General features: G+C 71.6%; 34 protein-coding genes and 1 riboswitch. Of the genes, 16 read left to right on the forward strand and 18 right to left on the reverse strand.

Annotated elements, in window-relative coordinates; all coding sequences use genetic code 11:
• Positions 1 to 1,075 (reverse strand): phosphomethylpyrimidine synthase ThiC (locus tag ACE3Q2_RS09310; RefSeq protein ID WP_374473840.1); only part of this gene is annotated, 1,075 nt, incomplete at its 3' end.
• A gap of 68 nt (positions 1,076 to 1,143) precedes the next feature.
• Positions 1,144 to 1,241, reverse strand: a riboswitch (TPP riboswitch).
• A gap of 159 nt (positions 1,242 to 1,400) precedes the next feature.
• On the opposite strand from ACE3Q2_RS09310, the gene ACE3Q2_RS09315 reads away from it, so the two are divergent.
• Positions 1,401 to 3,284, forward strand: coding sequence for a hypothetical protein (locus ACE3Q2_RS09315; RefSeq protein ID WP_374473841.1), 1,884 nt, complete (start codon positions 1,401 to 1,403; stop codon positions 3,282 to 3,284).
• Positions 3,285 to 3,392: 108 nt separating this feature from the next.
• Here ACE3Q2_RS09315 and ACE3Q2_RS09320 read toward each other — a convergent pair whose 3' ends face one another.
• Positions 3,393 to 6,458, reverse strand: coding sequence for an efflux RND transporter permease subunit (locus ACE3Q2_RS09320; RefSeq protein ID WP_231698212.1), 3,066 nt, complete (start codon positions 6,456 to 6,458; stop codon positions 3,393 to 3,395).
• A 9-nt stretch (positions 6,459 to 6,467) separates the two neighbouring features.
• A complete protein-coding gene (locus tag ACE3Q2_RS09325) occupies positions 6,468 to 7,571 on the reverse strand; it encodes an efflux RND transporter periplasmic adaptor subunit (RefSeq protein WP_231698211.1) in 1,104 nt (367 codons plus the stop codon).
• 92 nt (positions 7,572 to 7,663) lie between these two features.
• Here ACE3Q2_RS09325 and ACE3Q2_RS09330 point away from each other — a divergent pair, with 92 nt between their 5' ends.
• The 3 genes from ACE3Q2_RS09330 (at position 7,664) to ACE3Q2_RS09340 (ending at position 10,494) form a co-directional block, all read left to right on the forward strand.
• A complete protein-coding gene (locus ACE3Q2_RS09330; protein ID WP_231698210.1) occupies positions 7,664 to 8,305 on the forward strand; it encodes a TetR/AcrR family transcriptional regulator in 642 nt (213 codons plus the stop codon).
• Positions 8,306 to 8,473: 168 nt separating this feature from the next.
• Positions 8,474 to 9,127, forward strand: coding sequence for a protein-L-isoaspartate O-methyltransferase (locus ACE3Q2_RS09335; protein ID WP_231698209.1), 654 nt, complete (start codon positions 8,474 to 8,476; stop codon positions 9,125 to 9,127).
• 17 nt (positions 9,128 to 9,144) lie between these two features.
• Positions 9,145 to 10,494: a TolC family outer membrane protein gene (locus tag ACE3Q2_RS09340; RefSeq protein WP_231698208.1), complete on the forward strand. Its 1,350-nt coding sequence runs from the start codon at positions 9,145 to 9,147 to the stop codon at positions 10,492 to 10,494.
• Between the two features lie 23 nt (positions 10,495 to 10,517).
• Here ACE3Q2_RS09340 and waaA read toward each other — a convergent pair whose 3' ends face one another.
• Positions 10,518 to 11,822, reverse strand: coding sequence for a lipid IV(A) 3-deoxy-D-manno-octulosonic acid transferase (gene waaA, locus ACE3Q2_RS09345; RefSeq protein ID WP_231698207.1), 1,305 nt, complete (start codon positions 11,820 to 11,822; stop codon positions 10,518 to 10,520).
• 63 nt (positions 11,823 to 11,885) lie between these two features.
• Between waaA and lpxL the strand changes: the two genes are divergently transcribed.
• Positions 11,886 to 12,800, forward strand: coding sequence for an LpxL/LpxP family Kdo(2)-lipid IV(A) lauroyl/palmitoleoyl acyltransferase (gene lpxL / locus ACE3Q2_RS09350; RefSeq protein WP_231698206.1), 915 nt, complete (start codon positions 11,886 to 11,888; stop codon positions 12,798 to 12,800).
• A 66-nt stretch (positions 12,801 to 12,866) separates the two neighbouring features.
• Here the strand turns inward: lpxL and ACE3Q2_RS09355 are convergent, their stop codons facing one another.
• From ACE3Q2_RS09355 to ACE3Q2_RS09380, 6 genes are read right to left on the reverse strand one after another with little or no spacing between them, the layout of a single operon-like run.
• Entirely contained in the window at positions 12,867 to 13,745 is an 879-nt protein-coding gene (locus ACE3Q2_RS09355) for a lysophospholipid acyltransferase family protein (RefSeq protein ID WP_231698205.1), read from the reverse strand.
• A 5-nt stretch (positions 13,746 to 13,750) separates the two neighbouring features.
• Positions 13,751 to 15,001: an O-antigen ligase family protein gene (locus ACE3Q2_RS09360; RefSeq protein ID WP_231698204.1), complete on the reverse strand. Its 1,251-nt coding sequence runs from the start codon at positions 14,999 to 15,001 to the stop codon at positions 13,751 to 13,753.
• Complete coding sequence (locus tag ACE3Q2_RS09365; RefSeq protein ID WP_231698203.1) at positions 14,979 to 16,088, reverse strand: glycosyltransferase; 1,110 nt, start codon at positions 16,086 to 16,088, stop codon at positions 14,979 to 14,981. Before ACE3Q2_RS09365 ends, ACE3Q2_RS09360 begins: the two co-directional genes overlap by 23 nt.
• Positions 16,089 to 16,107: 19 nt before the next feature.
• Positions 16,108 to 16,311, reverse strand: a complete 204-nt coding sequence (locus ACE3Q2_RS09370; protein ID WP_043805202.1) for a zinc-finger domain-containing protein — start codon at positions 16,309 to 16,311, stop codon at positions 16,108 to 16,110.
• 56 nt (positions 16,312 to 16,367) lie between these two features.
• Entirely contained in the window at positions 16,368 to 16,940 is a 573-nt protein-coding gene (locus tag ACE3Q2_RS09375; RefSeq protein ID WP_231698202.1) for a YceI family protein, read from the reverse strand.
• Between the two features lie 23 nt (positions 16,941 to 16,963).
• Entirely contained in the window at positions 16,964 to 17,566 is a 603-nt protein-coding gene (locus ACE3Q2_RS09380; RefSeq protein WP_374473842.1) for a malonic semialdehyde reductase, read from the reverse strand.
• A gap of 214 nt (positions 17,567 to 17,780) precedes the next feature.
• On the opposite strand from ACE3Q2_RS09380, the gene ACE3Q2_RS09385 reads away from it, so the two are divergent.
• Both ACE3Q2_RS09385 and ACE3Q2_RS09390 read left to right on the forward strand, forming a co-directional pair.
• Positions 17,781 to 18,584: a hypothetical protein gene (locus ACE3Q2_RS09385; RefSeq protein WP_231698201.1), complete on the forward strand. Its 804-nt coding sequence runs from the start codon at positions 17,781 to 17,783 to the stop codon at positions 18,582 to 18,584.
• Positions 18,585 to 18,653: 69 nt separating this feature from the next.
• Entirely contained in the window at positions 18,654 to 19,622 is a 969-nt protein-coding gene (locus tag ACE3Q2_RS09390) for a mitochondrial fission ELM1 family protein (RefSeq protein WP_231698200.1), read from the forward strand.
• Positions 19,623 to 19,738: 116 nt separating this feature from the next.
• Here the strand turns inward: ACE3Q2_RS09390 and glnE are convergent, their stop codons facing one another.
• Both glnE and ACE3Q2_RS09400 read right to left on the reverse strand, forming a co-directional pair.
• Positions 19,739 to 22,552: a bifunctional [glutamate--ammonia ligase]-adenylyl-L-tyrosine phosphorylase/[glutamate--ammonia-ligase] adenylyltransferase gene (glnE, locus tag ACE3Q2_RS09395; RefSeq protein ID WP_231698199.1), complete on the reverse strand. Its 2,814-nt coding sequence runs from the start codon at positions 22,550 to 22,552 to the stop codon at positions 19,739 to 19,741.
• A gap of 158 nt (positions 22,553 to 22,710) precedes the next feature.
• Positions 22,711 to 23,925 (reverse strand): magnesium transporter, encoded by a 1,215-nt coding sequence (locus ACE3Q2_RS09400; protein ID WP_231698198.1) that lies wholly within the window; start codon positions 23,923 to 23,925, stop codon positions 22,711 to 22,713.
• Positions 23,926 to 24,051: 126 nt separating this feature from the next.
• Here ACE3Q2_RS09400 and ACE3Q2_RS09405 point away from each other — a divergent pair, with 126 nt between their 5' ends.
• The 3 genes from ACE3Q2_RS09405 (at position 24,052) to ACE3Q2_RS09415 (ending at position 28,955) form a co-directional block, all read left to right on the forward strand.
• Positions 24,052 to 25,086 (forward strand): efflux RND transporter periplasmic adaptor subunit, encoded by a 1,035-nt coding sequence (locus ACE3Q2_RS09405; protein ID WP_231698197.1) that lies wholly within the window; start codon positions 24,052 to 24,054, stop codon positions 25,084 to 25,086.
• Positions 25,087 to 25,089: 3 nt separating this feature from the next.
• Positions 25,090 to 28,149: an efflux RND transporter permease subunit gene (locus ACE3Q2_RS09410; RefSeq protein WP_231698196.1), complete on the forward strand. Its 3,060-nt coding sequence runs from the start codon at positions 25,090 to 25,092 to the stop codon at positions 28,147 to 28,149.
• 104 nt (positions 28,150 to 28,253) lie between these two features.
• The gene (locus ACE3Q2_RS09415; protein ID WP_231698195.1) at positions 28,254 to 28,955 is read left to right on the forward strand and encodes a transposase; all 702 of its coding nucleotides are present in this window, start codon (positions 28,254 to 28,256) and stop codon (positions 28,953 to 28,955) included.
• A 19-nt stretch (positions 28,956 to 28,974) separates the two neighbouring features.
• On the opposite strand, the gene ACE3Q2_RS09420 is transcribed toward ACE3Q2_RS09415, so the two are convergent.
• The 6 genes from ACE3Q2_RS09420 to ACE3Q2_RS09445 all read right to left on the reverse strand — a co-directional run bounded on the left by ACE3Q2_RS09420 (position 28,975) and on the right by ACE3Q2_RS09445 (position 36,887).
• Positions 28,975 to 31,035: a phospholipid carrier-dependent glycosyltransferase gene (locus tag ACE3Q2_RS09420; RefSeq protein WP_231698194.1), complete on the reverse strand. Its 2,061-nt coding sequence runs from the start codon at positions 31,033 to 31,035 to the stop codon at positions 28,975 to 28,977.
• A gap of 60 nt (positions 31,036 to 31,095) precedes the next feature.
• A complete protein-coding gene (locus tag ACE3Q2_RS09425) occupies positions 31,096 to 33,264 on the reverse strand; it encodes a PAS domain S-box protein (RefSeq protein WP_231698193.1) in 2,169 nt (722 codons plus the stop codon).
• Positions 33,265 to 33,352: 88 nt separating this feature from the next.
• Positions 33,353 to 34,060: a hypothetical protein gene (locus ACE3Q2_RS09430; RefSeq protein ID WP_374473843.1), complete on the reverse strand. Its 708-nt coding sequence runs from the start codon at positions 34,058 to 34,060 to the stop codon at positions 33,353 to 33,355.
• Positions 34,061 to 34,271: 211 nt separating this feature from the next.
• Entirely contained in the window at positions 34,272 to 35,912 is a 1,641-nt protein-coding gene (groL, locus tag ACE3Q2_RS09435) for a chaperonin GroEL (protein ID WP_231698191.1), read from the reverse strand.
• Between the two features lie 58 nt (positions 35,913 to 35,970).
• Positions 35,971 to 36,258, reverse strand: coding sequence for a co-chaperone GroES (gene groES / locus ACE3Q2_RS09440; RefSeq protein ID WP_106991338.1), 288 nt, complete (start codon positions 36,256 to 36,258; stop codon positions 35,971 to 35,973).
• A gap of 143 nt (positions 36,259 to 36,401) precedes the next feature.
• A complete protein-coding gene (locus ACE3Q2_RS09445; RefSeq protein ID WP_231698190.1) occupies positions 36,402 to 36,887 on the reverse strand; it encodes a hypothetical protein in 486 nt (161 codons plus the stop codon).
• Between the two features lie 376 nt (positions 36,888 to 37,263).
• Here ACE3Q2_RS09445 and ACE3Q2_RS09450 point away from each other — a divergent pair, with 376 nt between their 5' ends.
• The 6 genes from ACE3Q2_RS09450 to ACE3Q2_RS09475 all read left to right on the forward strand — a co-directional run.
• On the forward strand, positions 37,264 to 37,644 hold the full coding sequence (locus tag ACE3Q2_RS09450) for a helix-turn-helix domain-containing protein (protein ID WP_043803489.1): 381 nt from the start codon (positions 37,264 to 37,266) through the stop codon (positions 37,642 to 37,644).
• Positions 37,645 to 37,750: 106 nt separating this feature from the next.
• Complete coding sequence (locus ACE3Q2_RS09455; RefSeq protein ID WP_231698189.1) at positions 37,751 to 39,931, forward strand: protein-disulfide reductase DsbD; 2,181 nt, start codon at positions 37,751 to 37,753, stop codon at positions 39,929 to 39,931.
• Between the two features lies 1 nt (position 39,932).
• Positions 39,933 to 40,496 carry a TlpA family protein disulfide reductase gene (locus tag ACE3Q2_RS09460; RefSeq protein WP_374473844.1) on the forward strand — a complete coding sequence of 188 codons (564 nt, stop codon included), beginning with the start codon at positions 39,933 to 39,935 and terminating at the stop codon, positions 40,494 to 40,496.
• 78 nt (positions 40,497 to 40,574) lie between these two features.
• Positions 40,575 to 41,009 carry a type II 3-dehydroquinate dehydratase gene (aroQ, locus tag ACE3Q2_RS09465; protein ID WP_231698187.1) on the forward strand — a complete coding sequence of 145 codons (435 nt, stop codon included), beginning with the start codon at positions 40,575 to 40,577 and terminating at the stop codon, positions 41,007 to 41,009.
• A gap of 34 nt (positions 41,010 to 41,043) precedes the next feature.
• Complete coding sequence (gene accB, locus ACE3Q2_RS09470; RefSeq protein ID WP_374473845.1) at positions 41,044 to 41,526, forward strand: acetyl-CoA carboxylase biotin carboxyl carrier protein; 483 nt, start codon at positions 41,044 to 41,046, stop codon at positions 41,524 to 41,526.
• A 10-nt stretch (positions 41,527 to 41,536) separates the two neighbouring features.
• The coding region (locus ACE3Q2_RS09475) for a biotin carboxylase N-terminal domain-containing protein (RefSeq protein WP_374473846.1) at positions 41,537 to 42,047 on the forward strand (511 nt) is incomplete at its 3' end.

Here is a 42,047-nt window from a genome sequence, read left to right on the forward strand (position 1 = left end):
GGTGCGCCAGGCACCACTTGGCCATGATCGAGCCGCCGCGGCTGACGATGCCGGTGACGCGGCGCGCGGTGAGCGGCACGTAACGCAGCAGCACGCCGGCATGGATGGTGAAGTAGTCCACGCCCTGCTCGGCCTGCTCGACGAGGGTGTCGCGGAAGATCTCCCAGGTCAGCTCCTCGGCCTTGCCGTCCACCTTCTCCAGCGCCTGGTAGATGGGCACCGTGCCGATGGGCACCGGCGAATTGCGCATGATCCACTCACGGGTCTCGTGGATGTGCTTGCCGGTGCTCAGGTCCATCACCGTGTCGGCGCCCCAGCGGATGGCGTAGACCAGCTTCTCCACTTCCTCGGCGATGCCCGACGACACCGCCGAATTGCCGATGTTCGCGTTCACCTTGGTCAGGAAGTTGCGGCCGATGATCATCGGCTCGATTTCCGGGTGGTTGATGTTGGCCGGGATGATGGCGCGGCCGCGGGCCACCTCGTCGCGCACGAACTCCGGCGTGATCAGCTTGGGCAGGTTGGCGCCGAAGGACTCGCCCGGGTGCTGGCGCAGCAGGTGCGCCTCGCGGATGGCGTCGATGCGCTGGTTCTCGCGGATGGCGATGTACTCCATCTCCGGCGTGACGATGCCGCGGCGGGCGTAGTGCATCTGGGTCACGTTGGCGCCGGCCACGGCGCGGCGCGGCGGCCGCAGGGCCGGGAAACGCACGGCGTCGAGGCGGGCATCGGCGGCGCGCTCGCGGCCGAAGTCGGAGCTCAGGCCGGGCAGCGGCGCGCTGTCGCCGCGTTCGGCGATCCATTCCGCGCGCAGGGCCGGCAGGCCGGTGGCCAGGTCGATGCGGGCGTCCGGGTCGGTGTAGGGGCCGGAGGTGTCGTACACGGTGAAGGGCGCGTTCGGCTCCTGCACCCCGAACACCCGCGGCGTGGGCGAGAGCGCGATCTCGCGCATCGGCACCTGCAGGTCGGGCCGCGAGCCGGCCACGTGGACCTTGCGCGAGCCGGGGATGGGGCGGGTGACTTCTTCGGAGAGCTGCTGGGCCTGGCGCAGCAGTTCGGTGGGCAGGGCATTCATGCGTTTCGTCCTTCGGGGCCCCGGTCGGGGCGGGAACGAAGCGGCGGCGCCGGACCCCGGGGGCGGGCCCCGGGCGTCGCGAAGCTTCCCTACGCCGGTATCAGCCGGATCAGGTTCGAAGGGTATGTCTCAGCCCGCATGCCGCCGGGCACCCCCGCTTCCGGGGGGCATTGTTCCACGGCGCCCGGGCGGGGGCCAGCCGGGCGCCGGGGTCCGTGGCAAGCCCCTGATTCGCGGTGTATATTTTGTGAAGGCCCGGAAGGGGCCGGCCGTAGGGACGGCCGTGCCGGACCGCCCGGGTCCTCCATCCACAGGGGACATCCCAATGCTTTCCACTTACGCAAGTCGCGCGGCGCTGCTGCTCGCGGCCGCTTTTCTGTTCTCAGGCAATGCCGCCGCGCAGAGCTACACGCCCGTCGGCCCCCAGAACAACGTCCCCGTGGCCACGGTTCTCAGCGGCGGCTGGGTCGAATGCTACCGGGACAACCTGTCTTCGTCCGGCACCCCGCTGGCCACCATCCTGGCCGCCTGCGACCAGGAAAACCTGATGATGGCCTGCGGCCCCGCGGCTGGCGCCACGCTTGACGTGCTGGCCTGGGCGCCGCGCGCCGACGTCATCTTCGACACCGGCACCGGCAACGTGACCCACGCCGCCAACGGCTCGGAGTGGTATTACAACGGCAGCTACTCGTGGGGTTTCGCGCCCGCCGGCCAGGCGGTCAGCCGCAGTTCCTGCGACACGAACGACACCGCCAGCACGCAGCGTATCTGCTACCACACCAATAGCGGCAATATCGGATGGGGCTGGCGCTGCGGCAACGTCAATGGCTGGAGCAACCCGCTCAACGGCTTCGATCGCGTGTTCTACCAGTCCATCCCGGTCGTCAGCCTGACGGTCCCGGGCAGCAACGCGCCGCGCCTGATCGCCGAAGAGCTGATCATCCCGCCGAACCGCACCCTCACCAACGCCGGCAACCTCGATATCGAAACCACCATCGAGTACGCCTTCTCGCCGGGTGAAGTGCGCTATGCCCGCCTGCACTGCCCGGGCGTGCAGTTCGCCGCCAACACCACCGTCACCTTCGGCGGCGACCCGTCGAACCTGATCGGCGCGGTCAACACCACCGCCGACGGCGCCATCTACTTCTCCATCACCGCCGGCGCCACCCCGGTCGTGGCCACCGACACCCTGACCTTCGACGGTGACCGCGTGCTCACCGGCAAGGCCCCGGTCAACTGCACCTACGGCCTCTACGACGTCCCGTCGCAGGCCCAGGCGGGCGGCGCCACCGGCCGTGTCACCACCACCTCCGGCGCCTACATCCGCTTCGCGCCCAGCTACGCGCTGGCCGTGGACAGCCAGGGCAACCCGGTCGCCAACGTCGAGTCCGCGGACCCGGCCTACAGCGAGTTCGTCAACCAGGCTCCGACCTTCGACATCCTGCGCGGCCAGATCGGCGGCTTCAGCTACGGCACCGTCGCCCAGGTCAATGGCACCGCGCAGCCGATGACCCTCGACGGCCTGCCCATCGAGCTCACCGACCTGATGGGCGCCAACACCGCGCTGGTGTTCTCGGGTGACTTCGACACCGCCTCGGACGTGTTCTTCAGCCCGAACGCGAATTGCTCGGTCAACATCCAGTCGGCCGACAGCTTCGACGAGACGGAAGCCGTGTTCGTGATCGGCAGCAACGCCGCGATGAACCACTACCTGTGCTTCGCCGCCGGTGGCGACCCGATCCGCGCCAGCGAGTACACCGTGGCCCTGGCCCCGGTCTCGGCTTCGGCCCCGACCTACGCCGTCGGCGGCCGTGGTCCGCTGGACCTGGGCGTGATCACCCGCAACGGCACCGAGCTGCAGGCGCCGCTGGCGCAGGTCCCGGCCAACTACCTGAGCCGCCTGGTGCTCACCAACACCGGCTCGGCGGACCGTCCGTACGAGATCGCGGTGATGGGCGAGACCGGCAACGTCATCTCCACCGCCAACCTCACCGGCACCGTGCCGGCGGGCGGCACCCAGGTGGTCGACCTGACGACCGTGCTGACCGGCTTCACCGCCGCGCCGCGCGCCACGCTCAACGTGACCATCGCCGGCCCGAACGGCCAGATCCAGGGCCTGTACCAGATCGTGAACCCGGACTCGGGCACGATCAGCAACCATGTGATGGAGCGCCCGTACAACCCGGCGCCGATGATGCCGCCCCCGTAAGGCGGAGCGCGCAAACGTGAGTTCGGAAGGCCCGCTTCGGCGGGCCTTCTTTTTCCCGGCCGAAACAAGAAGGGCCCGCGCGAGCGGGCCCTTTTCATTGCGACGGGATCAGCCCGGCATGCGCGGCCGCGGCACCCGGAACCAGGCGGCGTAAAGCGCCGGAAGGAACAGCAACGTCAGCGCCGTGGCCACGATCAGGCCACCCATGATCGCCACCGCCATCGGCCCGAAGAACACGCTGCGCGAGAGCGGGATCATGGCCAGCACCGCCGCCAGCGCGGTCAGCACGATGGGTCGGAAGCGGCGCACGGTGGCATCCACCACCGCCTGCGCGGGCGGCACGCCGGCGCCGATGTCCTGCTCGATCTGGTCCACCAGGATCACCGAGTTGCGCATGATCATGCCGCTGAGCGCGATGGTGCCCAGCATGGCCACGAAACCGAAGGGCACCCGGAACACGAGCAGGAACAGCACCACGCCGACCAGGCCCAGCGGCGCCGTCAGCATCACCATCAGCGTGCGCGGGAAGCTGCGCAGCTGCAGCATCAGCAGGGTCATCACCACGCCCACGAACAGGGGCACGCCCGCGGCCACCGAGCGCGAACCGCGGCCGGAGTCCTCGACGGTGCCGCCGGTCTCGAGCAGGTAGCCCGGCGGCAGCATGGCGCGCACGTCCTCGAGCGTGGGCAGGATCTCGCCGGTCACGGTGGGCGGCGTGATGTCGCCGTAGATGTCGGCGCGCACGGTAACCGTGGGCAGCCGGTTGCGGTGCCAGATGATGCCGTCCTCGAAGGTGTGCTCGAGCGTGGCGATCTGCGACATCGGCACCGAGCGGCCGTTGCCGGCCGGCACCGACAGGCTGCCCAGCAGCGAGAGGCGCTCGCGCTCCTCGGCCGGGCCGCGCAGCAGGATCTCGATCTGCTCGTTGCCCTCGCGGAAGGTGCTCACCGTGGTGCCCGACAGCGAGCCGCGCAGGAAGGCCGCCACTTGCGCCGAGCTGATGCCCAGCACGCGGGCGCGCTCCTGGTCGATGACCAGCCGCACCACCTTGCTGGGCTCGTCCCAGTCGAGGTTGACGTTGGTGACGTGCGGGTTGGCGCGCACGCGCCCGGCCACGAGCCGCGCCAGCCGGCGCACTTCATCCACGTGTTCGCCGGAGACGCGGAACTGGATCGGGAAGCCCACCGGCGGGCCGTTCTCGAGCCGGGAAACGCGCGCCTGCACGTCGCTGAAGCGCTCCTCGAACAGGCCGATCAGCCAGGTGCGCACTTCCTCGCGCGCCTCGATGTCCGGCACCAGCACCACGAACTGGGCGAAGTTGGCCTGCGGCAGCTTCTGGTCCAGCGGCAGGTAGAAGCGCGGCGTGCCGCTGCCGACGTAGGCGACGAAGCTTTCCACGTCCTCTCGCTTGGCCAGTTCGGCCTCCAGGCGCTTGGCCACGGCCTCGGTGGCGTGCAGCGAAGCGCCCTCGGCCAGCTCCAGGTCCACCATCAGTTCGAGCCGGGTGGAGGACGGGAAGAACTGCTGCGGCACGAACCTGAACAGCATGATCGAGGCCACGAACGCCGCCACCGTCACCAGGATCACCGTCTTGCGCTGGCGCACGCACCAGGTCACCCAGCGGCGGATGCGCTGGTAGAAGGGCGTGGAATACGGGTCGTGCGCGTGGCCGCCCGCGTGCGGCTTCGGGTCGGGCAGCAGCTTGTCGCCCAGGTACGGGATGAACACCACCGCCGCCACCCACGAGAGCAGCAGCGAGATCGTCACCACCTGGAAGATCGAGCGGGTGTATTCGCCCGTGCTCGAGGCCGCCGTGGCGATGGGCAGGAAGCCCGCCGCCGTCACCAGGGTGCCGGTGAGCATGGGGAAGGCGGTGGATTTATAGGCGAAGGCGGCCGCGCGCAGGCGGTCGTAACCTTGCTCCATCTTCACCGCCATCATTTCGACCGCGATGATGGCGTCGTCCACCAGCAGGCCCAGGCCCAGCACCAGCGCGCCCAGGGAAATCTTGTGCAGGCCGATGCCGAAGTAGTACATGGCCGCGAAGGTCATGGCCAGCACCAGCGGGATCGACAGCGCCACCACCAGGCCGGTGCGGAAGCCCAGCGAAAAGAAACTCACCAGCAGCACGATCACCACCGCCTCGGCCAGCACCCGCACGAACTCGGCCACGCCCGTGCGCACCGCGGCGGGCTGGTCGGACACCTTCTTGAGGGTCATGCCGACCGGCAGGTTTTCCTGCAGGCGGGCGAACTCGCGGTCGAGCACGTCGCCCAGGCGCAGGATGTCGCCGCCGTCGCGCATGGACACGGCGATGCCGATGGCGTTCTCGCCCATGAAGCGCATGCGTGGCGCCGCCGGGTCGGCGAAGCCGCGGCGCACGTCGGCCACGTCGCCCAGCCGGAAGCTGCGGTCGCCGACACGGATGGGGAAGTCGCGGATCTGCTGCACGCTGTCGAAACGGCCCGACACGCGCAGCTGCACGCGGTCGGTGGGGGTTTCGAAGAAGCTGGCCGGGGCGATGGCGTTCTGCTGGTCGATGGCCTGCTGCACCAGCTCCAGCGGCACGCCCAGCGTGGCCAGCTTGGTGTTCGAGAGTTCGATCCAGATCTTCTCGTCCTGCAGGCCCACCAGCTCGATCTTGCCCACGTCGGGCAGGCGGTGCAGCTCGAGCTCGATGCGCTCGGCGTAGTCCTTGAGCGTGGCGTAGTCGAAGCCGTCGCCCGAGAGCGCGTAGATGTTGCCGAAGGTGTCGCCGAACTCGTCGTTGAAGTACGGCCCCACCACGCCCTGCGGCAGGGTGTGGCGGATGTCGCCGATCTTCTTGCGCACGTCGTACCAGAGCGAAGGAAGCTCCTTCGACTTGAGCGAATCGCGCGACATCAGCATCACCAGCGATTCGCCGGCGCGCGAGTACGAGCGCACGAATTCGTAGCGCCCGGTCTCCATCACTTCCTTCTCGATCTTGTCGGTGACCTGCTGGGCCACCTCGTCGGCGGTGGCGCCCGGCCAGAAGGTGCGCACCACCATGATCTTGAAGGTGAAGGGCGGGTCCTCGGACTGGCCCAGGCGCTGGTAGCTGAAGATGCCGATCAGCGCGAGCAGCAGCATCGAGTAGAGCACCAGCGAACGGTTGCGCAGGGCCCATTCGGAGAGGTTGAAGCGCGAGTCCATGGCCGCTCCTCAGCGCGCGTCGGCGGGCGCGGGCAGCAGCTCGACCGGGCGGTTGTCGCCGTCGATCGGCTTCACGCGCTGGCCCTCGAGCAGCAGGTGCACGCCGGCGGCGACCACCCACTCGCCGGGCTGCAGGCCGTCCTTCACCGGCACCCAGCGCTCGCCGTAGGGGCCCAGCCGCACCGGGCGCAGGTGCACGGTGGACTTCGCCGGGTCCACCACCCACAGCGCGGCCTGGCCTTCGCGTTCGTACACCGCCGACAGCGGCACCGCGAGCTCCTCGCCGCCCTCGGCGGTGGCGTAGACGCGCGCGCTCTGGCCCAGGTCCACGCTGGCCTGGCCGGGGTCGAAGCTGACCCGCGCGGCGAAGGTGCGCGCCTGCGCGTCGGCGGCCGGCGCGATTTCGCGCAGCACGCCGGGGAAACGCTTGCCGGGCATCGACCACAGCTCCACGGCCAGCTGGCGCCCGGGCGCGAAACCGGCGGCGTCGCGCTCGGGCACGCTGATCAGCACCTCGCGCTCGCCGTCCTCGGCCAGCACGAACACGGTCTGGCCGGCCGCCACCACCTGCCCCGCCTCGGCCAGGCGCTGGGCGATCACGCCCGTGCCCGGCGCGCGCAGCACGGCGTAGTCGGCCTGGTTCTCGGACACCGAAGCCTGGGCCCTGGCCTGGCGCACGCGCGCCTGCGCCGCCTCGTGCGCCGAAACGCGGGCGTCATAGAGCGAGCGGCTGACCAGCTGGCGCTCGAACAGGCTCTTGTAACGCTCGAGTTCCGATGCGGCCAGGGCCAGGTCGGATTCGGCCGAGGCCAGCGCCGCCTGCGCCGATTCGCGCTGCAGCGACACGTCGGCGGCGTCGAGTTCGGCCAGCGCCTGCCCGGCCTTCACGCGGTCGCCCACGTCCACCAGGCGGCGCGCGAGCTTGCCGCCGATGCGGAAGGCCAGCGCCGGCTCGTGGCGCGCGCGCACTTCGCCGGCGTAGGCGCTGAGCGCCGCGCCCTGGGTTCGCGCCTGCACCACCATGGCGGGCCGCGCGGCGGCCTCGGGTTCGGCGTCGCCGGAGCAGCCGGCCACGAGGGCCAGCAAGCCGGCCAGGAGGATCGAACGGGGCATCGGGGCTGCGCTCTTCATGGCGTCGGCGGTGATTGAACTGGGCGGATGGTATCTTTACCATACTCGCCAGTTCAATAATCTTTTTGCCCCCCATGGTCGCTGCCCCCCGCACTGCGCCGCCAGGCCGCCCGAAGGACCCGGAAAAGCGCGCGGCCGTGCTCGAGGCGGCCAAGGCGCTGTTCCTGGCCCGGGGCTACGACGGCACCTCCATGGACGCCGTGGCCCAGGCCGCCGGGGTGTCCAAGCTTACGGTCTACAGCCACTTCCAGGACAAGGACACCCTGTTCGTCGAGGCGGTGAAGGCCAAGTGCGAGGACCTCCTGCCGGCCGACCTGTTCGTGGCCCGCTTCGCCGGCCCCATTCGCCAGCAACTGGTGCGCATCGGCCGGGCGCTGTTCGGCCTGATCACCTCCGAGGAGGCCATCGCGGTGCACCGCATCATGGCCCGCCAACTGCCGGACGACTCCCAGCTGCCGCACCTGTTCTGGGAGGCCGGCCCCAAGCGCATCCAGGAAGCCTTCGCGGCCTTCCTGCGGGCCGAGGTCGAGGCCGGCGAACTGCAGGTGCCCGACTGCACCCTCGCCGCCGCCCAGTTCTTCGCCCTGCTCAAGGGCGAACACCACGCGCGCCTGCTCTGCAGCTGCCACGCGACCCTGGCCGGGCCCGACCTGGAGCGCCATGTCGAGGCCACCGTGGACATGTTCCTGCGCGCCTACGGACCGGGTCGCCGATGAGCCCTGAACGCCCCGCCACCCCGCCGCCCGTCCCGGTGACTAATGGCACTACGGGGTCCCGGCAGCCGCCAGCATCCTGTCGGCACGCAGCGTCCCCTGCTTCCGCCTTCCGCCTTCACGGGGCCGGGCGTAGAATCAGCACCCTTGCGATTCAAGGATTTAGACGTCATGACGATTGACTTCCAGCAGGCCCGTTTCGCCATGGTCGAACAGCAGGTTCGGCCCTGGGACGTGCTCGACCCGCGCGTGCTCGAAACGCTCATGACCGTGCGCCGCGAGGACTACGTTCCGGCGCGCCACCGCAAGCTCGCCTTCGCCGACCTGCCGCTGCCGCTCGAGCATGGCGAAGTGATGATGAAGCCGGTGGTCGAAGGCCGCATGCTGCAGGCCATGGCCATCGAGCCGGGCGACGAGGTGCTGGAGATCGGCACCGGCTCGGGCTTCATCACCGCCTGCCTGGCGGCGCTGGCCCGCGAGGTCACCAGCATCGACCGCCACGCCGACTTCGTCGAGCGCACCCGCGCCCGCCTGGCCGGCGACGGCATCACCAACGTGCGCCTGGAGACGGCCGACGCCTTCGCCTGGCAGCCCACCCACGGTTTCGACGCGATCTGCGTCACCGGCGCCGTCGCCACCGACCCGGAGCGCTTCGGCGCCTGGCTCAAGCCCGGCGGCCGCCTGTTCGTCATCCACGGCCAGTCGCCGGTGCAGGAAGCGGTGCTCGTCACCCGCCGCGGCGAAGGCTTCCATCGCGAAAGCCTGTTCGAGACCGACGTGCCCTACCTGCACGGCGCCGAACCGGCCCCGCATTTCTCCCTCTGAATCCAGGACCTCCCCCAATGCGCCTGAGCCTCCGCCCCCTCACCCTCGCCATCCTGCTGACCGGCGTCGCCGGCAGCGCCTCGGCCGCCGACCTGATGAAGGCCTATGAAATGGCCCGCCAGAGCGACCCGGTGCTCGCCGCCGCCGAATCCCAGCGCCTGTCCGTCGGCGAAGGCGTGGTGCAGAGCCGCGCCCGCCTGCTGCCGCAGCTCAGCGCCAGCGCCAGCATCGGCGACGACCGCGTGCGCGGCGAGGAAGGCTACGTCCGCGGCCGCAGCTACGGCGCCAGCCTGAGCCAGTCGCTGTACGACCACGGCAACTACACCGCGCTCAACGCCGCCAAGCTGCGCCGCGAGCAGGCCGACGCCACCTACCAGGCCGAAGCCAACAACCTGCTGGTGCGCGTCGCCGACGCCTACTTCAACGTGCTCACCGCCATCGAGACGCTGGCCTCCTCGCGCGCCGAGGAGCGCTCGGTGAAGCGCCAGCTCGACCAGGCCGAGAAGCGCCTGGAAGTGGGCCTGGCCCCGATCACCGACGTGCACGAGGCCCGCGCCCGCTACGACACCGCCCGCGCCAACGCCATCGCCGCGGCCACCGCGCTCGAGGACTCGCGCGAGGCCCTGGCCGAGATCACCGGCCAGCCGCTCGACGGCCTGATGGGCCTGGCCCCGGACTACAAGCCGGAGAACACCGACACCCGCACCGCCGAGGAATGGGTGTCGATCGCCGCCGAGTCCAACCCGAGCCTGAAGGCCGCCGAGCTGGGCCTGGCCGCCGCCGAGCGCGACATCGGCACCGCCCGCTCCGCGCACCTGCCGTCGCTGGCGGCCACCGCCTCCATCGGCGACAGCGCCGGCTGGCAGAGCGAGTTCCCGGGCAGCCCGAACAGCTCGGGCGGCAGCAGCAGCGTCGGCATCTCGCTGAGCGTGCCGCTCTACGCCGGCGGCGCCGTGCAGTCGCAGGTGCGCCAGGCCGTGCACGGCCGCGACATCGCCGCCGACCAGCTCGAGCAGGCCCGCCGCTCGGTGGTCCGCCAGACCCGCAACGCCCAGCGCTCGCTGTCCGCCGGCGCCGCCGAGGTCGAGGCCCGCCGCCTGTCGGTGGTGTCGGCCCAGGCCGCGTACGAAGCCAGCGAGGCCGGCCTCGAGGTCGGTACCCGCACCATCGTCGACGTGCTGATCACCCAGCAGGCGCTGTTCCTGGCCCAGCGCGAATACGCGCGCTCGCGCCACGCCTTCCTGGTCAACACCCTGCGCCTGAAGCAGGCCGCCGGCACCATTTCCCTGGAAGACCTGCAGGAAGTGAACGCCGTGCTGGTGAACGACGCCGAAGCCGCGCTCGCCGCGGCCGACGCCGAGGGCTGAGCCCTCCCCCGCGGGCCGGTGCGCTAGCCGCGCCGGCCCGCCAGCACCTGGTCCGCGAGGTCCAGCGTGCGTCCCAGGGCCCCGGCCAGCGCGCGCATCTCGGTGCGCGCCGACTGGCCCATCCGGCGCCTGCGCTCCGGGTCGGCGATGAGGCCGCGCACGGCCTCCGCCATCTGCTCCCCGTCCGACACCTGCAGCAGGCCGCCGCCGTCGCGCAGGCGGTTGGTGACCTCGGTGAAGTTGAAGGTGTGCGGGCCCACCACGCTGGGCACGCCCAGCGAGGCCGGCTCGAGCACGTTGTGCCCGCCCACGCGGCACAGGCTGCCGCCCACGAAGGCCACGTCGGCCGCCGCGAAGAACCACAGCAGCTCGCCGATGGTGTCGATCACGAACACCTGGGTCGCCACGCCCGGCAGGCGCTGCGAGCGGCGGCAGCGCACCTTCAGCCCGGCCTCGCGCAGCGATTCGGCCACCGGGCCGAAACGCTCGGGGTGGCGCGGCGCCCACAGCAGCAGCGCGTCGGGCCGTTCGGCCAGCAGGCGCTGGTGCGCGGCCAGCACCTGCGCCTCCTCGGGGCCGTGGGTGCTGGCGGCAATCCACACAGGGCGCGACTCGCCCCAGCCGCGACGCCACAGCAGCGCCTGCTCGGCCACGCCCTCGGGCAGGTGCAGGTCGTACTTGAGGTTGCCGGTGACGACGATGCGCGCCGGGTTCGCGCCGATCTGCGCCAGCCGCTCGGCGTCGGCGCGCGACTGCGCCGCCACCAGGCTCACCGCCTGCATCGCCACCCTGGCCAGCGCGCGCACCGGCAGGTAGCCGCGCAGCGAGCGCTCGGACAGGCGCGCGTTCACCATCATCAGCGGCACGCCGCGGCGCGCGCATTCGACGTAGAGGTTCAGCCAGATCTCGGTCTCGACGATGATCGCCAGCGCCGGCCGCGCGCGGTCCAGGAAACGCCGCACCATCGAACGCAGGTCGTAGGGCAGGTACACGTGCTTCACCCGGTCGCCCCAGAGCGCGCGCACGCGTTCGGAGCCGGTGGGCGTGATGGTGGTGACCAGCAGCGGCCGGCCCGGGTAGCGCTGCAGCAGGCCGTCCACCAGCGGGCGCGCGGCGATCACTTCGCCCACCGACACCGCGTGCACCCAGATCGAATCGTGCAGGTCGAGCTTGCCCTCGAGCCAGCCGTAACGCTCGGTCCAGCGCTGCAGGTACTCGCGCTGGCGCATGCCGCGCCAGATCAGGTGGTAGAGCGTGATCGGGAAGGCCAGGCGCAGGACCAGCGCGTACAGGCCCATCAGCACGCGCTGTCCAAGGGTGAGTTGCATGGGCGGCAGGATACCCGACCTCGCCCGCGGCGCGGGGGCCCCAGCGGCTAGAATGGCGTCCGCATGGCCACGCCCGACCTTCCGCCGCCGCCGCTGTCCCCGCGCACCTGGCCCACGTGGCTGCTGGTGGGCCTGGGCTGGACGGTGGCGCGCTGGCCGTGGTGGCTGCAGCACGCGGCCGGGCCCTGGCTGGGGCGCCTGCTGTACCGGCTGCTGCCGGGCCGACGCCGCGTCGCGGCCACCAACCTCGCGCTGTGTTTCCCGGAGCGCGACGAAGCCGCGCGCGCGGCGCTGCTGCGCGCGAACTTCGAGTCGCTGGGCCTGGGCCTGTTCGAATTCCTGCGCGCCTGGTGGGGCCGGCTGGCGCCAGTGGACCGCGGCTTCGAAATCAGCGGGCTCGAGCACCTGCATGCCGCGCAGCAGGGCGGCCGCGGCGTGATCCTGGTCTCGGCGCACTTCACCACGCTGGAAGTGTGCCTGCGCCTGCTGTGCCAGCACGTGCGCCTGGGCGCGATGTACCGCCCGCACGAGCAGGCGGCGATGGAATGGGCGGTCAAGCGCGGCCGCCTGCGCCACGCCGAGGCCATGTTCGCGCGCGACGAACTGCGCCCGGCCATCCGCCACCTCAAGCAGGGCGGCGTGCTGTGGTTCGCGCCCGACCAGGAAACGCGGCGCGGCGACAGCGTGTTCGTGCCCTTCTTCGGCCAGCCGGCCTGGAGCCTCACCTCCACCCACCAGCTGGCGCGGCTGAGCGACGCGGCGGTGCTGCCGCTGTTCCACGAGCGCCTGCCCGACGGCCGCTACCGCATCGAAGTGCTGCCGCCGCTGGAAGGTTTCCCCACCCGCGACGCCACCGCCGACACCGCGCGCATCATGGCCACGCTCGAAGGGCTGATCCGCCGGCGCCCCGAGCAGTACCTGTGGCTGCACCAGCGCTTCAAGCGCCAGCCCGACGGCAGCCGGCGCCGCTATTCGTAGGAGCGGCTTCAGCCGCGAAGCTCTTCGCGAAAAGCTTCGCGACTAAAGTCGCTCCTACACGAGCGGTCAATAAACGGGCGGCTCGCCGGGCGGTCGGGTCTTGAACCGGCGGTGCGCCCAGAGGTACTGCTCCGGGCATTCGCGCACCACGGTTTCCAGTTCGCGCATGTAGCGCGCCGCGTCTTCCACCGCGTCGCCCGAGGGCCAGCCCGGCCATGGCGCCTCGATGCGCACGCGGTAGCGGCCATCGTCGCCGCGGCGGTACCAGAACGGCAGCAGCACCGCGTTGGCGCGCCGCACCAGGTCGGGCGTGGCGGTGAGCGTGGCCGCCGGCACGCCGAAGAAGGGCACGAAGGCCTTCTGGTAGGTGAAGTTCTGGTCGGCCGAATACACCACCGCCTCGCCGCCCGAGAGCGCGCGCAGCAGGCCGCGCACGTCCTTCTTGCCGATGCTCGGCCCGTACACCGCCGCGCGCGAACGCTCGAACCAGGCCTCGAGGCAGGCGTTGTTGTGCCGGCGCACCACCACCCGCGGCGAGTGGCCCAGCGCTTCGCCGAGCAGGCGCACGGCAAGCTCGGTGTGGGTGAAGTGGCCGCACATCAGCAGCACGCCCTGGCCGCGCGCCTGCGCCGCGCGCAGGTGTTCGAGCCCGGAGACTTCGGCCAGCCCCGCCAGCGCCGCCGGCGGCGCATGCCAGGCGCGCAGCAGCTCGAGCGCGCCGATGACGGTGTTCACCACGCTGGCGTCGGCCAGGCGGCGGCGCGCCGCGGCGTCGAGCCCGGGGACACACAGGTCCACGTTGATGCGGGCCACGCGCCGGCGCGAACGCAGCAGCGGCCAGGCCAGCCAGGCCAGCGCGCGGCCCAGGCCCAGCAGCGCGCGCTGCGGCAGGCGCGCCACCGCCTTCGCCAGCAGGTCGAGCACGGGCAGCAGCGCGCAGGCCACGCGGCTCAGTCCGGGCGGCGGCCGCCGTCGGCCAGCAGGCTGCCGGCGTAGAGCGCCGCCAGCAGCAGCGTCAGCCCGCCCCAGAAGGTGGAATAAAACGCCAGGTGCGTGTTGAGCGGGAACAAGGTCACCGCCAGCGCCAGCGCCGGTGCCCGCGCGCGCAGCCGCGCTTCCGGCGTGGCGAAGCGCCAGGCGCGGCAGGCCAGCGCCACGCCGCCCAGCCAGCACAGCAGGCCGAACAACCCGGTTTCGCTCAGCACCTCGAGCACGATCTGGTGCGCGTGGTAACCCGCGCCGTGGTCGCCGTCGCGCAGCCAGGGGTCGTCGGGCGCGGCGTACTGCGGATAAGCGTCGCGGAAGCCGCGGACGCCGACGCCGTTCACCGGGTGCGCCGCGGCCATGCGCAGCGCCGTGGCCCAGATCGGCAGGCGGCCCGACAGTGCGTGGTCCATGCCTTCGGGGCTGCCGGCCAGCATGGCCTCGGTGCGTTCGATGCGCTGCTGCAGCTTGTCCGAGCCCAGCGTGGCCACGCACAGCACGGCCGCCGCGCCCAGGGCCAGCGCCACGATCACGCGGCGGTTGCGGAACTGCTGCCAGGCGCTGAACACCAGCACCAGGCCCAGCGTCACCCAGGACGCGCGCGCGCCCGCCAGCAGCACCACCGCCACCAGCACCAGCGCGGCCACGAGCCAGCCGGCCAGGCCGAAGCGTTCGGCCGCCGAGGTGAGCGGGAACGGCGCCAGGCTGGCCAGCACCAGGCCGAGCTTGAGGTTGTCGGCGCCGAACACGCCGCTCAGGCGGTCGGCCGTGGCCGGGCCGCCCAGGCTGAAACCGGTGCTGGCCTGCACCAGGGCGTCGAGCAGCCAGAAGCCCAGGATCACCGCCAGCCCGCCGAAGGTGAGCCGGCGTCCGCGCTCGGTGCCCACGGCGATGGCCACCAGCCACAGGAAGGGCAGGTAGCGCAGGTCGAGCAGCGATTCGCGCAGCGCGCGCCCGGGGTTGTAGGCGTCGAGCGAGGAAACCAGCTCGGGCAGCCAGTAGCTCAGGAACAGCACGCTGGTCAGCGCCCAGGCCTCGTGGCTCAGCAGCACCATGCCGCCGCGGAAACGCCGCAGCGCCAGCAGCGCCATCGCCAGCAGCGAACCCAGCGAGAGCACGGTTTCGGCCGGGCCCGGCAGCGGCCACAGCGCCACGAACGCGAGCACCCACCAGGGGGCCCAGCGCAGGCGGGCTTCAGTCGGAGACGAGGCTTGCATAGAGGTCCAGGGTGGCGGACTGCAAGGCCGCCAGGGTGTGCGGCATGGTAACCGGCACCGGCGGCGGCGCGGCAAGCAGGGCGCGCGCCGCGGCGGCCAAGGCGACGTGGTCGCCCGGCGGCACGGCGCCGGCCGGGTACAGCGTACCCAGCAGTTCGCCCACGCCGCCATGCGCCCAGCCCAGCACCGGCCGGCCCACCGACAGCGCCTCGAGCACGGTGCGGCCGAAGGCCTCGGGCTTGTTCGACACCTGCAGCACCAGGTCGGCGGCGCCGTAGGCGTCGAGCACGTCGCTGCGCGGCTCGCTGATGGCCAGCGCGGCCGCAACGCCCAGCGACGCGGCCAGGGCTTCGATCTCGGCCAGGTAGGCCTCGCGCCCCGGCTCGCGCGCGCCCAGCAGCCACAGGCGGGCGTCCTCGCCCCCGGCGCGCAGCGCGGCCAGCAGGCGGATGGCGTCGGCATGGCCCTTCAGGCGCGTGCCGCGGCCGGGCAACAAGAGCAGGCGGCCGCCCTGCAGGGCCGGCAGGTCGCTGGCGAAGCGCGCGCGCCAGGCGGCGTCGGGCCGGTGCCCGCGCGGGAACTGCGCCGGGTCGATGCCGCGCTCGATCACCTGCAGCTTCGCCGGGTCGGTGCCGGGCCACTGCCGCAGCACGTGCGCGCGCACGGTGCCGGAAACGCACACCACGCGCTCGCCGCGGCACAGGATGGAACTGTAGCGGCCGGGGGAATTCAGGCCGTGCACGGTGGTGACGAAACGAGGCCGCGGCGCCGGCAGGCCGCGCAGCGCAAACCAGCCCAGCCAGCCGGGCAGCCGCGAGCGCGCGTGCACGATGTCGGGTTTGAGCGCGGCCAGCACCTTGCGCAGCCGGCGCATGGTGGCGAAGGCGCGCAGCGACTTGGCGCCGATGGGCAGTTCGATGTGTTCGCTGCCGCCCGCCAGCAGCGGGGCGACCAGGCGGCCACCCGCCGACACCACGACCGAGCGGTGCCCGGCCGCGACCAGCGCGGCGGCGATTTCCAGGGTGGAGCGCTCCACCCCGCCGCTGTGCAGGGCAGGCAGGAGCTGGACGACGGTGAGGCGGCGCAAGGCCGTGCCCGCCGCGCCGTCAGTCCTTCAGGACGAAGACGGCGCCGCAGTACGGGCAGGTGGCGCTGCCCGTGGCTTCGATGGGCAGGTACACGCGCGGGTGCGAATTCCACAGCGCCATGGCCGGCGTCGGGCAGGACAGCGGCAGCTCGGAGCGCTGCACCTCGTAGCGGCGCTCGGCGTTGGCCGGGGCGCGGGCGGTGGCGGTGTCGGTACGCGACATGGGCGGGGGTTCCTCGGAGTCCGAGGAGCCATTTTACACGCGCTGCCCGGCCCCGCTTACCTGGCCTGCTGGGCCTCGACGGTGATCTCGATGCGCACCTCGTCGCTGACCGCCGGGGCGTAGCCGCCCACGCCGAACTCGCTGCGCTTGATGTCGAACGAGGCGTCGAAGCCGGCCGCGTTGGCCTGGGTCATCGGGTGGGTGCCGACCTTGTTGATGGTCACGTCCATCACCACCGGGCGGGTGACGCCGTGGATGGTCAGGTCGCCGGCGACCTTGAGCTTGCCCTCGCCGGCCGCGGTCACGCCGGTGCTGGTGAAGGTGGCGGTCGGGAACTGGGCGGCATCGAAGAAGTCGGCGGTGAGCAGGTGCTCGTCCAGCTTCGCCACGCCGGTGCTCAGGCTGGCCATCGGGATGGTGACCTTCACGCTCGACTTCGTCGGGTCGGCCGGATCGAAGAGGAACTCCGACTCCACCTGGTCGAAGCGGCCGGTGATGTTGGAGAAGCCGAAGTGGCTGTAGGTGAATTCGACCTGGGTATGGGTCGGGTCGATGGCGTACTTGTCGGCGGCGAAGGCCGGCAGGAAGGCGGCCGTGAGCAGGGTGGCAAGGGCGAGGCGCTTGAACATGGGTTTCTCCGGGGTGGTGTGGGTCAGGCCAGGCGGGCGGCCTCGTCGAAGCCCAGGCGCGGGGCGCGCGGGGACAGCGAGGCCGGGTTGCCGTAGCCGAGGTTGCAGACGAAGTTGGTGCGGATCGAGGTGCCGGCGAAGAACGCAGCGTCCATCTTTTCCTGGTTGAAGCCCGACATCGGGCCGCAGTCCAGGCCCAGTGCGCGCGCCGCCATCATCAGGTAGGCGCCCTGCAGGCTGGAGTTGCGCAGCGCCGTTTCGGCCGCCAGCGCCGGGTTGGCGGCGAAGGGGCCGGCCACGTCGGCGTAGGGGAAAAGCTTCGGCAGCTGCGCGTGGAAATCGGGGTCGCTGCCAATCACCACGGTCACCGGGGCCGCCATCGAGGCGTCCACGTTGCCGGGGTTGAGGGCCTCTCGCAGCTTTTCCTTGCCTTCCGCCGAGCGCACGAACACGAAGCGCGCCGGGCTGCCGTTGAGCGCGGTGGGGCCCATGCGCGCCAGGTCGTAGAGCCGCCTGAGCAGCTCGTCGGACACCGGGCGGTCCAGCCAGGCGTCGGCCGAGCCGCGGTAGGTGCGGGCCTGCAGGAACAGCTGGTCGAGGGTGGCGGTGGCGAGCGGCAGCGTCATCGGTTTTCCGGGGCGGCAGGTCAGGGGTGACAGCCTAGTCGTCCTGAAAGTGGAACGCAGCCGCAGGAAGGAAACGTATCGTTGCATCCATATCCCGGCGGCCGTCCGAAGCCTCCCATGTACCGCGTGAAGGAAATCGAGTGAGCCCCGGGGCGCCCCCGCGCCCGGCCCTCCCGCCACCCTGCCGGGGGCGGACACCGAGAGGAGAGCACGCATGATCCGCGCCACCCTGTTCCTTGCCCTCGCCGCCGGCCTGGCGGTCCTGCCCGCCGCGGCGAACGACGAATTCGTCTCGCCTCCGGCCGCCGACGCGCTGCGCGCCGGGCGCCAGGCCGCCGCCGAGGCGAAGCTGCGGCCCCAGGCGGCGGCCAAGGCCGTCACCGTCGAGGAGGTCGGCGACGCCGACAGCTTCGGTCGCAACATGAAGTGGCTGGGCCTGATGTCCGGCTACGTGTCGCTGGCCACCGACTGCACGCCCGCACCGGGCGACCCGGCTGACCCGAACTGCGTCACGGTGAACCCGGCGCCAGCCTTCACCCCCTACAACCTCGCCGACCTCGCCACGATCACGCTGCCGGGCCGCAGCACCCACTCGCTGATCTGCCACTGGCAGACGCCGATCATCAGCGTCGTGTATTCCAACGCCACCGGCACGCGCCAGCCCTACCGCTTCCAGGCGCTGGCCTCCTACCGCATCGAGAGCGAGGTGCTGCAGGGCCTGAGCGACCCGGTCAGCGGCGACCCGTACAACGGCGCCATCGAACTGGCGCTGGGCTCGATCAACGACGCCGGTTACCTCGAGGACGGCGACTTCTTCACCCGCCAGTACACCCAGAGCCGCACCTGCATTGCCGGCCTGGTGAGCAAGCGCGCGCTGGTGGACCAGTACGGCCTGACCGAGGCGCAGGCGCGCCGCTTCTTCCGCGAGCCCGTCACCATCACCATGGCGATCCGCGGCAACGCCCGCATGGTCGAGGCGGCCAGCATCAACTTCGGCACCCGCTTCAGCGGCGACTGAACCCCGTCGCATGGCCCGGCGGCGCCGCGGCCTCGCGGCGTCGCCACCGTTCCGGCTACGCTTGCCGGAATGTCGAATCCCCTCTCCCCGGCCTGGGCCCTGCACGACGGCGCCGCCGGCCACCGCCGGCAGGTGCTGGCGCTGGCGGAAGCCCTGGCCCCCGCGCCGCGCGAATGGTCGCTGCACGCCGCCGCGCCGTGGGGCTGGGTGGCGCCGCGGCGCTGGCCCGGCGCGCAGGCCGCGTTCGGCGAGGACTTCCGCACCGCGCTCGAAGCCCCGCCCGCGCTGGCCCTGGGCGCCGGCCGCCGCGCCGCACTGGCCACGCGTCTGCTGGGCGAACGCGGCAGCAAGACGGTGCAGGTGCTGCACCCGCGCATCGACACCCGGCACTGGGACCTGGTGGTGGCGCCCGAACACGACGGGCTGACCGGCCGCAACGTGGTCACGCTCTGCGGCAGCCTCAACCCCGTGGACGAGGCCTGGCTTGCACGCGCACGCGCGGCCTTCCCGGAGTTCGCGCAACTGCCTTCGCCACGCACGCTGGTGCTGCTGGGCGGACCGACGCCGGCGGTGCGCTTCGACCGCGGCGCCTTCGAAGTGATGGCTTCCAAGCTCGAACACTGGCTGGCGATGGGCGGCGGCAGCCTGCTGGTGCTGGGTTCGCGGCGCACGCCGCCGAAGCTGGCGGCGCTGGCGCGCAGCTATTGGGCCGACACGCCGGGCCTGCGCTGGTTCGGCCCGGAAGACGGCGCCAACCCCTACGAAGGCGCGCTGGCCTGGGCCGAGCGCATCGTGGTGTCGCCCGATTCGGTGAACATGGTGTCGGAAGCCTGCGCCACCGCCGCACCCGTGCACGTGGCCGAACCCGGCCGCGCCACCGGCCGCGTGCGCCGCTACCTCGACGCCCTGCTCGCCCGCGGCCGCATCCAGGCCCAGGGCAAGCTTCCGCACGATGCGCCTGCGGAACCCCTGCGCGAATCGCCGCGCATCGCGGCGATCGTGCGGGAAAGGCTTTTGGCCACGGATTTGCGCGGATGAACGCGGATAACCACGGATAGAGCCAAAGCAAGTTAATTGGGGTCAGAGCACAATTCCGGCGGCGCGAAGTTGCGCTCTGACTCCTGTTTCTTTGCTTTACCCGTGGATATCCGCGTTCATCCGCGAAAATCCGTGGCAGAAAAATCCAAGCCACAGGCGGAGCACGCGGCGCGGACGGCGGCGCGGGCGGCGTCGAGGGTGTCGTCGGGCGGAACGATGCGGGGGCGCTGGTCGAGGGTGCAGTCCAGGCCCAGGTCGAGCATCAGCGCGTGCGCGGAAAGCAGTGGTTCGAGGTGCGGCGCCGGCAGCGCGCCGGCCGCGGCGAGCGCACGCAGCAGGCCGGGCGTGTCGCGCGGCGTGCACAGCGCCGGGTGCGTGCCGGCGTGCTGCAGCACCAGCGCCTGCACCAGGAATTCCAGGTCCACCAGGCCGCCCTCGCCCTGCTTGAGGTCGAAGCGGGCCGGGCCGCTGCGGTCGAGTTCGGCGCGCATGCGGCGGCGCATCGCCACCACGTCCGCGCGCAGCGCCGCCGGTTCGCGCGGCGCCTTCAGGGTTTCGTCGCGGATGCGTTCGAAGGCCACGAACACCGCCGGCGCGCCGGCGATCGGCCGCGCCCGCACCAGCGCCTGCCGTTCCCAGGTCCAGGCGCGCTGGCGCTGGTAGTCGGCGAAACTCTCCAGGCTCGACACCAGCATGCCCTTGGCGCCGTCCGGGCGCAGGCGCACGTCCACGTCGTAGAGCTTGCCGGCGCCGGTGACCGCGCCCAGCAGGCTCACCAGCCGCTGCGCCAGGCGCGCGAACCAGCGGCCGGCGTCGAGCGGGCGGGCGCCGTCGGAGCTGGCGTCGGCGGCGGCGTCGTGCAGGAACACCAGGTCGAGGTCGGAACCGAAACCCAGCTCGCGGCCACCGAGGCTGCCGTAGCCCAGCACCGCCAGGCCCGCGCCGGGCACGCGGCCGTGCTGGCGCGCCAGGTCGTCCTCGGCCAGGCGCAGCAGCGCGCGCAGCAGGGCCTCGGCCAGCGCCGCCAGGCGCGCGGCGGCGTCCACCGGCGCTACGCGCAGGCCCATGGTGGCCAGCGCCAGCCGGAAGCCGATGGCCTGGCGCACTTCGTTGAGCGCGGTGAGCCCGGCTTCGATGTCGTCCGGCGGCAGCCGCTGCACGGCCTCATCGACCAGCGCGGCGATTTCGTCGGCGTCGGGCACCGGGCCGGCGGCGCGGGTGTCGAGCAGTTCGTCGAGCAGCAGCGGGTGCGCGGCCAGGCGCTCCGACAGCAGCGCGCTGCGCGCGGTCACGTCCACCAGCCGCGCCAGCGCCGCCGGCTGTTCCTCGAGCAGGGCCAGGTAGCTGGTGCGGCGGGTGACCGCCTGCAGCAGCGCCAAGCCGCGCGGCAGCGCGGCGTCGGGCGCCTGCGAACGCGCGGCGGCGGCCAGCAGTTCCGGCAGCACGTTGTCCAGGCGCTGGCGGCCGCGCGGCGACAGCGCGCGCACCGCCGGGGTGCGGGCGAAGTCGCGCAGGTTCGCGTCCTGGGCCTCGGCGTCGGTGAAACCGGCGTCGGCCAGCACCGCGGCGTCGCCGCCGTCGGGCAGCGCGCGCCAGTACTTCACCAGCGCGCCCTCGGGCGCGCGGCGACGATGGCGCGCTTCGAGCAGGCCGGAGAATTCCTCGGCCACCACCGAGCGGTGGCCGTCGAGCTCGGCCAGCAGTTCGCGTTCGCCCGGGTAGCCCAGCGCCAGCGCGATGCGGTGGCGCGCCACCGGGTCGTCGGGCAGCGCGTGCACCTGCTGGTCGGCCAGCATCTGCACGCGGTTCTCGAGCCGGCGCAGGAAGCGGTAGGCCTCGGCCAGGCGGTCGGCGGTGGCCTCGGCGACGTGGCCGGCGTCGGCCAGGGCGGCCAGCGCCGGCAGCAGCGAACGCCCGCGCAGCGCCGGCTCGCGCCCGGCGCGGATCAGCTGCAGCGCCTGCACCAGGAATTCCACCTCGCGGATGCCGCCCGGGCCCAGCTTGAGGTCCTCGGCGAGTTCGCGCTTCTGCACCTCGGCGCTGATCAGCGCCTTCATCTCGCGCAGGCCGTCGAGCGCGCTGTAGTCGAGGTAGCGGCGGTACACGAAGGGCCGCAGCGTCTCGAGCAGGCGCTCGCCCGCCGCGATGTCGCCGGCCACGGGGCGCGCCTTGATCCAGGCGTAGCGCTCCCAGTCGCGGCCCTCGCGCTGGTAGTACTGCTCCATCGCGCCGAAGCTCAGCGCCAGCCGGCCGCTGCCGCCGAAGGGGCGCAGGCGCAGGTCGACGCGGTGGCAGAAGCCGTCGGCGGTCACGTCGCCCAGCAGCTGCACCAGGCGCTGGCCCAGGCGGGTGAACCAGGCTTCGCCGTCGAGCGGGCGGGCGCCGTCGCTGGTGCCGTGCTCGGGGAAGGCGTAGACCAGGTCCACGTCGGAGCTGAAGTTCAGTTCGCGCCCGCCCAGCTTGCCCAGGCCGAACACCACCAGCGACTGCACCTCGCCGCCGGCGCTGCGCACCACGCCATGCGCCTGCGCGAGCTGGCCCGAGAGCGCGGCCACCGCCGCCTGCAGCGCCTGGTCGGCGATGCGGCTGCTGCCGGCCAGGGTGGCGTCCACGTCGTCCAGGCCGTGCAGGTCGCGCCACACCAGGCGGGTGGATTCGGCAGCGCGCCAGCGGCGCAGGCGCGCGGGCCAGTCGGGTTCGGCGCCGGGCGGCAGTTCGGGCGCGTCGCCGCCGGGCGCGTCCAGCGTTTCTAGCAGCGCCGGCTGCCGGCACAGCGTGTCGAGCGCGAAGTCGCTGCACAGCGCCAGCCGCGCCAGCGCCGCGCGCCGCTTCGGCGACGCCAGCGCCTGCGGCGCGCGTTCGAGCAGGCGCGCCAGCGCGCGTTCAACCAGGGCGTCGGTCGCCGCGCCGGGCGAAGGGGGAAGGCTCATGGCGTGATTCTGTCACGCGCGGCGGCGCCGGAAAAAAAGAAAGCCCGCAGCGCTGAAGCAGCTGCGGGCTTTCCGCTCCCTCCCCCACGTCGGAAGCGCAAGCATGGTTGCCCGGCGGCGGGGGGCGTTGCACGTTGCAGTGCAACAAGGCCGCGGATTCAGAGCAGCAGCAGGGTCACCAGGCCCAGGAAGCTGCCCATGCTCACCACGTCGGTCAGGGTGGTGAGGAAGATGCTGGAGGCCGTGGCGGGGTCGGCGCCGAAGCGCTTGAGCACCAGCGGGATGGTCGAACCGGCCAGGCCGGCCACCATGCAGCTCAGCGACATCGCGCCCAGGGTGATCAGGGCCAGGCCCATCGCGTCGCTGCCGCCGTCCTTCGACACCACCCAGTACATGGCCGCGCCGGCGATGGCGCCGGTGACCGCGCCGTTGAGCAGGCCCAGCACGCCTTCCTTGGCGACCACCGCGGCGATGCGGGTGGCCTTGAGCTCGCCCAGGGTCATGCCGCGCAGCATCACCGCCAGCGCCTGGCAGCCCAGGTTGCCGCTCTGCCCGCCCAGCACCGGCAGGAACACCGCCAGCACCACCACGCGGTTGATGGTGTCCTCGAAATAACCCACCACCGCCGCCGCCACGAACACCGTCAGCAGGTTCACCAGCAGCCAGGGGTTGCGGAACTTGAAGCTGCGCCACAGCGGCGTGGCCAGGCGCTCTTCCTTCTCGACGCCGACCATGGCGCCGGCCTGGGCGGAAATCTCGAAGGCCTGCTGCTCGAACAGCACCTGCCCGCGCACCTGGCCCACCAGCCGTCCGTCGGCTTCGCAAACCGGGTACACGGGGTAGTGCCGCAGCACCACCTCGCGCATCGCGTCCACCAGGTCCATGTCCGGGCGCAGGCAGAAGGGCGAGCGGATCATCACGTCGTCGAGGCTACGCTCGCGCTCCCCGTAGAGCAGGTCGCGGAAGGCCACCACGCCCAGCAGCCGCTGCTGCGCGTCCACCACCCACAGGTAGGTGACCAGGCGCTGCTTGACCACCTCGCGCAGCGCCTCGATGGCCACCGCCACGCGCGTGCCGCTGGGGAACACCGCCGGCGGGTCTTCCAGCAGGCGGCCCACGGTGCCCTCGGCGTAGCGCTGGCTGTCGGCCCAGTCGGTGCCGGCGGGCGCGGCCGCCATGACGCCGGCGCGGCGCCCGGGCTCCATCGCCGAGAGCAGGTCGTTGGCGCGGGCCGGCGGCAGGCTGCCCAGCAGCCGGGCGACGTCGGCGGCAGCCACGTCCTGCAGGCGCGAGAGCGCCGATTGGGTGTCGAGGGCGGCGATGCGATTCGCCAGTTCGGCGTTGGCATCCTGCGGCGGGGTGGTTGCGGTCACGACGGTCTCCAGGTGAAGCCGATGTAAACGGCCTTAGCCTAGCCCAAGGGACAGGCGCGCCACCATGTCGCGGCCGCCCGGGATTCTGGGAGAATCGCGGCTTCGCACCCCACGGCGATTCCCCACATGTCCTTCCGCGCCACGCGAGCCCTGCTCGTTGTTCCCTTCGTGTTCCTGCTCTCCGCCTGCGCCGGCGAAGAGGCCGCCCCCGCCAGCACGCCCGCCCTCAGCGTCAGCGTCGCCACGCCGCAGCGGCAGTCGCTGCCCGAGCGCATCCCGGCCTCGGGCTCCATCGCGGCCTGGGAGGAGGTGGTGCTGGGCGTCGAGATCTCCGGCCAGCGCGTCGCCTCGGTCGGGGTCGAGGTGGGCGACGTGGTGCGCAAGGGCCAGCCGCTGCTGCAGCTCGACACCCGCACCCTGGCGATGGAACTGCGCCAGGCCGAGGCCAACCTCGAGGTGGCCGCCGCCAACGCCCGCCGCGGGGAACGCCTGCTGCGCGAGAAGCTGGTGGCCGCCAGCGACGCCGAGCAGCTGATCGCCGGCGAAGTGACCGCGCGCGCCCAGGCCGAGAACGCCCGCCTGCGCATGGACTTCGCCACGCTGCGCGCGCCGCACGACGGCATCGTTTCCGCCCGCAGCGTGCAGCCGGGCCAGGTGGTGGCCGCCGGCACCGAGCTGCTGCGCCTGATCCGCGACCAGCGCCTGGAATGGCGCGCCGAACTGCCCGAAGCCGACCTGATCCGCATCACGCCCGGCGTGGAAGTGCGCCTGCGGGGCCCGGACGGCGAGGCCGTCGTCGGCGCCGTGCGCAAGGTCTCGCCCTCGCTCGACAGCCGCAGCCGCACCGGCACCGTCTTCGCCGACCTGCCCGCGCCGGGCGCACTGCGCGCCGGCATGTACGCCGAGGGCGACCTGCTGCTGGGCGCGCGCGAGGCGCTCACCGTGCCGGCCGGCGCCCTGGTCGAACGCGACGGCTACCGCTACCTGTTCGTGCTCGGCGACGGCGACGTGGTCGCCCAGCGTCGCGTCGAAACCGGCGCCCGCGAGGGCGGCGTGGTCGAAGTGCGCAGCGGCCTCGAGGAAGGCGAACGCGTGGTGGCCGAAGGCGCCGGTTTCCTCGGCGACGGCGACCGCGTGCGCGTGGTACCGGCCGGGAACTGAGCCATGGCGATCAACTTCTCCACCTGGTCGATCAACCGGCCGCTGCCGGCGATCCTGGCCTTCGTGCTGCTGGGCATCGTCGGCCTGGTCGGCTTCAACCAGCTGGCGGTATCGCGTTTCCCCGACATCGCCTTCCCCGGCATCACCGTCACCATCGCCCAGCCCTCGGCCACGCCGTCGCAGCTGGAAACCGAGGTGGCGCGCAAGATCGAGGACTCCATCGCCACCCTGCCGGGCATCAAGAACCTGGTGTCCACGGTGGTCGAGGGCCAGTCCACCACCTTCGTCGAATTCCGCATCGGCAAGGACCTGGGCGAGGCGCTGGACGAAGTGCGCGACGCGGTCACGCGCGTGCGCACCGACCTGCCGCAGGAGGCCGAGGAGCCCATCGTCGCCAAGATCGACGTGGTCGGCGGCACCCTGGTGACCTACGCGGTGGCCTCGGACCGGATGGGCGAGGACGAGCTGAGCTGGTTCGTCGACAACGACGTGTCAAAGGCCCTGTTCGGCGTGCCGGGCGTGGGCCGCGTGGCGCGCGCCGGCGGCATCGACCGCGAGGTGCAGGTGGACCTGCGCCTGGGCACGCTGGCGGCCTACGGCCTCACGGCGGGCCAGGTGTCGCAGCAGCTGGCCGCGAGCCAGCTCGAGCGCTCCGGCGGCCGCACCACCCTGGGCAGCGGCGAACAGGCCGTGCGCGCCGTGGGCACCGTGGGCAACGCCCAGGACCTGCGCCTGTTCCCCATCCGACTTCCCGACGGCGGCCAGGTGCCGCTGTCGGCGCTGGCCGAAGTGACCGACGGCCACGACGAGCGCCGCCAGGTGGCCCTGCTCGATGGCAAGCCGGTGGTGGCCTTCTCGGTCACCCGCACCCGCGGCAGCAGCGAGATCGAGGTCGGCGAGGGCGTCGAGGCGGCGGTGCGCCGGCTCGAGGCCGAACACCCCGGCATCCGCATCACCCAGGTCTTCTCCACCGTGGACGAGGTGCGGGCCTCGTACAACTCGTCCATGACCATGCTCTACGAGGGCGCGCTGCTGGCGGTGCTGGTGGTGTGGTGGTTCCTGCGCGACTGGCGCGCCACCTGGATCTCGGCGGTGGCGCTGCCGCTCTCGATCATCCCCACCTTCGGCGTGATGTGGCTGTTCGACTTCAGCCTCAACATGGTCACGCTGCTGGCGCTGGCGGTGGTGGTGGGCATCCTGGTGGACGACGCCATCGTCGAGGTCGAGAACATCGACCGCCACCTGGGCATGGGCAAGCCGCCCAAGCAGGCCGCCACCGACGCCGCCGACGAGATCGGCCTGGCCGTCATCGCCACCTCGGCCACGCTGGCCGCGGTGTTCGTGCCGGTCGCCTTCATGCCCGGCGTGGCCGGCAAGTTCTTTCTGGAATTCGGCTGGACCGCCGCCACCGCCGTGCTGTTCTCGCTGCTGGTAGCGCGCCTGCTGACGCCGATGATGGCGGCCTACCAGCTCAAGCCCAAGCCGCACGTCGAACGCGAGGGCCGGGTGATGCGCTGGTACCTGGGCGTGGTCGAGTGGGCGCTGGCCAACCGCGCCAAGACGCTGGTGGGCGCGCTGCTGCTGTTCATCGGCTCGCTGGCGCTGGTGCCGCTGATCCCGGCCACCTTCATCCCCGGCTCCGACCTGGGCCGCAGCAACCTGAGCCTGGAACTCGCGCCGGGCGCGCGCCTGGACCAGACCGTGGCGGTGAGCGAGCGCGCCCGCGCCCTGCTGGCCGACCTGCCCGAGCTGCGCCAGGCCTACGCCACCGTCGGCGGCATCGTCGACTTCGGCGACCCGAACGTCAGCGGCATCCCCGACGTGCGCAAGGCCGTGATGGTGCTCGACTGGGGCCCGGGCGACGAACGCGACCGCTCGCAGAAGGAGCTCGAGCGCGAGGTGCGCGAGCGCCTGGCCGCCCTGCCCGGGGTGCGCCAGCGCTTCATCAGCAGCGAACCCGGCGAGCAGATGCAGGTGGTGCTGGCCGGCAACGACCCGGCCGCGCTGTACGAGACCGCGCAGGCGCTGGAACGCGACCTGCGCACCATCCAGGGCCTGGGCACCATCAGCTCCACCGCCTCGCTGCTGCGCCCCGAGATCGTGGTGGTGCCCGACGCGCGCCGCGCCGCCGACCTGGGCGTGTCCACGGTGGACATCGCCGAGGCCGCGCGCATCGCCACCAGCGGCGACTACCGCCAGCGCCTGGCGAAGCTGAACCTGCCCGACCGCCAGGTGCCGATCCGCGTGCGCCTGGACGCGCAGGCGCTGTCGGACGAAGCCATGCTGGCGCTGATGCGCGTACCCAGCGCCAACGGCGGCACCGTGCCGCTGTCGGCGGTGGCGGAAATCCGCACCGGTGCCGGCCCCTCGGTGATCAACCGCCTGGGCCGCGCCCGCCAGGTCACCTTCACCGCCGAGCTCAACGGCCGCCCGCTGGGCGACGTGATGAACGAGGTGAACGCGCTGCCCACGCTCAACAACCTGCCGCCGGGCGTGCGCACCCAGCCCTACGGCGACGCCGAGATCTTCGTGGAGCTGTTCGTGGGCTTCGCGCTGGCCATGGCCGCCGGCCTGTTCTGCGTGTACGCGGTGCTGCTGTTGCTGTTCAACCACGCCAGCCACCCGCTGATCATCCTGATGGCGGTGCCGCTGTCGGCGGGCGGCGCCTTCGGCCTGATGCTGCTCACCGGCACGCTGCTGTCGCTGCCGGCGCTGATCGGCCTGCTGATGCTGATCGGCATCGCCACCAAGAACTCCATCCTGCTGGTGGACTACGCCGTGGTGGCCGAGGACGAGCACGGCCTGAGCATGCACGACGCGCTGGTGGACGCCTGCCGCAAGCGCGCCCGCCCGGTGATCATGACCACGATTGCCATGAGCGCCGGCATGCTGCCGATCGCGCTGGGCCTGGGCGCCGACGCCGCCTTCCGCCAGCCGATGGCGGTGGCGGTGATCGGCGGCCTGATCACCTCCACCGCTCTGAGCCTGGTGGTCGTGCCGGCGGCCTTCGCGGCGCTGGAAACCCTGACCCGCCGCTTCACCCGCCAGCCCAAGGCGGCCTGACCAAGAAGGGGGTCAGGTTCACTTCCGGAACAGGGAGTCTCCTGAGACACGTGCGGGTCTTTTGGCGATGGTCCGCCACCCCCTCAAGGTGGCGGACTGGGCGCATGGCCCGACTCCCGCGCATTGACCTTGCAGGCATCCCCCAACACGTCGTCCAACGTGGCAACAACCGGCTGCCCTGCTTCCTCGACCATCGCGACAGGTGGGAATACCTGTCGCTGCTGCGCGAGGCGCTGGAAGCCACCGGCTGCCAGTTGCATGCCTATGTGCTGATGGGGAACCACACCCATCTGCTCCTGACACCACCGGAGGCAGGAGCCGTGGGCCAGATGATGCAGCGACTCGGGCGCCGTTACGTGGCCCGATTCAACGCCCGCCACGACCGCACGGGTACGCTGTGGGAAGGTCGCTACAAGGCTTGTTTGGTCGATAGCGAGACCTACCTGCTCCGCTGCGCCCGCTATATCGACCTCAATCCGGTCCGGGCACGACTGACCAGCGACCCGGCCAGCTACCCTTGGTCAAGCTGCGCAGCGCTCTGCGGCCGGCGCGACGACCCGTTGCTCGCCCTGCACCCCGCCCAGCAAGCGCTTCAGGCGTCGGCGTATCCTGCAGGAATTGCCTACGAATCACTGCTGCGCGAAGCGATGCCTGACGAGGAACTGGATGCCATCCGCCTCTACCTCCGACAGCAACGCGCCTGGGGTCGCGACGACTTCCGGGCGATGGTGGAAGCCAAGACCCGGCAGTTCGCCAGTACCCGGCCGGCTCATCGCCCCCGGCGCGCGCGCGAGTTCGGGAAGTGAACCTGACCCCCTTCTTTGCCTATTCCATCCAGGGGTTGCGCAGGGGCGGGACGTCGACGGCGGGCACGCCGTCGGCCAGGCGCGCTATCTGCGCCTCGAGCTGGGCCTTCACCAGGGGTTCGACCGGCATCATCTTCTGCGCCAGGGGCAGGCCGTAGGCCGCGCGCGCGCCGGCGGCGTCGCCCAGGCGCAGGCGCGCGTTGCCCAGTTCTATCGCTGCACCCACGTGGTAGGGCAGCTGCGCCATCACTTCCTGCAGCCGCGCCGCCACCACCTCGTCGCGCCCGCCGCCCTGCTTGTACAGGTGTTCGATCACCTTCTGGTAGACGTCGGAGGCGCGCCCCTGCGGGTCTTGCCGGCGGCCCTTGTAGATGGCGACGTAGCCCAGCCGCTGCACCTGCTCCAGGCCCTTCAGGCCCACCGCCGGGTCCCAGCCCCACTCCGGCCAGGGCAGGGTCATGTGCATGGAGTAGAGGAAATAGCCTTCGTACACGCCTTCGACATTGGCGTCGTCGATGCTGTCCACCTTGCGCCGGTAGTTGGTGCGCGCGGCGATGGCCTGTTCTTCCATGAACCAGTAGTCGGAATACAGCGTGGCGCCTTCGGGCGCGATCACCGCGTCGTGGTAGGCCTTGATCTCCGGCCAGCGCTGGCCGAGGTCGATGCCTTCGTTGCCGAACTGCCGGTAGGCCTCCGCGGTGCCGCCGGCCAGTTCGTTGTGGTACTCCCACAGCCGCGGCTCGGCGGCGGTCATCGCCAGCGCCACGGCCAGCGGCACGGCGGCGGCGACCCGCAGCGCGCTGCCACCGCGCTGCCAGGCCAGGGCCAGCAGCGCACCCGCCGGCAGCGCCAGCAGCACCACCAGCGGCAGGGCGTGGCGGATGCCGCCGTAGGTGCCCTGCCCCGACATCAGCGCGCCCAGGTGCACCACGCCGGCGCCGGCCGCGGCGGCCAGCAGCCAGCGCCCGGATGCGGGAAGCCTCGCCCAGCGCAGCGCCAGCAGGCCCAGCAGCGCCATGGCCGCCAGCGCCAACGGCAGCTTCGAAGCCACGATGCTAGGCCAGGTGAACCAGGGCGGCCGGCCCTTGTGGCTCACGCCCCACACCAGGTGCGAAGCCTGGCCGCGGCCCTCGACGCCGGCGCGCACGGTGTCGGCCAGGCCCCACAGGTAGGCGCGCGGCAGCAGGCGCGCTTCATCGGCCAGGCCGATGGCCAGGCGCCAGTGCGGGATGTTGAGGTCGGCCACCTTGTCGGCCATGGCGCGGTTGAAGCCGTCGCTGCCGTCGGGCCCGGCGTGGAAGCGGAAGCCGTACATGGCCCACAGCACGGCCAGGCCCAGCACGCCCGCGGCGCACACGCGGCCCAGCCGGCGCACGCCCTCTGCCCAGCCCTGGCGCCAGCCCGCCAGCACGCCGATGCCCAGCACCAGGCCCACGCCGGCCACGCCGGCCAGCCCGGAATGCTTGCTGCCCAGCACCAGCCCCAGCGCCAGGCCGGCGGCCAGCACCCAGCGCCACTGCCAGGTGGACAGCAGCAGGCCGGCGGCGGCCACGGCCACGGCCAGCGTCAGGGCCAGCGGCAGGTCGGTCATGGCCACGGGCAGGTGCGCCGCCACCGAGGGTTCGACCGCGAGGAAGGCCAGCGAACCCGCGGCCCAGGGCAGGCCCAGCGCGCGCCACAGCAGCAGGCCCAGGCCCAGCAGCAGCGCGCCGTGGAAGGCCCAGAGCGAAAGCCGCGTCCGTTGCTGCGCGGCTGCGGCGTCGTTGCGCAGGAACATCACGTCCTCGACCCAGTCGCGCTCCTGCGACTTCTCCACCAGCGGCGCGAACGGCGGCAGCACGAAGCCGGGCGCCTGCGCGGCGCCGGCCGCCAGCTTCACCAGCGGCGGGTGTTCGGGATTAAGCCGGTAGTCGCCGGTGCGCAGGTAGGACACGCCGGCCACCACGTGCCAGGGCTCGTCCACCGTGAAGCCGTCGTGCCGGGTGCCCCAGTGCGAACGCAGCACCGCCAGCCCCACCAGGGCCAGCAGCAGCATCACGCCCACCCAGCGGCGGGCCCCGGTTGCGCGTCGATCCGCCATTCGCCTGCTCCGGCCAGGGCTTCCCCCGGACTAACGCCTCGCGGCGCGGCGAACGGCCGCTCAGCCCCCGCCCGAGAACTCCACCCGGTCCCGCCCCAGGTCCTTGGCGCGGTAGAGCGCACGGTCGGCCGCGCGGACCAGCGACTCCGGGTCCGGGTGCTCGGCGTCCGAAAACGCCACGCCCACCGACAGCGAGGGCGTGGGCAGCTTCTCGCCGCCGTACCAGACGTTGAGCCCCTTGGCGCCCTCGCGGATGGCTTCCAGCCGCGCGCGGGCGCCGGCGGCATCGGCTTCGGACAGGATCACGGTGAACTCCTCGCCGCCGTAGCGGAACACCAGGTCCACCCGGCGCAGGGATTCGCGCAGGTAGCGGCCGATGGCGCGCAGCACCTCGTCGCCGGCCTCGTGGCCGAAGTCGTCGTTGAAGTGCTTGAAGTGGTCGATGTCCACCATGGCCAGGCACACCGGCTGGCCCTTGCGGCGGGCGCGCTCGAATTCCACCGGCAGCTGGTCGTCGAGGTGGCGGCGGTTGTACAGGCCGGTGAGGCGGTCGCGGATGGCCTGCTCGGACAGGTGCTCGCGCAGATCGAGGTTGGAGAGCGAGGTCTTCACCACTTCGCCCAGGGTTTCGATCAGCGCGCCGATGCGCCTGGCGTCGGTCTGGTTGCCCAGGGCGGACACGTGCACCATGGCATTGGTGCGGCCGTTGACGGTGAGCGGGATGCAGGCGCAGCCCTGCTCGTCGCGGGTGACGTGGTGGCAGGCCAGGTCGTGCGCCGCGTCGAGTACTACATGCGGCTCGCCCCGGCGCATCGCCCAGCAGTCGCCCACCGGGATGGGCGCGGTCACCGGCTCGCCGCCGCCCCACTGGAACACCGGCCGCAGCTCGCGCGCCTGCGGCTCGAGCACCGCGAAATAGCCGGGGTGGTCGGAAAGCAGCGCGCCGAACACCCGCTGCATCACTTCATAGGCCTCGGCGCGGTCGGCGCAGACCATCAGCAGCTGGCTGAGCTCGTGGATGCGGCGCATCTGCGTTTCGTAGCCGCGCAGTTCGAGCAGGGCGTTGCTGAGCTCGGCGTTGGCCACCGTCAGGCGTTGCTCTGCGCGCTTGCGCTCGTTGATGTCCTGCACCTGGGCGATGAAGTACAGCAGCCGGCCGTCGGCATCGAGCACGCGCGAGCCGGTGAGCTGGATCCAGGTGAGCTGGCCCGATTTGGTCACGTAGCGCTTGTCGATGGTGTACGACTCGCGCCGGCCCTCGGCCAGCTCGGTGGCCAGGGCTACGTCGGCTTCCAGGTCGGGTGGGTAGGTGAGGTCCTTGTAGGTCATGGCCACGAGCTCTTCGCGCGCATAACCCAGCAGGCGGCAGAGCGCCGGGTTCGGCTCCAGGAAGCGGCCATCCAGGCCGACCAGCGAGATGCCGATGGCGGCGTGGTCGAACGCGGAGCGGAAGCGCGCCTGCGCTTCGGTGAGCTCGGTGATGTCCAGGCCGAAGCCGTAGAGCTCGCCGGTGCCGGGCAGGGGCCGCGTGAACCACTGGATCCAGCGGTACTGGCCGCTGGCGCTGCGGTAGCGGTTGACGAAGGGCGCGCCGGTGCCTGCCTGGGCCACGGCGCGGAGCACCGCGGCGCGCGTGGGCTCCACGTCGTCGGGATGGACCAGCTCGGTGATGCGCTGGCCCAGCAGCGACGCCGGGTCATAGCCCAGCACCGACTGCCAGCCCTGGCCGACGCGGCGCAGGGTGCCGTCGGGCGCCACGATGCCCTGCAGGCCCGGGGCCAGCGCAAAGAACAGGTCGCGCTCCAGTTCGACCTGGCTCGATTCGGTCACGTCCTGGCCGAAGCCATAGGTGCGGCCGTCCTCGAGCTGGCGGGCATACCAGCGGATGCGCCGGTAGCTGCCGTCGCGATGGCGCAGGCGGTTCTCGAAGCCGCTGACCGTCTGCCCCTGCTCCAGACGCGCCCTGCCCTCGTCCAGCGACTGCTGCACGTCGTCGGGGTGCTGGAGCCGAGCAAGTTCGGTGCCCAGCAGTTCGTCCTCGCGCCAGCCCAGCAGCACCTCCCAGGCGGGGTTGCAGCGCTGGATGCGGTGCTCGCGGTCGAGGATCACCTGCAGTCCCGGCGCAAGGTGGAACATCAGGTCGCGCTCGACCGCGGCGCGACCGCCCAGCCAGCGGAACAGGCCCCGGAACCAGGGAGTGCGCTTCGGCGGCGACAGGCGGTGCGGCATCGGGGAATCCCTTGCTGATACCCCCAAAGGTATCCCGATTCCCGGCCCTTTTCTTGTCCCCGGTCAAGCCCGCGGGCGGCGCCCCCGGTCAGTCGCCCAGGTCGGCGTCGAGCAGCAGCAGGGCGGTGGCGGCGGCGGCCAGCCAGGCCTGCTGGCGCGGGTCGGCGACGGGGTCGAGCAGCACGCGGCCGGCATTGACGGTTTCCACCACCATCCACGGCTCGCCGGCGCGCGTGAGTTCGAAGCCGGTGGGCTCCATCGACGTGAAGCCGCTGCCGGCGTAGCCGTGCAGGCTGCGGATGGCCAGGGTTCCCCAGGGCGAGGCCAGCTCGCCGCGGTAGCCGTTGCTGGTCACGGCGAGCGACAGCGGCAGCACCGGCGCGCCGTCGCCCATGCGCAGGCCGCAGTCGAGCAGCGGACCCTCGAAGGCGGTGAGGTCGAGTTCCAGCGACGAGTCCTCGTCGCCGTGGCGCAGCACCGTCTGGCGCGAGGCGCACTGCACCTGCACCGGCGGCTGGCCGAGCGTGGTCAGGGTGAAGGCGTAGGGCCGCTCGCTGCTGCGCAAGCCGGTGCGGCCGATGGGCGCTTCCCAGTGGAACGTGTCGCCTTCGTGCATCCGGCGCGCGCTGTAGGGGCCGAAATGCAGGGGCTGGTTGAAGCGGCGCGGCGAATGCCCGGTGACCGCATGCGCCACCGCGCGTTCGGCGAAGCCCGCGGGCAGCTTCACCTGCGCCGGCGTGCAGGCGCAGAGCGCGGTGGCCGCGAACGCGGCGGCGAGGAGCGGGAGGGGCTTCATCAGGGCAGGCTCGGCGTTCGGGAAGGCCGCAGCCTGCGGCCCGCGGCCAAGCGGCCACCCCTGCCGGAAGTCACGCGTCGTGCCGGGCGTTCAGAGGCGATTCCGGGGCAAAAAAAAAGCCCCGCCGGAGCGGGGCTTTTCGTTGGGCGGGGTTCCCTCTCCCCAACCCCTCTCCCGCGGGCGGGAGAGGGGCTTTGGTACTGCGGGGGGATCAGAAGTCCATGCCACCCATGCCGCCCATGCCACCGCCGGCCTGCATGGCCGGCTCGTCCTTCTTCGGGGCCTCGGCCACCATCGCTTCGGTGGTGATCATCAGGCCCGCGATGGACGCGGCGTTCTGCAGCGCGGTGCGGGTGACCTTGGTCGGGTCCAGGATGCCGAACTCGATCATGTCGCCGTACTCGCCGTTGGCGGCGTTGTAGCCGAACGCACCCTTGCCCTCGACCACCTTGTTGAGGATGACCGACGGCTCTTCGCCGGCGTTGGTGACGATCTCGCGCAGCGGGGCTTCCATGGCGCGCAGGGCGATCACGATGCCGTGGTTCTGGTCTTCGTTGGCACCCTTGAGGCCGGCGATGGCCGCCTTGGCGCGGATCAGCGCGACGCCGCCGCCCGGGACGATGCCTTCTTCGACGGCAGCGCGGGTGGCGTGCAGGGCGTCTTCGACGCGGGCCTTCTTTTCCTTCATCTCGACTTCGGTGGCGGCGCCGACCTTGATCACCGCAACGCCGCCGGCCAGCTTGGCCACGCGCTCCTGCAGCTTCTCGCGGTCGTAGTCGGACGAGGTCTCCTCGATCTGGGCCTTGATCTGCTTGATGCGGGCCTGGATGCCGTCGGCGGCGCCGGCGCCATCAATAATCGTGGTGTTTTCCTTGGAGACCTGGATCTTCTTGGCGCGGCCGAGGTCCTTGATGGTGGCCTTCTCGAGCTGCAGGCCCACTTCCTCGGAAATCACGGTGCCGCCGGTCAGGATGGCCATGTCTTCCAGCATCGCCTTGCGGCGGTCGCCGAAGCCCGGGGCCTTCACGGCGCAGACCTTCACGATGCCGCGGATGGTGTTCACCACCAGGGTGGCCAGGGCCTCGCCCTCGACTTCCTCGGCGACGATCAGCAGCGGCTTGCCGGCCTTGGCCACGCCCTCGAGCACGGGCAGCAGCTCGCGCACGTTCGAGATCTTCTTGTCGTACAGCAGGATGAACGGGTCATCGAGCTCGGCCGACATGGACTGCTGGTTGTTCACGAAGTACGGCGACAGGTAGCCGCGGTCGAACTGCATGCCCTCGACGACGTCGAGTTCGTTGTCCAGGCCCGAGCCTTCCTCGACCGTGATCACGCCTTCCTTGCCGACCTTGTCCATCGCCTTGGCGATCAGCTCGCCGATGTTGGCGTCGGAGTTGGCCGAGATGGCGCCGACCTGGGCGATTTCCTTCGAGGTGGACGAGGGCTTGGAGATCTTCTTGAGCTCCTCGACGGCGGCCACGACGGCCTTGTCGATGCCGCGCTTGAGGTCCATCGGGTTCATGCCGGCGGCGACCGCCTTCATGCCCTCGCGGATCAGGGCCTGGGCCAGCACGGTGGCGGTGGTGGTGCCGTCGCCGGCGTTGTCGGAGGTCTTGGAGGCGACTTCCTTCACCATCTGCGCGCCCATGTTCTCGAACTTGTCGGCCAGCTCGATCTCCTTGGCGACGGACACGCCGTCCTTGGTGATCGTGGGGGCGCCGAAGCTCTTGTCGAGCACGACGTTGCGACCCTTCGGGCCGAGGGTGGCCTTGACGGCATTGGCGAGGATGTTGACGCCCTTCACCATGCGGGCGCGGGCGTCTTCACCGAAACGGATTTCCTTGGCAGCCATTTTCTAAACTCCAGAATTCTTTGAGGGGGTTGTGACTGGTCGCGCGGCAGGCGCGTTATCAGCCGAGGACGGCGAGGATGTCGTCTTCCTTCACCACCAGGTACTCGGTGCCGTCGAGCTTGACCTCGGTGCCGGCGTACTTGCCGAACAGCACCTTGTCGCCGACCTTCACCGACGGGGCGCGCACCGAGCCGTTGTCGAGCGCCTTGCCGGCGCCGACGGCCAGCACCTCGCCCTTGATGGGCTTCTCGGTGGCCGAATCGGGGATGACGATGCCGCCAGCGGACATCTTTTCCTCTTCCATACGCTTGATGACCACGCGGTCGTGCAGCGGCTTGATGTTCATGAGAGTCCTCTTAGTCCTTTAATTTCAACGACATGGGCCTATGCTGTTAGCACTCGGCCCTGGTGAGTGCCAATGATACGCGCGCGGCCAAGCCACAGGAAGGCCGCGCGACCCGCCCTATCTGTAGTCCCGCCCCCGGGCTTTCAAGACCCCTGCCGAAGCCCCGCGGCCAGCTGCACCGCCCAGCAGGCCGCCAGCGTGACCAGCAGCACCGGCATCAGCGCCTGGGCGAGCCCGAACACCAGGCCGCCGGTCATCCCGGGCTGCCAGGCCAGGGTGTCGACCAGGTAGCCGAAGGCCAGCAGCTCCGCCAGGTCGGCCGCGGCCAGGGCCACCACGCCGGCCGCCAGCCAGGCGCCGGCCACGAACACCGGCCCGCGCCCGCGCCCGGACAGGGCGGAAGTGAACACGAAGGAGGCGGCGGCCATCAGGGCCATGGCCAGGCAGACCCCGCGCCAGGCCACCGGCCCCAGGCCCAGGGCGGCGGCGCTCGTGCCCGGGATGGCCACCAGGTGCAGGCCGCCGAGCACCGGCACGACCGCCCCCGCCTCCAGGCCTACGTGGCCATGGAGCCGCAGGCCGGCGTCGGCCAGCAACGCCAGCAGCAAACCCGCTGCCAAACCTTTCATCCCTGCCCCCTGTGCAACCCGCCCGGGCGACAAAACGCCGCACCCGCGCGAGTTGATTTCCTGCCGGCGATAACCCAACAATCGGCGCGTGCCCGGTCGCCTGCCCGGCCGCGACAAAACCCCATGAAACAAGGGGTGTCGCGCCACTAGAGCATGGCGACGGGGACCGGGGTCAACGCCCCGGTTGGTGCAGGAGGCGCCCACCCTGTCGGCCGGCTGCTCAATGCCGCTGTCCGACGCCCCGGAAACACCGGCGCCTGCCCACTTGCCGAGGGGGCGGTTAGGGCAGATGCACCGGTTCCGGGCAGTTGCGCTGACATGGTTAGTCAAAACGTGCAGCGCTGGTTCCTTGCAGGACAATTTCGGGGAAACACCAATGAGTCTTCTGTTCAATCGCATCAGGCAGGCGCGCCGGGGCGCGTCCATGTCGCAGTCGGAACTGGCCTTCGCGGTCGGCGTGGCCCGCAGCGCGGTGGCGCAATGGGAACGCAAGGACGGCGCCAAGCCCACCACCGACAACATGGCCAAGATCGCCATGGCCACCGCCGTCAGCTTCGAATGGCTGGCCACCGGCCGCGGCAGCCGCTGGGTCGGCGGCACCGGCGACGCCAACGGCAACGACACGCCGGCCATGCTGCTCAACTTCTACGCCCAGTGCGGGCTGGAGGAGCGCCTGCTGGTGGCCTTCCGCTCCCTGCGCAACCCGGAGCAGCAGCCGCTGGTGGATTTTGTCGAGGCCATGACCTCCCGGGCCTGACACTGGCGCGGCCCGATTCGCCAGGGCCGCGAACTTCCGGGGATACTGGTGGTCCCACGGGGCGGCCGGCGTTGCACGGCCGCCCCCGCCCCGCCCGAGATCCCGCATGACCCCTTGGCTGTCGGCCCTGCTGGCCACCCTGCTGCTCCTCTCCCCCGCCGCCCGGGCGGTGGACGAGGCCGACCTGCTGCCCATCGACGAAGCCTTCGCGCTGAGCGCGAAAGCCACCGAACGCGGCCGCATCGAACTCACCTGGAAGATCGCCGAGGGTTATTACCTCTACCGGCACCGCATGGGCGTGCAGCCGGCCGATGGCGGCTTCAAGGCGAACCCGCTGGAGCTGCCGGAAGGCATCGCCTACACCGACGAATTCTTCGGCGACGTGCAGACCTACCGCGGCGACGTGACCGCGGTGCTCACCGGCGCCGCCGCCGACGGTGTGCGCACGCTCGATTTCCAGGTGAAGTACCAGGGCTGCGCCGACGTCGGCATCTGCTACCCGCCGCACACGAAAACCGTCACCGTCGAGCTGCCCGCCGACGTCGCTACGCCCGCCGGGCTCGAGGCGCTCGCCGCCCCCGCCGGCACCGACCTGTTCGGCACCGCCACGACTCCCGCCATCGCCGCCGGCGGCCTGCCGCTGCCGGAAAACCAGGCCTTCCGCTTCGAGGCCATCGTCGACACCGCCGACCGGCTGCTGCTGCGCTTCACCCCGGCGCCGGGCTACTACCTCTACCGCGAGCGCAATTCGGTTGAGCTGCAGGCCGAGGGCGTGCGCGCCGGCGAGATCCAGTGGCCGCCCTCGCAGTCGCACTTCGACGAACACTTCGGCGACGTGCAGGTGTACTTCGAGCCCGTGGACGCGCCGTTGCCGCTCATCCGCGACCACACCCGCGCCGTGCCCGCCACGCTCAGCGTCACCTTCCAGGGCTGCCAGACGGACGGCATCTGCTACCCGCCGATGACCCGAACGGTGGAGCTGCAGCTGCCGGCGGGCGGCGTTGTTGGAGGGCCTTTTGTGGGAGGGCCTTCAGGCCCGACGGAGCAGGTCGGGCCTGAAGGCCCTCCTGCAAGAGAAGCGGCTTCGCTGTGGCTGGCGCTGCTGCTGGCGCTCGGCGGCGGCCTCATCCTGAACCTGATGCCCTGCGTGCTGCCGGTGCTTTCGCTCAAGGCGCTGTCGCTGGCGCAGGGCGGCGGCAACCACCGCAAGGCGCGCGCGCATGCGCTCTGGTACACCGCCGGCGTGCTCGCCAGCTTCGCCGCGGTGGGCGGCATCGCGCTGGCGCTGCGCCAGGCCGGGCTGGCCCTGGGCTGGGGCTTCCAACTGCAGCAGCCGGGCGTCATCGCCGCGCTGGCGCTGGTGATGGTGGCCATCGGCCTGTCGCTGTCGGGCGTGGTGAGCTTCGGCGCCTCGCTGGCGGGCGCGGGCCAGTCGCTCACCGAGAAGTCCGGCCCGGCGGGCAATTTCTTCACCGGCGTGCTGGCGGTGGTGGTGGCCAGTCCCTGCACCGCGCCCTTCATGGGCACGGCGCTGGCGTTCGCGTTCACGGCTTCGCCGCTGGTCGCCATCGTGGTGTTCCTGGCGCTGGGCCTGGGCCTGGCCCTGCCCTTCCTGCTGATCGGCTTCGTGCCGGCACTGGCGGCGCGCCTGCCCAAACCCGGCGCGTGGATGGAAACCTTCAAGCACCTGCTCGCCTTCCCGATGTACCTCACGGCGGTGTGGCTGCTGTGGGTGCTGGCCAAGCAGCGCGGCGCCGACGCCATCGGCCTGGCGCTGGTGGGCGCGGTGGGCCTGGGCCTGGGCCTGTGGCTGTGGGAGAAGGCGCGCTGGAAGGGCGCGCTGGCCAAGGGCATCGCCGTGGCCATCATCCTGGCCGCGCTGTGGCCGGCGGTACTGGTGCAGCGCATGCCGGCCCCGGAAAAGGCCGCGGCGGCCGAGACGGGCGTGGTCGCGTATTCCGCCGACGCACTGGAACAGCTGCGCCGCGACGGCCGCGTCGTGTTCGTGAACATGACCGCCGACTGGTGCGTGAGCTGCAAGGCCAACGAACGCACCGTGCTCGGCCGCCCCGCCTTCCGCGAAGCGCTCGAGCGCGCCGGCGCCGTGTACATGAAGGGCGACTGGACCGACGTGGACCCGGCCATCACCGCCTTCCTCGAATCGCACCAGGCCGTGGGCGTGCCGCTGTACGTGGTGTACCCGCGCAACGGCGGCGAGCCCGAGGTGCTGCCGACCCTGCTCACCCAGTCCATCGTGGACGAGGCCCTGGCCAAGGCGGCGAACTGACATGAAGCGCGACGCCATCCTCACCTGGGGCGCCATCGTGGTGCTGGGCGGCCTGTCGGCCTGGCTGGGCTGGTGGCTGGGCCAGCGCGCGCTGCTGCCGGCCGAGAAACCCGCGCCCCCGGGCATGGTCGTCACCGAAGTCGGCCAGCCGGTGCCCGAGCTGTCGCTGCCCGACCTGCGCACCGGCGAACCGGTGCGGGTGTCCGGCCCCGGCCGCACCCGGCTCATCAATTACTGGGCCAGCTGGTGCGGCCCCTGCCGCAAGGAAATGCCGGTGCTCGACGCCTATGCGCGCCAGCAGGGCGGCAACGGCGTCAAAGTAGTCGGCATCGCCCTGGAAACCCCGGACGAGGCCCTGGCCTTCCTGCGCGAGGTGCCAGTGGAGTTCACCCTGCTGGTGGAAACTCCCGGCCCGGGCGACAGCTCCGTGCAATTGGGCAACCGCCGCGGCATCCTGCCCTACACCGTGCTGGTGGGCGCCGACGGCACCCTGCTCAAGACCCATTACGGCGCCTTCCCGGACCCGGAATCGGTGCAGGCCTGGGTAAATTCAAACGCCCGTTAAAATCGCCGAAGTCGCGGCGATCTTCTGGACAACCCGCCCACCCTGCCCCCAGACTGTGCCTCCCCTGGGGAGGCTGGCGTGGCAAAGATCCTGGTCCTGAACGGTCCCAACCTGAACCTGCTCGGCGAACGCGAGCCGGGCATCTACGGCCGTACGACCCTCGCCGACATCAGCGCCCGCCTGGCCGCGCGCGCCGAAGCCGCCGGCCATGCGCTGGAAAGCTTCCAGTCCAACGCCGAGCATGAGCTCGTGGACCGGGTGCAGGCCGCCCGCGCCGACGGCACCGCCTTCCTGCTGGTGAATCCGGCCGCCTTCACCCACACCTCGGTGGCCCTGCGCGACGCGCTGGCGGCCGTGGCCCTGCCCTTCATCGAAGTGCACCTGTCGAACCCGCACGCGCGCGAGCCGTTCCGGCACACCAGCTATTTCTCCGACATCGCCGTGGGCGTGGTCTGCGGCTTCGGCGCCGACAGCTACGCCTACGCGCTCGAAGCCGCCCTCGCGCGGCTCTGACCTTTTCCAACCATCACCACAAGACGAGGCCGCCATGGACCTTCGCAAGATCAAGAAACTCATCGACCTGCTCGAGGAATCGAACCTCGCGGAAATCGAAATCAAGGAGGGCGAGGAGTCCGTGCGCCTGGCGCGCGTGCCCAAGGGTGGCTACGCCGCGCCCGCGCCGGTGGCCGCGCCGGCCCCGGTGGCGCACGCCGAACCGGCCCGCCCGGCGCCAGCCGCCGCCGCGCCCGCGCTCTCGGCCGAAGCCGTGGGCAAGTCCACCAAGGACATCCCGGACGGCCACACCGTGCGTTCGCCGATGGTCGGCACCTATTACGCCTCGCCCAGCCCGGACAAGCCGCCGTTCGTGAAGGTGGGCCAGACGGTGAAGGCCGGCGAGACGCTGGGCATCATCGAGGCGATGAAGATGTTCAACCCGATCGAGGCCGACGTTTCCGGCACGGTGCGCGCCATCCTGGTCGAGAACGGCCAGCCGATCGAGTTCGACGAGCCCATGTTCGTCATCAGCTGAGGACCGGGCCATGCTGGAGAAAATCGTCATCGCCAACCGCGGCGAGATCGCGCTGCGCATCCTGCGCGCCTGCCATGCGCTGGGCATCAAGACCGTGGCGGTGCACTCGACCGTGGACCGCAACCTCAAGCACGTGGCGATGGCCGACGAGTCGGTGTGCATCGGCCCGGCGCCGTCCTCGGAGAGCTACCTCAACATCCCGGCCATCATCGCCGCGGCCGAGGTCACCGACGCCCAGGGCATCCACCCGGGCTACGGCTTCCTGAGCGAAAACGCTGATTTCGCCGAGCGCGTCGAGAAGTCGGGCTTCGTGTTCATCGGCCCCACCGCCAACGTCATCCGCATGATGGGCGACAAGGTCGAGGCCATCCGCGCCATGAAGGAAGCCGGCGTACCCTGCGTGCCCGGCTCGAACGGCCCGCTGCCCGACGACGAGGCCGAGTGCATCGCCCACGGCCGCGAGATCGGCTACCCGGTGATCATCAAGGCCGCCGGCGGCGGCGGCGGCCGCGGCATGCGCG

Source organism: Arenimonas sp. (assembly GCF_041913985.1).
In the GTDB taxonomy this organism is placed as follows: Bacteria; Pseudomonadota; Gammaproteobacteria; order Xanthomonadales; family Xanthomonadaceae; genus Arenimonas.

What these genes read in the sequence shown, in the direction of transcription:
- ACE3Q2_RS09315 (WP_374473841.1), top strand. Translation starts at nt 1,401, where the DNA reads ATGCTTTCCACTTACGCAAGTCGCGCGGCGCTGCTGCTCGCGGCCGCT.
- ACE3Q2_RS09320 (WP_231698212.1), bottom strand. Translation starts at nt 6,458, where the DNA reads ATGGACTCGCGCTTCAACCTCTCCGAATGGGCCCTGCGCAACCGTTCG.
- ACE3Q2_RS09325 (WP_231698211.1), bottom strand. Translation starts at nt 7,571, where the DNA reads ATGCCCCGTTCGATCCTCCTGGCCGGCTTGCTGGCCCTCGTGGCCGGC.
- ACE3Q2_RS09330 (WP_231698210.1), top strand. Translation starts at nt 7,664, where the DNA reads ATGGTCGCTGCCCCCCGCACTGCGCCGCCAGGCCGCCCGAAGGACCCG.
- ACE3Q2_RS09335 (WP_231698209.1), top strand. Translation starts at nt 8,474, where the DNA reads ATGACGATTGACTTCCAGCAGGCCCGTTTCGCCATGGTCGAACAGCAG.
- ACE3Q2_RS09340 (WP_231698208.1), top strand. Translation starts at nt 9,145, where the DNA reads ATGCGCCTGAGCCTCCGCCCCCTCACCCTCGCCATCCTGCTGACCGGC.
- waaA (WP_231698207.1), bottom strand. Translation starts at nt 11,822, where the DNA reads ATGCAACTCACCCTTGGACAGCGCGTGCTGATGGGCCTGTACGCGCTG.
- lpxL (WP_231698206.1), top strand. Translation starts at nt 11,886, where the DNA reads ATGGCCACGCCCGACCTTCCGCCGCCGCCGCTGTCCCCGCGCACCTGG.
- ACE3Q2_RS09360 (WP_231698204.1), bottom strand. Translation starts at nt 15,001, where the DNA reads ATGCAAGCCTCGTCTCCGACTGAAGCCCGCCTGCGCTGGGCCCCCTGG.
- ACE3Q2_RS09370 (WP_043805202.1), bottom strand. Translation starts at nt 16,311, where the DNA reads ATGTCGCGTACCGACACCGCCACCGCCCGCGCCCCGGCCAACGCCGAG.
- ACE3Q2_RS09375 (WP_231698202.1), bottom strand. Translation starts at nt 16,940, where the DNA reads ATGTTCAAGCGCCTCGCCCTTGCCACCCTGCTCACGGCCGCCTTCCTG.
- ACE3Q2_RS09380 (WP_374473842.1), bottom strand. Translation starts at nt 17,566, where the DNA reads ATGACGCTGCCGCTCGCCACCGCCACCCTCGACCAGCTGTTCCTGCAG.
- ACE3Q2_RS09385 (WP_231698201.1), top strand. Translation starts at nt 17,781, where the DNA reads ATGATCCGCGCCACCCTGTTCCTTGCCCTCGCCGCCGGCCTGGCGGTC.
- ACE3Q2_RS09390 (WP_231698200.1), top strand. Translation starts at nt 18,654, where the DNA reads ATGTCGAATCCCCTCTCCCCGGCCTGGGCCCTGCACGACGGCGCCGCC.
- glnE (WP_231698199.1), bottom strand. Translation starts at nt 22,552, where the DNA reads ATGAGCCTTCCCCCTTCGCCCGGCGCGGCGACCGACGCCCTGGTTGAA.
- ACE3Q2_RS09405 (WP_231698197.1), top strand. Translation starts at nt 24,052, where the DNA reads ATGTCCTTCCGCGCCACGCGAGCCCTGCTCGTTGTTCCCTTCGTGTTC.
- ACE3Q2_RS09410 (WP_231698196.1), top strand. Translation starts at nt 25,090, where the DNA reads ATGGCGATCAACTTCTCCACCTGGTCGATCAACCGGCCGCTGCCGGCG.
- ACE3Q2_RS09415 (WP_231698195.1), top strand. Translation starts at nt 28,254, where the DNA reads ATGGCCCGACTCCCGCGCATTGACCTTGCAGGCATCCCCCAACACGTC.
- ACE3Q2_RS09420 (WP_231698194.1), bottom strand. Translation starts at nt 31,035, where the DNA reads ATGGCGGATCGACGCGCAACCGGGGCCCGCCGCTGGGTGGGCGTGATG.
- ACE3Q2_RS09425 (WP_231698193.1), bottom strand. Translation starts at nt 33,264, where the DNA reads ATGCCGCACCGCCTGTCGCCGCCGAAGCGCACTCCCTGGTTCCGGGGC.
- ACE3Q2_RS09430 (WP_374473843.1), bottom strand. Translation starts at nt 34,060, where the DNA reads ATGAAGCCCCTCCCGCTCCTCGCCGCCGCGTTCGCGGCCACCGCGCTC.
- groL (WP_231698191.1), bottom strand. Translation starts at nt 35,912, where the DNA reads ATGGCTGCCAAGGAAATCCGTTTCGGTGAAGACGCCCGCGCCCGCATG.
- groES (WP_106991338.1), bottom strand. Translation starts at nt 36,258, where the DNA reads ATGAACATCAAGCCGCTGCACGACCGCGTGGTCATCAAGCGTATGGAA.
- ACE3Q2_RS09445 (WP_231698190.1), bottom strand. Translation starts at nt 36,887, where the DNA reads ATGAAAGGTTTGGCAGCGGGTTTGCTGCTGGCGTTGCTGGCCGACGCC.
- ACE3Q2_RS09450 (WP_043803489.1), top strand. Translation starts at nt 37,264, where the DNA reads ATGAGTCTTCTGTTCAATCGCATCAGGCAGGCGCGCCGGGGCGCGTCC.
- ACE3Q2_RS09455 (WP_231698189.1), top strand. Translation starts at nt 37,751, where the DNA reads ATGACCCCTTGGCTGTCGGCCCTGCTGGCCACCCTGCTGCTCCTCTCC.
- ACE3Q2_RS09460 (WP_374473844.1), top strand. Translation starts at nt 39,933, where the DNA reads ATGAAGCGCGACGCCATCCTCACCTGGGGCGCCATCGTGGTGCTGGGC.
- accB (WP_374473845.1), top strand. Translation starts at nt 41,044, where the DNA reads ATGGACCTTCGCAAGATCAAGAAACTCATCGACCTGCTCGAGGAATCG.